This is a genomic window from Pedococcus sp. 5OH_020 (assembly GCF_027812955.1).
GTDB lineage: Bacteria > Actinomycetota > Actinomycetes > Actinomycetales > Dermatophilaceae > Pedococcus.
The window spans coordinates 113,054-167,643 of the sequence record NZ_JAPYZV010000002.1; the positions used below are offsets into that span (position 1 = coordinate 113,054).

Sequence of the window (54,590 nt, forward strand, 5' to 3'; positions counted from 1 at the left end):
CCCACTTTCGTCGGTATGCGGGGGCAGCCGCCGCAGAACCTTGCGGACGTCCTGGAGCGCGTCCTGGACAAGGGGATCGTCATCGTGGGCGACATCCAGGTCAGGCTGCTGGACATCGAGCTGCTCACCATCAAGGTCCGACTGATGGTGGCCTCGGTCGAGCGGGCCCAGGAGATGGGGATCAACTGGTGGGAGTCGGACCCCTTCGTGAGCACGGGCGGCGAGGAGAACCGCGGCAACGGGCATCAGGACCAGCTCGAACGCAGGCTCGCTGCGCTGGAGCAGCGGGTGGCCGGTCGCTCCACCGAGAACGGCACGGACGCACGTCCCGGTGAACGCCGGCCGTCGGAGGTCCGGTCTGCTGAGGCTCAAACGGGTGAGGCGCAGCCGGCGGGGGACGCAGACCGGTGAGCACCGCTGAGCCCACCGTCGTCCACGCCTACGGCCTCGTGCCGGCGGGGGCGACTCCCGCCGTGACCGAGGGGATCGACAGTTCGGACCTGGCCACCCTTGACCTGGGCGGCCTCGCCGCGGTGGTCAGCGAGCTGAGCGCGGACCGGTACGGCCCAGCGGCGTGGCGCCACCACGCCGAGGACCCACGGTGGCTAGAAGTCGTGGTCCGGCAGCACCACGCCGTCCTCCAGTCGCTCGTTGAGCAGGTGGATGTCCTTCCCCTTCGCCTTCCGGGCATCCACGAGAGCGTGGCAGTTCTCGAGACCCAGTTCCGCTCGCAGTGGGACGAGCTCGCCGAGGCGTTCGACCGCGTCCGCGGCCACGTGGAGCTCGGGGCGAAGGTGTACCTGGCCGGCCGGGACCGTCACGACGAGCCGTCAGGTGAGGAGCCGCCGCCTTCTACTGGCCGTGACTACCTTCAGCGCCGGCTGGACTCCGCGCGAGCGCGTGAGCACGTCCACGCAGGTCGGCAGGCCGTGCTGCTCGATGCTCACGAGTCCCTGACCCGTGCGGCGACGCACGCCCGGGTGAACCCGCTGCAGGACCCAGCGCTCTCGGGACGAGGCGAGCCGATGATGCTGAACGCCGCCTACCTCGTGTCGCGAGCGCGTACCGAGGAGTTCTGGGAGCAGGCCCGCACGTCTGCCGAGGCCTTGGGCCTCGAGGGGATGAGCCTTGAGGTCACGGGCCCCTGGCCGCCGTACAACTTCACCGATTGGACATGGCCCTCCGACGGCGGGTCCCCGGCATGAGCGTTCAGCCTTTTCCTGGGAGCCGGGAGGACGTGGCACTGGTGGACCTGCTGGATCGCGTGATCGACGGCGGCGTAGTGGTCACGGGCGACATCGTGCTGTCCGTCGCTGACGTCGACCTGGTCTACGTGGGGTTGCGCCTCGTGCTGGCACCGGCGTACGCGGTGGACGAGTCCATCCGGCGGGGCCGATCCAGACGGCCGGCGCCAGGACCCTGAGGATGTTGCTGCTGTACGCCGTGGTGGCCAGCCCTGCGGACCCCGCTGTGACGCAGGGGCGTGCCGGCGCCCCGGGCGTCCGCCTGTCCAGGTTCGACCACGGGGATCTGGGCGTTCTCTACGCCACCGTCGAGGAGCCCCCCCGAGGCGACCGGTCGGAGGTCCTGGCGTATGGGCACACACTCACGTCGATCGCGCAGGCGAGCACTGCACTGCCGTTCCGGTACGGCACGTGCGTCGCCACCGCTCCCGAGCTGGCCCAGCTGGTCGGCAGCCGCGAGCAGGAGTGGCTCGCGCAGCTGGCGCGGCTCGACGGCATGGTGGAGGTCATCGTGCACGCCTCCCCAAGCGGACAACCCCTGCAGGCGTCTCACCAGCCGGCAGGGCGTGCACGCATGGAGACAGACGCCCCGAAGCGGACCCTGCGCCCAGGGGCCGGCCGGGACTACCTGACGTCACGAGCGGCCGCCCACAAGGCTCTGGAGGGCTTGGCCGAGCAGCTCGAGGAAGCCGTGACCTCGTACTGCGCAGAGGTCAGACGGCTCCGGGCCAAGACAGAGGTGCGGCTGGCGTGCCTCGTCCCCAGGCGCAGCAGCACAGGCCTTGAGGAGGCGACGCAAGCGTGGGCCCGCGCGCGGGGGGACGTCGACGTCGTGGTGACGGGGCCGTTCGCCGCTCTGAGCTTCACCGAGAGTCGCGGCTCATGACCTCGTCGCAGGAGTCTCCTTGGCCCCTGGGCGACGACAGCACGCACGTCGCCCTGCCAGCGCTGTCCGGCAGGGTGGCGGCGGATCCGGAGACGGTCGAGAAGGGCCTGGTCCAGCTCGTCCTCACCCTGGTCGAGCTGCTCCGGGAGCTGATGGAACGCCAGGCGATCCGCCGGATGGAGCACGACGACCTGACCGAGGACGAGGTCGAGCGACTCGGTCAGACGCTCATGCTGCTGGACCAGCGCATGACCGAGCTCCGCGAACACTTCGGCCTGCGGCCCGAGGACCTCAACATCGACCTCGGACCGCTCGGCCGTCTGCTCTAGGCGGCCCACCCTCGGCTCTGTGCACCGAGGGTCATACCGTCTCGGGTCACGCCGCCTCGGGTCAGTGCCGGTTGAGGTAGCTCTGCAGCGAACGCACGGTGGCGTTGTCGAGCGACCGGGCGCCATTCTTGCGAGCGCCGATCTTGCCCTGGAGCGCCCGGACCGTCTTGGGGCCGATGATGCCATCCGCGCCCGAGCCGACCTTGCGCTGAAGGGCCTGGACGTCCGAGCGGGAGAGGGAGCCGTTCACCGAGCCGCGGACCCAGCGCTCGATGGCCGCGTTGGTCTTGGGACCGCGGACGCCGTCGACCACGAGCCTGCCGCTGGAGGCGACGTGGGACTGCGCGGGGGCCCGACGGACCGAGGACCGCGACGCCACCTGGGTCGCCGTCGAGCCCGCATACACCGCACCACCGTTGGACCGGGTCAGGCCGGCCCGCTGCGAGCACACCGGCCAGGCGCCCGGCCCCTGTGAGGCGAGCACCCTCTGAGCGACGGCGATCTGCTGAGCCCTGGTGGCGTGGTTCGCCGTGTCGGCGTAGCGACCGCCACCGTAGGCACTCCACGTGGACCGGGTGAACTGGAGGCCACCGTAGAAGCCGTTACCGGTGTTGATGGACCAGTTGCCGCCGCTCTCACAGGCGGCGACGCGGTCCCAGACGGTGCCTGCGGCGGAGGCCGAGCCGGCAGAGACGAGGCCACCGGCGACAGTGGCGATGCCGGCGACGGCGACGCCCGTCATACGACGGCGAATGGGGTTGGCCTTCCGAGCAGAGTGCTTCGGGGCATAGAACATTGAAGGGGGTCCTCTCCTGACCGGCGCCTTCGAGGTGAGCTGTCGGGTTCGGGCTGTCAGGTGCCCGGCCGGCCTGGGCCGGCTTCACCCCAAGGCCACCATGGCGGCCGAGTTGGGTCCCCCGTCCTCGTCTGCCCGGAGATCTTCCGGTGAAACTCCACCTGACGAGGCTCGGCGCGGTGGAGTGCATGGCTGCGTGTGGGTATGCGGTGTGAAGTTATGGCGCGAAAAGCGCTCGTCACAAGGTACGGGTGGATCGCGCTCCGGACAACCCGAGTCCGGAAAGTAGGGGAGAAGGGTCCCCACTACCGACGCCGGGCGCGGCGCTTCTGCACGATCCGGTGGTCGAACGGCGCGGCAACCAGCTCCCCCGAGGACGCTTCCGGCAGCGATCGCCAGGAGCACGGCCATTGCGCCGAGCAACGTGGTGATCCCGCCTTGCTGAGACAGCGTGCCGGAGCCCGCCTTCGACCCGTTGACCATCTCGTACAGCCCGCGGAAGATGGCCAGCCCCGGCAGCAGCCCGTACGACGCCGGAACGGCCAGCACCATGGCAGGCGCTCCCAGCCGGAGGGCAAGGAGCCTGCCCACGCAGCCCAGTACGGTGGCTGCCACCCCGGCGGCAGCGAGCGGTCCGAGACCGTCGAGGTGCCCCACACCGAGGGCGACCACGACCCCCAGCGCGCACAGGGCACCTGAGGGCAGTACGAGCGACCGCCTCGTCCGCAGCGAGACCGCCACGGAGATCCCGACGACGAAGGCCCCTACGACGGCGAGACCGAGCGGCGCGTTCAGGGCCCTGGTACCCAGGATGGACGGCGACGCCAGCCGCAGGCCGAACGCTTCCGTCAGCGCGAACGTGACCGACAGCCCGGTCGCCACGCCGAGGATGATTCCCGCCGTGGTGAGGAACACCGCGAACATCCGCCGAGGGCGCACTGGTAGAAGTCGGGCACGCCTCCACGCCGTAGGGCCCGCGCGGCATACCCGACGAGCAGCGCGGAGCCACCGGCCACGGCTGCGGCGAACCATCCCGCGCCGAGCATCACCGCGAGGGCGGCTGACAGCACGCCGAGCGCACCGCGCACCGTCCACCGTGGCCAGAAGCGCGGCGCGCGCCGGATTTCGCGAAGCCGCGCCGCGCGCCGGATCTCGCGAAGCCGCGGCGCGGCCGCCTCCCGGTCGAAGCTGCCGGCGACGAGGTTCTAGACGAACTGGTGGACCGCGGTCAGCCGGGCGAAGTCCCTCGTCGCCGACCGCACCACGCGCAGCATGGTGATCGGCGTGCCCGCTGCCGTCGTGCACTGGATGAGCAGGGACTGCAGGGTGATGTCCACCTCGAGGTTGTCCAGCCCGGCGGCAGCCGCGACAGCCACCACAGAGGACTCGACCTGCGGCGCTCCGGCTCCGCAGCGCAGCATCAGTTCCCCGACCCGCAGCGCGAGGTCCAGCGACGCTCGCGCCTCGCGCTCCTGCGCGGCCGCCTGACGGACCCGTGGGTTGCGGTACGGCGTGTGCCGCAGCGAGTCCACCATCGGCAGCGTCTGCGTGATCTCCTCGCCGCGCCAGAGCCGGCTGCGTCGCAGCGTCCGCTGACGTGAACGCGGGGTGGGGTGGCCTGCTGTCATGGAGCCTGCGTCACATTCCGGGGAGCGTGGCCGACGGCGCCTGGGCCGGCCACCACTCGGGCGAACCGCCCTGGCGAAGACCCGCAAGGGCGCAGGCAACCGCACCGAGGAGCAGTAGCGCCACTGCGATCCTCGTCCCGGTCCTGCCCCGGCTCACCCCGCGCACCACGCTCCGGGTCCCCCGCCGCAGCCCTGAGCCGCCCGGTCCCCACCACGCCACGAGCGCGGCGACGATGCCGCCGACCGCCAGGGCCGGGGCCGTGTTCGGATGCGGTGAGCCACCGGTGACGGCCATCGTCGCGAGAGCTGTGCTGAATACCGCACACACCCCGACGACCAGCGGCAGCAGAGCGCTGACGACCGTCGCCAGGGCCCCGACCAAGACATGCCAAGGGCTCGCCACTACCGCCAGCGGGACATCGGAGCGACGCCGACCATGCTCGTGTCGGCGCAGGACCAGAGAGGTCACCGACCGGTCCGCCGTACGGGCCACCCACGACCAGGCGACCGCCAGGACGGCAGCGACCACAGGGAAGGTCGCGGCGGCTGCCACGAGGACGAGCAGGAGGGCGAGCAGAGTCCCGGTCCTGGAGGGACGCCCGATGCGCGGGTCAGCCTCGCCCGGAGCACCGTCCCACGCGGCCTGCCAGTCGGAGGAGTCCTCTGCCGTCTCGTCCCAGGGCAGCAGCTCCTCCTCCGCCGGCGACCAGGCCTGCACCGGTGCTTCAGGGCGCCAGGCGACTGCCGACTCGCTGCCGCCGGCCTGCCTGAAGCCGTCGGCCGGAGCCGGGACGGGTCCTTCCCACCGCGAGGTGGGGCGCTGGGAGAGCACCTGGGTAGGTCGGCCCGCGGAGGGGAGCCCGGCGTCGACGGGTCGGCCCTGGGCGTACCGCTCCAGCGCCTCGACGACCTCGGCGGCCTCCGGGCGCTGGCGCGGCTCCGGTGACAGGGCCGCCTGCAGGAGCGGCACCAGCCGCGGGTCCACGCCGCCGAGGTCGGGCTCCCCGCGGCTGACCCGGGAGAGCACGACGTCCAGCGGGCCCCGTCCGAACGGGGGCGTACCGCTCGCGGCGAAGGCCAGCGTGGCCGCCCAGCCCCACCAGTCGGTGGCCTCGGTGACCCGGCCGCCCTCGACCACCTCGGGCGAGAGGTAGCCGGGGGTTCCCATGACGAGTCCGGTCATCGTGATGCGTACGTCGTCGGCCACGTGGGCGATCCCGAAGTCGATGACGACCGGGTCGTCGTCCAGCAGCAGGACGTTGCCAGGCTTGAGGTCGCGATGGATCACGTCGGCGGAATGGATGGCGTCCAGGGCGTCTGCCAGCCCACGCCCCAGGCGCAGCAGTGCCTCCCCTCTCATCGCACCGCGCTCCTGAACTACCGCGTCCAGGGAGGGCCCGGGGACGTAGCGCGTCACCAGGTAGGGCCGGGGCCCGTCGAGGTCGGCGTCGAGCACAGCCGCTATCCGAGGGTGGCGGATGCGCCCCAGCACGTCCACCTCACGGGCCAGCCTGCTCCGCGCATCACGGTCGTGGGCGATGTGGGGCCGGAGCAGCTTCAACGCCACGGCGCGCGCGTGCGGGTCGAGGGCCAGATGGACGACACCCATGCCGCCCTCGCCGAGGTGGTGGATGAGGCGGTACGGGCCGACCCGGGAGCCGTCGGCGGCGCCCGTGGACCCGTCGCCGCCCGTGATGGCCTCCGTCGTCATCCCCCTACGGTAAGGGAGGGCACGGGCGAGACCCCTGAGGCTACTGCTGGATGTATCCCACGAGCTGGTCGCGCTCGGACTGCAGCTCGTCGATCCGGTGCTTCACGATGTCGCCGATGCTGACGATGGCCCGAAGCTTGCCGTCCACGACGACCGGGACGTGACGGATGCGCAGCTCGGTCATCGTGCGCGCCAGCTGCTCGATCGGCACGTCCGGCGTGCAGGTCTCCACCTCGGCCGTCATGATGCTCGAGATGGGCGCCGTCAGCACGTCCGCGCCTCTCTGCTGTAGCTGTCGCACGACGTCACGCTCACTGACGATCCCGTCGACACTCTCGCCGTCGTCGCTGACGACCAGCGCACCGATCCGGTGTTCGGCGAGCAGGTCCAGAAGCCGCTGCACGGTCTCGTCCGACCGCACGGTCACAACTTTGTCGCCCTTGCGGCGCACCACGTCCGAGATCCTCATGGTCAGACGGTAGACCGCCGGCAGGGCCGCCGCTAGGGGGTCGGACGCCGCCGCAGGAGGCTCCCTCTCCGCAGGCGTCCATGTCACGGGCCACGTCACAGCCCCGGGCGATCCGCCCCTTTTCACCGGGGGTATGCCAGCGCTCGGACCGCCCGGCATAGGGTTGGACCGGAAGCCACCCCTCTGGAGTTGATGAGCCGTGCCGCGCAGCCAGCCCACCTTCGACCTGGTCATCGCCGCGAACCGCCTGCCCGTGGACCGCGTCGTCGACGAGCACGGTGACACTTCCTGGAGGACCAGCCCCGGTGGCCTCGTCACCGCGATGGAGTCGGTGATGCGCGGCCGCGACGGCGCCTGGGTCGGCTGGGCGGGCGAGGCCGGCGAGGCGCCCGCGTCCTTCGACCAGGAGGGCATGTACCTGCGCCCGGTCCCCCTCTCCGAGGACGAGGTGGCGCACTACTACGAGGGTTTCAGCAACGACACGTTGTGGCCCATCTACCACGACGTCATCGTCCCGGCGACGTTCCACCGGTTCTGGTTCGCCGCATACGAGGCCGTGAACCGCAGGTTCGCCGAGGCCGTCTGCGAGGTGGCTGCGAGGGGCGCCACGGTGTGGGTGCACGACTACCAGCTGCAGCTCGTCCCCGCCATGGTGCGTGAGCTGCGCCCGGACGTCCGGATCGGCTGGTTCAACCACATCCCCTTCCCGGCCGTCGAGCTCTTCGCCCAGCTGCCGTGGCGCCGGGCGATCCTCGAGGGCCTGCTCGGTGCGGACTACCTGGGGTTCCAGCGGGTCGCAGACGCCCAGAACTTCGTCCGGGCGTGCCGCCAGCTGCTCAGCCTTCCCACCAAGGGCGACACCGTGTCCGTCTCCCGAGCCGGGGACGCGCGCCGGGTGCGGGCGAGCGCGGTGCCCATCTCCATCGACTTCCGCGGCTTGCAGGAGCTCGCGCGTAGGCCCGAGACGGTCGCGCGCGCCAAGGAGATCCGCGAGTCGCTCGGCAACCCGCAGACGCTGCTGCTCGGCGTGGACCGCCTCGACTACACCAAGGGCATCGGCCACCGTCTGAAGGCCTACGGTGAGCTGCTCGCCGAGGACCGCGTCTCACCGCCGCAGGAGATGTTCGTCCAGGTGGCGACGCCGAGCCGGGAGCGGGTCGACGCCTACCGCGAGCTGAGGATCGAGATCGAGGGTGAGGTGGGCCGGATGAACGGCGAGCACAGCCGCATCGGCGCACCAGCGGTCCAGTACCTGCATCACTCCTACCCTCGCGAGGAGATGGCTGCGCTGTACCTGGCGGCCGACGTGCTGGTGGTGACTCCGCTGCGCGACGGGATGAACCTCGTGGCCAAGGAGTACGTCACCTGCCGGTACGACGAGGGTGGCGCCCTCGTGCTCTCGGAGTTCACCGGCGCCTTCCATGAGCTGCACCAGGCCTTCGTCTGCAACCCCCACGACATCGAGGGCGTGAAGCAGACGATCATGCGCGCGATCGAGACTCCGGGACGCGAGAAGCGCCGGCTGATGCGCGCGATGCGGCGCAGGGTGGCCGACCACGACGTCCAGCGGTGGGCGTCTCGGTTCCTCGACAACCTGAAGCACGCTCCCGAACGGGGCAGCATGTGACCGTCCCCGATGACCTGCGGGAGGCAGCGTCGCGCCTCGCGGGCTCGTCGAGCCTGCTGGTGGCCACGGACTTCGACGGGGTGCTTGCCCCTCTCGTGCAGGACCCGGGCGCGTCGCGCCCGCTGCCCGGCACCATCGAGTGTCTCGAGGGGCTCGCCGCCCTGCCCGACACGTATGCGGCGGTCGTCAGCGGCCGTGATCTGGAGACGCTGACCCGGCTCACCGGGCTCCACCAGAGCGCCGTCAGCCGGATCGGCAGCCATGGGGCCGAGTCGAGCGACGCAGGTCCAGGAGGCCTCGGCGAGGAGGAACGGCACAGGCTGAAGGGCCTCGTGGAGGACCTCGCCGCCGTCAGCGCCGCCCACCCGGGTTCTGCCCTGGAGCACAAGCCGGCGGCGGTGGTGCTGCACACGCGCGGGATGTCGCCGGAGGCTGCAGGGGCGGCGGAGCGGGACGCCGTAGCGGTGACGGCCCGGCATACCGGAGTGCATGTGCTCCAGGGCAAGCACGTCGTGGAGGCCAGCGTCGTGGACGCGGACAAGGGGACCGCCCTCCTGCGGCTGAGCGGGATGCTGGGCGCCAGCGCGGTGGCGTACCTCGGGGACGACGTGACCGACGAGGACGCCTTCGCCGCGCTCGGCAGCGAGGACCTGACGGTCAAGGTGGGACCCGGGGACACCGGGGCCCGGTTCCGGGTCGAGTCGCCGCAGGATGCCGCCGAGGTGCTCTCGCTGCTCCTCGAGCTGCGCTCGAGCGCCTGCGGCTAGCGCGACGGGCAGGCCCCTGTCGACGCGCGGACCACGAGCTCGGGACGGAAGATGTACTCCGCTCGTGGCGCCGGCTCACCGGCGATCTCGTCCAGGAGCGCACGCACCGCGGCCTCGGCCATCGCCTGGACGCTCTGGCGGACCGTCGTGAGCGGAGGGTCGGTGAAGGCGATGAGTGGCGAGTCGTCGTAGCCCACCACCGAGAAGTCCTCGGGCACGCGCATGCCGACCCTGCGAGCGGCCCGGATGGCGCCCAGCGCCATGAGGTCGGACCCGCAGACCACTGCGGTGCAGCCTCGTTCGATCAGGCGCGCGCCGGCAGCGTCTCCGCCCTCGACCGAGAACATCGTGCGCTCGATGAGCTCCTCGACGTCGGCGCGGCCGAGCAGGGAGCGCATCGAGGACCTGAAACCCTCCATCTTGCGGATCACGGGCACGTACCGGTCCGGGCCGATCGCGAGCCCGATCTGGCGGTGCCCGAGCTGCACCAGGTGCGTGAGCGCGAGCTCCATCGACGCGACGTCGTCGTTGGAGATGAAGGGGGCGTCGATCGTCTCGTTGTAGCCGTTCACGAGCACGATCGGCAGCTCGCGCTCGCGTAGGGCGGTGTACCGGTGCGGGTCGCTGGTGACGTCCGCGTGCTGCCCTGACACGTAGATGATCCCGGCCACCCCGCGGTCGAGCAGCATCTGGACGTAGTCGTCCTCGTGCACGCCGCCGGGAGTCTGGGTGCACAGCACGGGGGTGAAGTGGTGACGTGCCAGCGCTGTCTCGATGACCTGGGCGAAGGCCGGGAAGATGGGGTTGGTCAGCTCCGGCACGATGAGCCCCACGAGGTCCGTCGTCTTGCGGCGTAGCCTGGCGGGCCGGTCGTAGCCGAGCACGTCCACCGAGGTGAGGACGGCTTCGCGCGTGTGGTGTGCCACGCCGGGCTTGTTGTTGAGCACCCGGCTGACGGTCGCTTCACTGACGTCGGCGTGGGCGGCGATGTCGGCCAGTCGGGCCTTCACGGTGTGGGCTCCTCGTCCGGGGGTGCGGGCGACCCCGAACCTAGCAAGAACTTGCAGCACTTCTGGCACTACCCCCTGCAAGATCTTTCAAACCCTCAGGGCCGATGTGGCAGGCGCGCTGGCGCAAGCGGTTTCCGGTCTCGGTGGACAGGTGTTGGCGGATCGGCGCCTCCTGGGCCAGACTGGGCCCACCCCGGACACCGAAGTCCGAGGGCGCTCCACCTTTACAACGGATCGTCCGGCACGTTCCTGCCGGTGAAGGAAAGGCAAAGACGCCATGGCAACAGTCAAGTTCGACGAGGCTACCCGGCTCTACCCGGGCAACGACAAGCCGTCTGTGGACCGGCTCAACATCGATATCGAGGACGGCGAGTTCCTCGTCCTCGTCGGCCCCTCCGGGTGCGGCAAGTCCACCTCCCTGCGCATGCTGGCCGGCCTCGAAGAGGTCAACGCCGGCAAGATCTGGATCGGTGACCGCGACGTCACCAACCTGTCCCCCAAGGACCGCGATGTCGCGATGGTCTTCCAGAACTACGCGCTCTACCCCCACATGTCCGTCGCGGACAACATGGGCTTCGCGCTCAAGATCGCCGGCGTCGACAAGGGCGAGATCCGCAAGCGCGTCGAGGAGGCTGCCAAGATCCTCGACCTCAGCCAGTACCTGGAGCGCAAGCCGAAGGCCCTGTCCGGTGGCCAGCGCCAGCGGGTGGCCATGGGCCGGGCGATCGTCCGCAGCCCCCAGGTGTTCCTCATGGACGAGCCGCTGTCGAACCTCGACGCCAAGCTGCGGGTCCAGACCCGCACCCAGATCGCCAGCCTGCAGCGACGGCTCGGGGTGACGACCGTGTACGTCACGCACGACCAGGTGGAGGCTATGACGATGGGCGACCGCGTGGCGGTGCTCAAGGACGGCATCCTCCAGCAGTGCGACAGCCCCCGGCACATGTACGACCACCCGAACAACGTCTTCGTCGCCGGCTTCATCGGCTCCCCCGCCATGAACCTTCTCGACGTGCAGGCGGGCGACGGCGGAGTGGACGTCGGCGGCTCCACCGTCCCGGTCGAGCGGGCCCGCCTCGCTGGCGCGTCGGGCGGGAACCTCACGCTGGGAGTCCGGCCGGAGGACCTGGAGCTCACCACCGAGGGCCAGGGCATCCCCGTCACCGTGGACGTCGTCGAGGAGCTGGGGGCCGACGCCTACATCTACGGCTCCACCAAGGCCCGCCAGCACATCGAGGCGGACGACGACAACGACGCACCGGAGAAGCCGTTCATCGCCCGGGTCGACGGCCGCCGTCCCCCGAAGAAGGGCGATACCGTCTACCTCGCCCCCAAGCAGGGTCACCTGCACCTGTTCGACGCCGAGTCGGGTGCGCGCCTCGGCGACTGACCCCTCGCACTATGCCGCGTGGCCGGTCCCCCACCCGGGGGCCGGCCACGCGCCGTTTGCGCCCAGCCGGGCCTGAGGGAGGATGAGCGCGTGGCTCTGAACATCACCGCGTCACGGCCGGACCCCGCGCTGTTGGACCTCCCCTGGGAGCTGCCGCTCGAGACGTGGCCCGAGGACAACCTCGCGGCGCTACCGCGGGGCATCTCCCGGCACGTGGTCCGCTTCGTCAAGCTGTCTGGCCGGGTGCTGGCCGTCAAGGAGATCAAGGCGGACATCGCCGAGCGCGAGTACCAGATGCTCCGGGTGCTCAACAGGCTCGAGGTCCCGTGCGTCGAGCCCTTCGGCGTGGTCAGCGGGCGCCTGGACCGGCAGGGCAACGCGCTGGACGCGTGCCTCATCACCAGACACCTGCAGTTCTCGCTGCCCTACCGCGCCCTCTTCAGCCAGTCGCTGCGCCCTGGGACCTCGTCCCGCCTCATCGACGCCCTCGCCGTGCTGCTGGTCCGCCTTCATCTCACGGGCTTCTGGTGGGGCGACGTGTCGCTGTCGAACACCTTGTTCCGTAGGGACGCGGGTGCGTTCGCCGCGTACCTGGTCGACGCCGAGACCGGCGAGCTGCACCAAACCCTGTCCCACGGCCAGCGCGACCACGACCTGGACATCGCCCGAGTCAACATCGCCGGGGAGCTGATGGACCTGGAGGCCGGCGGGTATCTGGAGGCCGGCACGGACCCCGTCGACACCTCCAACCAGATCGTCACCCGCTACGCCGAGCTGTGGGCCGAGCTCACCGAGCTGGAGCGGTTCGAGCGCGGCGACCGGTGGCGGGTCGACTCCCGGATCCGCCGCCTCAACGACCTCGGCTTCGACGTCGACGAGCTGTCGATCTCCACCGACTTCGACGGGACGCACATCCAGATCCAGCCCAAGGTCGTCGACGCCGGCCACCACTCCCGACGGTTGCTCAGGCTCACGGGACTGGACGTCGAGGAGAACCAGGCACGCCGCCTGCTCAACGACCTGGACTCCTACCGGGCCTCGCAGGACAGGCAGAACGACGACGAGGAGATCGTGGCGCACGAATGGCTGACCCGGGTGTACGAGCCGATCACCCGCGCCGTCCCGCGTGACCTGGCCGGCAAGCTGGAGCCCGCCGAGCTGTTCCACGAGGTGCTGGAGCACCGGTGGTACATGTCGGAGCGAGCCGGTCACGACGTGCCGATCGAGGACGCCATCCAGGACTATGTGGCCACGGTCCTGCCGAGCAAGCCCGACGAGGCCACGGTGGTGGGCGTCGACACGGTCGAGATGCCGGTCGTTGCGATGTTCGACGACCTGTGACGCGCCACTCGCGCGATCGAGTACGCCTCAGCTGTTGCCGGAGGACATGACTCCCGCGGCGAGCAGGATGATCCACAGAACCACACCCACGACGAGCAGTGCGGTGCCGATGATCCCGCAGATGCGGCCGGCGTTCACCGTGCCGCGGTTGGTGTAGGCGCCGGGGTTGGCGTCGATCTCGCGGATGGCCTTGTTCCCCATGACCCAGGCGACCGGCCCGAGCAGCTGGATGCACACGAGCGACAGGATCCCGAGGATGAGGATGATGGTGCCCTGGGGGTGGTCCCGCGGACCCATCGGGCCGGCGCCGTAGCCGTACTCGGGGGCCGGAGGAGGAGCGCCGTAGCCCCCGCCTGATCCCGAACCGGGCGGCGGTGGCGGCGGCGGGGTGCCGTAGTCGGACATGCTGGAGTCCCTTCAGGTCATGCGTCGCTGCCCCGTGGCGCGACTGTCCCGAACGCTAGCGGACTTGTCCTGTTCTGCGTGGTTACAACGCCCTACGCCGAGCCACCTCATAGAGCGCGACACCGGTGGCGATGCCGGCGTTGAGCGACTCCACCGCCGAGGACATCGGGATGGAGACGACCTGGTCGCACGTCTCGCGCACGAGGCGCGAGAGCCCCTTTCCCTCGGACCCGGTGACGATGACGATGGGCTCGGTCGCGAGGTCCAGATGGGGCAGCTGGACGTCACCGTCCATGTCGAGGCCCAGAACGAAGAAGCCGGCCTTGCGGTACTCCTCCAGGGCGCGCGTGAGGTTGGCGGCCAACGCGACGGGGACCCGCGCGGCGGCCCCCGCGGACGTCTTCCAGGCGCTGGCCGTCATGCCTACCGATCGTCGCTCGGGGACCACCACGCCGTGCCCGCCGAAGGCGGCGACGGACCTGATGATGGCGCCAAGGTTCCGGGGGTCGGTGATGCCGTCGAGCGCGACGACGAGAGGGATGCCCGGCGCTTCCGGGTCGATGAAGTCGTGGGGATGGGCATACTCGTAAGGCGGCACCTGCAGGGCGAGGCCTTGGTGCACGGCCCCCTCAGTCAGTCGGTCGAGCTCGCCGCGGGGAGTCTCCAAGATGGCGATGCCCTTCGCCGTGGCCGTCTTGAGAGCCTCGCGCACGCGGTCGTCCGAGTCGATCCGTCCGGCAACGTACATGGTCGTCACGGGAACGTCCGCCCGCAGCGCCTCCACGACCGCGTTCCGCCCAGCCACGATCTCGCTCGACTGCCTGCCGCTGCGCCGAAACCCACCACGACCGGCAGCGGGGCGGGGGCCGGGCCTGCCGGTGCGCGAACCGCCGGCCACCCGCTTGTCCGCCGCCTTGGCCAGCCGGTTGGCCTTGTGCTTGGGACGGTCCTCGGCCTTGGGGGTAGGCCCCTTGCCCTCCAGCGCTCGCCGCCGCTGGCCCCCCGAGCCGACCGACGCGCCCTTCTTCGACGTACCCTTGCGGACCGCTCCACGTCGTTGGGAGTTCCCTGCCATCAGTCGCCGCCTGCCTCGTCGTTGCCTCTGCGGGCCAGCGACCAGCGCGCTCCCGATGCCGTGTCCTCGATGAGGATCCCCGCTGCCGCGAGCTGGTCGCGGATGGCGTCCGCCGTGCCGTAGTCGCGCGCCGCGCGGGCCGCCTCCCGGGCGCCCAGCCGGTCGCGCACCAGCGCATCGAGCGCGGCCTTCGCGTCGCCGTCGCCGGAGCTGGTACCGGCGTGCCAGTGCGGGTCGAGCGGGTTGACTCCCAGGAGGTCGGTCATGGCCAGCACGGCCGCGAAGGCCGACGCGAGACCCTCCTGGTCCGCCTCGTCGATGGCGGTGTTGCCCGCCCTGACCGTCTCGTGGACCACGGCCAGCGCGCCACTGACGTTGAGGTCGTCGTCCATGGCCGCGGCATATGCCTGGGGGATGGCGGTCGGGTCCGGCTCGGTGGAGAGCTCCGGAAGCACCCGCTGGGCCCGGGCGAGGAACCCCTCTATGCGCTCCACCGTGGCCTCCGCCTCCTGGAGCGAGCCTTCGTAGTAGTCGATGGTGGACCGGTAGTGCGCTGCGGTGAGGTAGTACCTCAGGGCCAGCGGTCGGGCGAGCTTGGTGACCTCGGAGACCACGAGGCTGTTCCCGAGGGACTTGCTCATCTTCTCGCCGCCCAGGGTGACCCAGGCGTTGTGCAGCCAGAAGTTCGCGAAGCCGAGCCCCGCCGCGTGCGACTGCGCCTGTTCGTTCTCGTGGTGCGGGAACCGAAGGTCGACCCCTCCGCCGTGGATGTCGAACGTGTCCCCCAGGTACTTGCGGGCCATGGCAGAGCACTCCAGGTGCCAGCCGGGACGACCCGCGCCGAACGGGGTCGGCCAGGAGGCGGTGTCCGGCTCGGACTCCTTGCGCCCCTTCCACAGGGCGAAGTCACGCGGGTCACGCTTGCCTCGGGGGTCGGCGTCCTCCGCGGCCTCCATGTCGTCGATCCGCTGGTGGGTCAGCGCACCGTACTCGGGGAAGCTCTTGACGTCGAAGTACACGTCCCCGCTGCCGTCGGGAGCGGCGTAGGCGTGCCCCTTCTCGACGAGGGTCTCCATGAGCTGCACCATCTCGGTGATGTGCCCCGTCGCCCGCGGCTCGTAGGTCGGCAGAAGGATGCCGAGCGAGGCGAGGGCGGCCGCCGTCGCGACCTCGTTGCGATAGGACAGGGCGAACCACGGCTCGCCGGCAGCAGCAGACTTCGCCAGGATCTTGTCGTCGATGTCCGTGACGTTGCGGACCAGCGTCACTTCGTAGCCGTACCGACCGGCGAGCCAGCGACGCAGCACGTCGAACGCCACGGCGAACCGGACGTGCCCGATGTGCGGCTCGCTCTGCGTGGTGAGTCCGCAGATGTAGATGCCCACCTTGCCGGGAACCAGCGGCGCGAAGTCGCGCAGCTGGCGCGCGGCAGTGTCGTACAGGCGAAGACTCACGCGCGCAAGGCTACCCGCGGGCCGGGGACCAGCCGAAACGGACAGCCGGTCTTGTCAGACGCCGACGGCAGGGCCACTCTGGGAGGCGGCTCGATGGGCACCAGAAGTCCACCCCACGCATGACAGCTGTCAGGCGTTCCGGGCCCGGGGTCACGAGCACGTGCCCATCGAAGCCCGCACCGCACGGGCCTCCAGAGAGGACCACCCATGAAAGCTCGTTTGCTGGCCGCGCTCGCCGGTGTCGCCGCTCTGGGCCTGGCCGCCGCCGCCATGCCGGCGCAGGCGCAGTCCGCTCCGGTGCTCGCCGGTGACCACGGCAACCACGCCGCTCCCGGTCCCCTGCCAGGGGGCTACAGCAACCTGGTCGTCATCTACGAGGAGAACCACTCCTTCGACAACCTCTACGGCTCGTGGGGCCGCGTCGGCCCCGACGTCGTCGACGGCGCCCAGCAGCCCGCCGTGACCCAGGTCGCCCAGGACGGCACGGCATACCGGTGCTTGCCGCAGACCGACGTGAACCTCGAGTCGCCGCCGCTGCCGAACACGTGCCAGGACGCCTCGCACGGCGTCACCGCGAGCAGCTTCACCAACGGCGCGTTCGTGATCGACGACTTCATCAAGCGGGAGGACACGACGTGTCCCCGGCCGGGCCAATCGGCGCCGAACGGTGTCCTCAAGGGCGCCGGGCTCGAGGGAGGCTGCACGCGGGACCAGGTGCACCGCTTCTACCAGGAGCAGTACCAGATCGACGGTGGGAAGCAGGACCGGTACGTGACCGGGTCCGACGCGACCGGCCTGACGATGGGCCGCTACGACACCAAGGCGCTACCGATCTACCAGTACCTCCACTCGCCGCACGCCCCGAACTACGTCGTGGCGGACCGGTTCTTCCAGGCGGCCTTCGGCGGCTCCTTCCTCAACCACCAGTGGCTGGTGGCGGCTCGCTCGCCCCTGGACACGTCGCACGGAGCCCTCCTTGCAAAGAACTCCGTGCTGGACTCCAACGGCATGGTGAACAAGTACCCGCTCTACACGCCGACCGGCCCCTTCGCCGACGGAGCGCTCACCCGGAAGTGCGCCGCAGGGGACGACCCCAAGGTGGCGGCCTGCGGCGACTACGCGGTCAACACCGTCCAGCCGTCCTCTAGGCCAGCCGGGGGTGGCGCCAAGATTCCCCTCATCGACGACACCGCGTTCCCGAACATCGGTGACGAGCTCTCCGCAGCTGGCGTGAGCTGGAACTGGTACGCCGGTGGTTGGGACCAGGCCGCGTCCGGTCACCCTGGCAAGACGTTCCAGTTCCACCACCAGCCCCTCAACTACTTCGCCAACTATGCGGAGGGAGCGCCCGGGCGCTCGCATCTGCAGGACCAGACCAAGTTCGAGGCCGCAGCCGAGAACGGGACGCTCCCCCAGGTGAGCTTCGTCAAGCCCTATGGCACGGAGAACGAGCATCCTGGATACGCCAGTGAGCACGAGGGAAGCGACGCCCTCGTCCACCTCGTGAAGACCATCACCGCCGGGCCACAAGGACGCCAGACGCTGATCATCGTCACGTACGACGAGTTCGGCGGCTCGTACGACCACGTCGCGCCGCCCAAGGTCGACGCGTGGGGCCCCGGGACACGGATCCCGGCGCTGGTGCTCTCCGCCGGCATGAAGCACTCGGGCGTGAGCCACGAGGTCTACGACACGACGTCGATCCTCGCGACCATCGAGCACAGCTTCGGGCTGGCGCCGCTGTCGACCCGCGATGCGTCGGTCCACGACCTCGGTCCAGCCGTCGCTATCGGGGGGCGGCACGTGGACAACGGACACTGACGTCCACCGCCCCGGGTCGAGGCCAGCACCAGGTCCGGCCGGTCACCCTCGTACCGGCCGGAGCTGTCCCCGGGACGGTCAGGCTCGTGGGACGACCAGGGCGGTCGCCACGGCGGCCAGCCCCTCGGCGCGCCCGGTGAGCCCGAGGCCGTCCGTCGTCGTACCGCTGACCGACACGGCAGCGCGGACGGCAGCCGCCATGACGCCCTCTGCCTCCCCCCGGCGGCCGCCGATCTTCGGCCGGTTGCCGACCACCTGTACCGCCACGTTGCCGATCTCGAACCCTGCCTGCCGGACCAGACGGGCCGCCTCTGTCAGAAGCTCCACCCCCGAGGCGCCGGCAAGCTCCGGCCGGCTGGTCCCGAAGTGCTCGCCCAGGTCACCGATTCCCGCGGCGGAGAAGAGCGCATCACACGCCGCATGGCACGCCACGTCGGCGTCCGAGTGGCCGTCAAGCCCGGCCTCGTCCGGCCACATCAGCCCTGCCACCCACAGCCGCCGGGCCGGGTCCGTCGTGAAGGCATGCACGTCGACCCCGATGCCCGTGCGAGGCATGCCGGTGAGGTCCATGCCGCCATCCAACCACCGACCTCCCCTGCCCTGGCGACGCGCTAGCGTGCGGGGCTGACCGGCCTGCTCGACGTTCCACTGCTCAGCAGTCGGCTCGTCCTCCTCCGACCCCATCGCCGGGGCGATCTCGACGCCGTCTACGAGCGGTGCCTCGACGCGGAGACCAGGCGGTACACGACCATCCCGCTGGAGTACACCCGTGGGATGGCCCGCGAGTATCTGGAGGGTCTGCTCCGGCCGTCCTCCACGTTCGCCTCCTGGGCGGTGGAGCTGGACGGTGCTTATGCCGGCACGATCGACCTGCGGGTCATGCCAGTGGACGCGGGTGCGGGTGACCTCGGCTTCGTCACCCACCCTGCCCTGCGCGGGCGGGGGGTCATGTCGCAGGCGGTCCGTCTGGTCCTGGGCCATGCCTTCGACACGCTCGGGTGGCAGCTCGTTCGATGGCAGGCCCACGCAGGCAACTGGGCCAGCGCGAAGACGGTATGGCGCAGCGGGTTCCCCATCCCCACGTTCGTGCCCGACCTGCTCGTCGAGCGAGGGAGGATGGTCGACGGATGGCTGAGCACCCTTCACGCCGGCTGGCCCGGGAGCCGGGGACAGCCTGGGAGGACTGGGTGGAGGCCCTCAGCCCCGGGGGACCTCAGCCGTCAGTGACCTCAGCCCCGGGTGACCTCAGCCGTCGCTGACCTCGCCCGCGCTGACCTCAGCCCTGAGTGAGGTGACGCTCCACCAGCGCCAGGTCGTCCGGGGTCGTGACCTTGAAGGCGAGGGCGTCGCCCGGCACCACGCGGACATGGCCGCCGGCTGCCTCCACGAGCGCGGCGTCGTCCGTGGCCTCGGCGCCGGAGGCATGAGCATGCTGAAGCACCTCGCGCAGGAAGGCCTGAGGAGTCTGGACTGCGCGCAGCGCAGCGCGGTCCGGGGTGGCCACGACGACCCCGTCAGCGTCCACCTGCTTGATGGTGTCTGTCACGGGCAGCCCCGGCACCACCGCCGGATGACCGGACCGCACCTCGTGCACGAGCCGGGAGACCAGCTCCGCCGGGGCAAGCGCTCGTGCCGCGTCGTGCACCAGAACGATGCCGTCGTCCCTGCGAAGGGCCGCGAGCCCGGCCGCGACGGAGGCGCTGCGCTCAGACCCACCGGCCACCACGTCGACGTCGGCCGGTCGAGCACTTCGGGACGTGATCGCGCCCGCCTCCTCGAGGTGGGAGGCGGGCGCGACGATGACGACGTGCGAAACCTCGGAGGCCGTCAGCACTCGCCGCAGGGCGTGCTCGAGCAGGGTGGCGCCGCCGACCATCACGAACGCCTTGGGTTCAGCGGCTCCGAGCCTGCGTCCCTGTCCGCCCGCGACGAGGACGACAGCGACGCTCAGGAGGCGAGGACCTCGTCGAGAATGGCCTCGGCCTTGTCCTCGTTGGTCTTCTCAGCGAGCGCAAGCTCGGAGACGAGGATCTGGCGCGCCTTGGCGAGCATGCGCTTCTCCCCGGCGGAGAGCCCGCGGTCCTTGTCACGGCGCCACAGGTCACGGACGACCTCGGCTACCTTGATGACGTCGCCGGACGCGAGCTTCTCGAGGTTCGCCTTGTACCGGCGCGACCAGTTGGTGGGCTCCTCCGTGTGGGGGGCACGAAGAACGGAGAAGACCTTGTCCAGGCCATCCTGTCCGACGACGTCCCGCACGCCGATGTCCTCGCAGTTGTCTGCAGGGACCTCGATCGTCAGATCACCCTGGGCGACCTTGAGCTTGAGGTAGATCTTCTCCTCACCCTTGATTGTGCGGGTGTTGATCTCTTCGATGAGTGCAGCCCCGTGGTGGGGGTACACGACCGTCTCGCCGACCTTGAAAACCATGTGCTGTTTTCCCCTTTCGCGACCTACAGAATATCACGGCACGCCGATTCTCGGAAAGCGGCGAACATTGCATTTGCGCAGGTCAGAGCGCCATAAATGCGCTGTGGGAGCAGTAATGCGGTCTTGACAGAATGCCGTCCGCCATGCAACGCGCACGGGTGCGCGCCGCCACAACGGCCCAGGTAGGCTGTCGGTCGTGATCCGCCGAACCCCCCTGGCCGCCCGCTCGACGGGCCGCACCACGCCCTTGCGCCGACTGCTGCCCGTCTGCCTGGGCCTGGCCGCGCTCGCCCTCGGTGCCTGCCAGACGCAGTCGGTGGTGCAGACGCAGCGCACCTACAACCCAGCGGACGGGGTGCCGGTCGACCTGGGCCAGGTCCAGCTCCGCGACCTCGTCGTGGTCACGAGTGGCAAGGACAAGCCCGGAGTCCTGACCGGCGCGATCAGCAACAAGGGCAACGACGCCCAGCGGGTCGCCTTCGCACTGCCCAACGCGCAGCCCGTCTTCACCGAGGCCCCCGCGCACTCGGTGCAGTCGCTGTCGGGGTCGACGCAGGTCCAGCTGCCCAGCGTGCCGGCCGCCCCCGGCGACGTGGTGACCCTGACCGTGCAGTCGCCGACCGCCCCCGCTGCTGTGGTGACGGTGCCGGTCCTGCCACCGAGCGGGTACTATTCGACGCTGGGCGCCACCTCCTCGGGGAGCAGCACGTCCACGTCCTCCACGAGCAGCTCGGGCGGCACCTCGGCGACCAGCACGGCCACACCGACCAGCACGGCCACACCGACTAGCACGGCGACACCGTCGGCGACGACCACGACGACCCCCTGACCGGCGCTCAGCCGCTCTCGAACTTGTAGCCGAGGCCACGCACCGTCACGATGTGACGCGGCTCAGCGGGGTCCGGCTCGATCTTGGCCCGCAGCCGCTTGACGTGGACGTCGAGGGTCTTGGTGTCGCCGACATAGTCGCTGCCCCACACCCGGTCGATGAGCTGCATGCGCGTCAGCACCCGCCCGGTGTTGCGCAGCAGCATCTCGAGGAGCTCGAACTCCTTCAGCGGCAGCGGGGTGGGCGCGCCGGCGACCGTGACAATATGGCGCTCCACGTCCATCCTCACCGGGCCCGCCTCGAGCGTGGTCGGGAGCAGGTCCTCCGGCTCGGACAGCCGTCGCAGGACGGCCTTGATCCGAGCCAGCAGCTCACGCGAGGAGTAGGGCTTGGTGACGTAGTCGTCCGCGCCGATCTCCAGCCCGACGACCTTGTCGATCTCGCTGTCCTTGGCAGTGAGCATGATGACCGGGACGCTTGAGCGCTGGCGCAGTGCCCGGCAGACCTCGGTCCCGGAGAGTCCCGGAAGCATCAGGTCGAGGAGCACCAGGTCCGCACCGGCACGGTCGAAGTCGTCGAGGGCGTCAGGTCCGGTCTCGGCCACCGCGACCTCGTACCCCTCTTTGCGCAGCAGGTACGACAGCGGGTCAGAGAACGAGACCTCGTCCTCGACCACCAGGATTCGGGTCATGCGGCTGGCTCTCCTCGGTGGGGCGCGACCCGGTCGGTCGGGCGGGCGGATGAGAGGTCGGATGCGGCAGCGTCGCCGGGTGCAGCGTCGTGGCCGGATGCGGCAGGGTGGCCGTCGCCGGTGCGGTCGGCGCGGGTCCGGTCGACGCGGGTCCGGTCGACGCGGGTCGGGTCGGTGTGTCTGCGGTCGGCGGCGGCGGGAAGCCGGATGGTGAAGCTGGAGCCACGGCCCTCCTCGCTCCAGACCGTGACGTCCCCCCCGTGGTTCGCGCAGATGTGCTTCACGATGGCCAGGCCCAGGCCGGTGCCTCCGGTGGCACGCGAGCGGGCGTCGTCGACGCGGTAGAACCGCTCGAAGATCCGCTGCTGCTCCGCCTCGGGGATCCCCTGCCCCTGGTCGGTCACGGTGATCTCGACCATCTCGCCGACCACGCGCCCGCCGACCGCCACGCGAGTACCGGGGTCGGAGTAGGCGACGGCGTTGCCGACGAGGTTGCGGACCGCGGTCACCAGGAGGTCCTCGTCGCCGAAGACCTTCAGGTCCGGTGCGCACGCCTCGGCGATCTCGATCTGCTTGGAGTCCGCGCCGACGCGCGAGTAGTCGATGGCCTCGTGGACGGCCGCAGTGACGTCGACGAGACGAGGCTCGTGCAGCGTGTCGGCCACCTGGAGCCTGGAGAGGTCGACGATCTCCTTCACCAGCTGGGCGAGCCGGTGGCTCTCCACCTGCATCCGCCCGGCGAAGCGCTCGACCGCCTCGGGGTCGTGCCGGGCGTCGAGGATCGCCTCGGCCAGCAGTCCCAGACCGCCCACCGGGGTCTTCAGCTCGTGGCTGACGTTCGCCACGAAGTCACGCCGCACCTCCTCCACCCGTCGCGCCTGGGTATGGTCCTCCACGAGCAGGAGCACGTGGCTCGAGCCCAGCGGGGCGACGCGCGCCTGCATGATGGAGCGTCCCTGGCCCAGCGGCCCGCGGGCCAGCTCGAGCTGCGACTCCCGGATGACTCCGTCCCTGCGGACCTGCCGGGCGAGGTGACGCAGCTCGGCGTGAACGAGCTCGTTGCCCTTCACCAGCCCGTACGCCACCGCGGACGGGGAGTTGTTGATCACCGCATCGGCGGAGTCCACCACGATGCCGCTGGAGCGCAGGACGGCCAGGACGTCGGCCACGCCGGCCGGCAGCGCGCTGACCGGCGGCGCCGCCGGCACGCTCGTCTGCTGCCGCTCGGAGTAGCGGACCGCGATGACGGCCAAGGCGCCGGTCAGTAGGCCGGCGAACCCGGCCAGGAGGGTGGCACTCGTCGCATCCACGTCACTCAATGTACGGTGCGCTGCACCCCTGCCCGTGCGCTGCATGGGGCCGCGCTGCACGCGCGTCCCCAGATGTTCACCTGACCTCACCCGACCGTTCACGGCCTCGTGGGAGCCTCGGGTCGCACGCACCGCCGCACACCCGTGCCCACACCCGTGCCCACACCCATAGGGAAGCAATGCGCGACGCCTTTCACGAGGACCTGGACGCCATCTCCGACCAGCTGGTGGAGATGACCCGCCTGGCCGGGTCCGCCATGTCCCGCGCCACGACGGCGCTCCTGGACGCCGACATCCGCCTGGCCGAGTCGGTGATCGAGGCCGACAAGGAGCTGGACCGCATACGGCAGGACCTCGACGCCCTCTCGGTGGACCTCCTCGCCCGGCAGCAGCCGGTGGCCACCGACCTGCGCATGGTGGTCACGTCGATGCGGATGAGCGCGGACCTCGAGCGGATGGGCGACCTCGCCCGGCACGTCGCCAAGGTGGCGCGGCTGCGCTACCCCGACTCCGCCGTCCCTGCCGACATCCGCGCCACCATCCTCCAGATGGGCCAGGTGGCCGAGCGGATCGTCGCCAAGTGCGGCTCGGTGATCGCCGCCAAGGACGTGGACGACGCGAAGACCCTCGAGCGCGACGACGACGCCATGGACGAGCTGCACCGCACCCTCTTCAGCCATCTCATCGACGGCACGTGGAAGCACGGCACCGAGGCCGCCGTCGACATGACGCTGGTGGGCCGGTACTACGAGCGCTTCGCCGACCACGCCGTGTCGGTGGCCCATCGGGTGGTGTACCTCGTCACCGGCGAGTGGGACGTCGCCGAGGACCACGAGGAGCAGGAGGACCGCGCCTCAGGCCTCTGAGGCGAGCGGGCCCTCAGCGCCCCTGGTTCGCCACCGCGGCCGCTGCTTCCGCGGCTGCCTCTGGGTCCAGGTACTCGCCCGGGCGAGTAGGCATGAAGTCCTCCCCGAGCGTGTAGACCAGCGGCTGGCCGGTAGGGATGTTGAGCCCGGCGATGTCCTCGTCGCTGATCCCGTCCAGGTGCTTGACCAGCGCCCGAAGGCTGTTCCCGTGCGCCGTGACGAGGACCGTCTCGCCGGCTACGAGGTCCTGCTGGATGGCGCCGTCCCAGTACGGCATCATCCGGGCGATGACGTCCTTGAGGCACTCCGTCCGGGGGACCTCGACGCCGGCGTAACGGGGGTCGCCGCTCTGGTCGTAGTCGCTGCCTCGCTCGATCGGCGGCGGTGGGGTGTCGAACGAGCGACGCCACAGCATGAACTGCTCGTGCCCGTACTTCTCCCGGGTCGCTGCCTTGTCCAGGCCTTGGAGGGCGCCGTAGTGCCGTTCGTTCAGCCGCCAGCTGCGGCGCACCGGGATCCAGTGACGGTCGGCGGCGTCGAGGGCCAGGTTGGCGGTGCTGATGGCGCGACGCAGCACGGAGGTGTGCACCACTGTGGGCAGCAGCCCCTCCTGCTTGAGCAGCAGTCCCCCGTCGACCGCCTCGGCGCGACCCTGGTCGTTGAGGTCGACGTCGACCCAGCCCGTGAAGAGGTTCTTGGCGTTCCAGTCGGAGTGCCCGTGCCGGAGGAGGATCAGGGTGTAGGCCATGCGGTCAGCCTAGCCACGCGGCGCGACGCCGCTCAGCGGCGATCCAGCAGATGGCGGAAGGCCTCCAGGTTGCGCAGGGACTCGCCGCGGGAGACGCGCCAGTCCCACTCCCTCTGCATGCTGGTGAGGAAGCCGGTGGCGAGCAGCTCGTTGAAGTGGGCGTCCGCCGCCTCAAGGAGCACGCCGAACAGCTGGTCCAGGTATGCGGCGTCGACGGCTGCGGCGGGCACCCGGCCCGTCACGTAGACGTCGCCGGAGGCGTCGACGGCGTAGGCCAGCCCGGGCAGGCGCAGGTTCTTGCGCAGCAGGTAGCGGTAGAACTGCTCGTGGTTCTCGTCGGGGTTGCGGATGACGAAGGCTGAGACCGACAGCGCGTCCCCACCGGCCACCAGCGAGGCCACGGTCCGCAGCTTCTTCTCCCCCGGCAGGGTCACGACCAGCTCGCCGTCGCGGGCACCGGGCTCCCACTCGAGCTCCGCGGACGCCAGGTACCCCTCCACCGTCGTCCTCAGCGAGGTCGCAGGACCACCCCCCGGGCTCACGGGATCACCGCCGCCGGAACTCCGGTGAGGGAGCCGTGCGGCGAGGGGGAGTCCAGGGCACGGGCGCGGGCGCGGCACGCCTCCACATAGACCTCGTAGAGCCGCTCCGTCGTGCGGTCCCAACCGAAGAGGGCGGCGTGCCCCCGCGCCTTACGGGACAGGCATTCGCGACGCTGCGGGTCGAGGAGCAGGTCCTCGAGGGCGTCCGCCCACTGCTCGACCCCATGACCGTCCACGAGGATGCCGGCGTCCCCCACGGCCGTCGGAAGCCCTCCGACGCGGGCCGCGACGACCGGGGTCCCGCAGGCCTGCGCCTCGATGGCGACGAGTCCGAACGACTCGGAGTGGGATGGGACTGCCACGGCGTCCGCGGCGCGGTACCACTGGGCGAGCTCCTCCCGCGGCACGGGTGGGAGGAACCTCACCTGGTCGGCGATGCCGAGCTCCTGGGCCAGGTCGTGCAGCCAGCGGGGATGCGCCAGACCGGAGCCGGACGGCCCCCCGAGAACGGCCACGACCAGCTGACGCCTCCACTCCGGGTGGCGCCTGAGCAGCTCCGCTGCCGCCTTCACGAGGACCTCTGGGGCTTTGAGCGGCTGGATGCGGCCGACGAACAACAGGACCTTCGCCTCCGGCGGCAGGCCGAGCGCCTGTCGAGCGGCGCGAGGGTCTCCGGGCGAGAACAGGGACAGGTCCACCCCGGGGGGTACGACGACCACTTTGTCGGGCTCCGCGTCGTACAGGTCGATGAGCTCGTGCCGCTCCTCGAGGGTGTTGGCGATGAGCCGGTCCGCCGCCTCCACCACCTGGAGCTCGCCGATCTCGCGCCCCGACGGCTCGCGGGTCTCGCCCTGCGCCAGGTGGAGGTTCTTCACCCGCGCCATCGTGTGCATCGTGTGGACCAGTGGCACCTGCCAGCGGTCGGCTGCGAGCCAGCCCACCTGCCCGGAGAGCCAGTAGTGCGAGTGGACCAGGCTGTAGTGGTCCTCGGGGGCATGCGCGCCGGTTCGCATCACTCCGGCCGCGAAGGCGCAGAGCTGTCCGGGCAGGTCCTGCTTCCCCAGTCCCTCGTACGGTCCGGCGGTCACATGGCGCACCAGCACGCCGGGCGCTAGCTCCACCGTCGCGGGCAGCTCCGCAGTGGTGGTCCGGGTGAAGATCTCGACCTCGACGTCGCGCCTGGCAAGCTGGCGCGCGACCTCGACCACGTAGACGTTCAGCCCGCCGGCGTCACCCGTTCCCGGCTGCTCCAGCGGCGACGTGTGCACGCTGAGCATGGCGACACGGTCGATGCGGTCGCAGCCCATACCGGGAAGTCTGCCACCTGGCCGGTGGATCGCTAGGACGAGGGGCTGGGCTGCGGGCGGGCCTGGGACGACACGGTCAGGTACCCCGAGTCGGACCAGACGTGCACGTCGGTACGGCCCGGGAAGCGCAGGTCGACGCCGCGGGCCACCCGCTGCGGCCCGATGCCGACGTCCGTCCCCAGCAGCGTGGAGAACGCGGCCTGGCCGTCGCGGCTGCCCGAGGCAAGCCACGCAGCCGACTTGCGAAGGTTGACCGCCGTCAGCGCGGGGCGGATCCCGATCGTGGCAGGCTCCCGGTCGAGGTGCCACACCACCCCGTCCGCCCCGTTGATGTTCGCGCCGAGCCGCACCACCGTTCCCTCCAGCTCCACCCGCATCGTGAACGGCAGTGACGTGGTGGAGTCGTAGACGTGCCCGAAGTAGGTCGCCCGGCCCGGCAGGAAGACCAGCTCGTCCACCGTCACGTTGTCGAGGCTCCGGGCGACGTCCTCCGTCGTCTGGTCACCCTGGCCCGTGGCTGCACCCTCCACCGCGGAGAGCATCGACCCCCGGATCACCGTCTGCAGGAGCAGGTCGTTGCCGCGCAGGATCCGCAGGCCGTCGCTGTACAGGGACACCGACACGTCACCCCCAAGCGTGGCGACGCCTGTGGCGCCGGGGGCCACGCGGAGAAGCCCCGGCTCCACACCCGCGATGCCGGCGTCCCGGCCCAGCCAGCTCGGGAGCTGGGTGGAAAGACCCAGGAGCGCGAGAGCGCCCAGCGAGACGACGAGGGCCACCATGCTGCGGCTGACGTCCCGCTCGCGCCACGCCATCCGATGCACAGGCTCACCCTAGAGGCGGCGGCCCGTAGGCTGTCCGCGTGGCTGGGCAGCGTCCGGTGGGCACCATCACCCGTGGGACGACCAACCCGAACAGGCTGCGGCGGGTCGATCGCTGGCTCGCCGGCCCGCAGGCTTGGCGCCTGCGCAGTGCGGGGCCCCGACCGGTGGTCGTCGACCTTGGCTACGGCGCCTCACCAGTGACTGCAGTGGAGCTCCACGACCGGCTGCGCCGCGTGCGGCCCGACGTCGAGGTGGTCGGCGTGGAGATCGACCCGGCACGGGTCGAGCAGGCTGGACCGTTGGCGCGACCGGGTCTGTCGTTCGCACTCGGCGGTTTCGAGGTGCCACTCGCCGCGCACCGCAGGGCCACCGTGGTGCGGGCGTTCAACGTCCTGCGTCAGTACGAGGAGTCGCAGGTCGCGCAGGCGTGGGCGACGGTCCAGGCACGGCTGACCGACGACGGGCTCCTCGTCGACGGGACCTGCGACGAGCTGGGCCGACGCAGTGCCTGGGTCGCACTGGACCGGTCGGGACCGCTGTCCCTGACGATGTCGTGGCGCCTGCGAGACTTGCAGGCCCCCTCCGGCATCGCCGAGCGCCTGCCGAAGTCCCTCATCCACCGTAACGTGCCCGGCGAGCCCGTGCACGCCCTTCTGCTGGCGCTGGACCGGGCGTGGGCGCACGCAGCGCACCACTCGACGTTCGGGATGCGGCAACGCTTCCTCGCCGCGGCCGCGTCGCTACGGGACGAGGGGTGGCCTGTGCTCGACGGGCCGGCACGATGGCGACTGGGAGAGCTCACTGTGGCGTGGTCCGCCGTGCGGCCACGCACCTGACGGGCGCCGTGCGGCCACGCACCTGACGGGCGCCGTGCGGCCACGCACCTGACGGGCGCGGTGCGGCCACGCACCTGACCTCAGTGCTCGGCGTCAGCGGGCGTAGTCGTCCTCGAGCCGGACGATGTCCGCCTCGTCGAAGTCGCCGTACGCGACCTCGAGCAGCCGCCCCGCCACGTCACCCTTGTTCGCCATCCGGTGCAGGGCTCCGCACGGCACCCAGACCGGCTCGCCCGGCTCCGCCAGCCACGTCCGGTCGCCGACGGTGACCTCGATCGGCACGTCGAGCACCTGCCAGAACTCGCCGCGATGAGCATGCGTCTGCAGCGACAGCCGATGACCCGGCTCGACGGTGATGATCTTGACGGTCACCCGCTCGTTGGAGACGAACTGCTGGAACTGCCCCCAGGGGCGCTCGACGACGAAGATGTCCTCGCGTGGGTCGGGCATCGAGTGGGTCATGCCGTCACCACGGTCCGTACGGGCCCATGTGCGAACCTCGACCGCCGTGCCCGCTGACCTGCTGCAGCGCCGGACGGACGTCGGCGAGGTAGATGCCGGCCGCCACAATGGCGATGATGCCGACGGAGAACAGGGTCGTCGAGTTCGCCACCGAGATGAAGCCGAACAGCGCCCCCACGCCCGTGACGAGCGTCCAGAACTTCTTGGTGCGCTTGCCTGCCGCGACGAACGCGTCCGGCCGGTGCCGCAGAGCGTCGACGAGGGCGAACACCTCCGCGGCGAAGGCGGCGAGGCTGAGCAGCAGGATGACGATCCCCTGTGCCGAGCCCAGAACGTTGAACATGGGGGACAGCCTACGGGTCAGACGTCCACGACTAGGGTGAATGGGCCGTCATTGACGAGGCTCACCTCCATCATGGCGCCGAACCGACCCGTGGCCACCTCCACACCGCGCGCACGCAGCGCCGTCACCAGCGCGTCCACCACAGGTTCCGCCACGGTCCCGGGTGCCGCCGCGCTCCAGGACGGGCGCCTGCCCTTGCGGGTGTCCGCGTACAGGGTGAACTGGCTGACGACGAGCACTGGCGCGCCATCGTCCCGCACCGAACGCTCGTCGCGCAGGATGCGCAGCTCGCTGATCTTGCGGGCCATGGCGTCGACCTCGGCCGGGCCGTCGCCATGCGTGACGCCGACCAGGGCCAGAAGGCCGGGCCGGTCGATCCTCCCGACGGTCTCGCCCTCGGCGACGACGGAGGCGCGCGTCACCCGCTGCAGGACGGCGCGCACGGCTCCTCAGACGTTGACGGCCACGATGGCACCGACCGGCTCGCCGTGTCCCAGCACCGGCGAGCACTCCAGCTGGGCCAGTCCCGACGACTCCACGCCGAGCCGGCGCAGGACGGCCGCGAGGATCACCGGTTTCGCCCGCGGGTAGCCGTCTGCCACCTTCAGCGCGATGCCACGGCCGTCGGCGAGCCCCACCGCGTACACCGACTCGGCGCCGTCCTTGGCGATGAGGCCCGGCGTGGACCGCACGAGGACTGTCACGTCCCGGCCCGTCCCGCCGAGGTACTCCGGGTTCGCGCGGATGGCATCGGCGACCTGCGCCTCCTGGGTGCCCGCCGGCGCAGAAGCGATCGTGCCGAACGCACGCGCCAGCCCCGCGAGCGTCACGGCCATCACGGGCGCCCCGCAGCCATCGACCGCGGTCGCGGCGATCTGGTCGCCGGTGAGCTCCTCGAGGGTGGCCGCGATGGCCTGCTGGAGCGGATGCGAGGGATCACGGTACGTCGCGACGTCCCAGCCGTTGACCACACAGGTGGCCAGCATGGCCGCATGCTTGCCTGAGCAGTTCTGCGTGATCGGCAGCCGGGTGCCGCCCGCGCGGATCACCGCCTCCCGGGACGCTTCGTCGACCGGGTAGTCGGGCGTGTTCTGCAGAGCCTCCTCACCGAGCCCGCAGGACGCGAGCATCTCGCGCACGGCTGCCACGTGGAAGCCCTCCCCGGAGTGGCTCGCCGAAGCCAGTGCCAGATGGGCAGGCGGCATGCGCAGGCCAGCGCGGACCATCGCCAGGGTCTGCACCGGCTTGTTGGACGAGCGCGGGAAGATGGGGTCGTCGACCGAGCCCAGCGCCAGGCTCGACGTGCCGTCCGGCCCCGTCACGACGACCGAGGCCCGATGCGCCGACTCCACGAAGCCACCACGCACGTAGTGCGCGAGGACCGGGGCCTGCTCGAGGACTGCCGCGGTGTCGGTCGTGGGCGTGCTCACCCGCCCGAGCCTATCCACGGGCGACGACGAGGGCGCGGCGGTGGGTAGTCCGACGGCCCTCCTCGCAGAAGCGAGAAGGGCCGCCGGACGCTGGGTGGACGCGGGTGCCGGCCTGGGTCAGTCGCCGACCTTCTTCGCGGCAGCCGTGCTGGCGCTCTTCGTCGCCGTAGCAGTCTTGCGGGCGCCGGTGGTGGTGCGCTTGGTGGCCGTCTTCGTGGCGGCGGCCGACTTGCGGGCGGTGGTCGTGGTGCGCTTGGCGGCGGTACGCGTGCGGGCGGCGGACTGCTTCAGCGCCACGGCCGCCTCGGCCGTCTCCTCGACCAGCGAGCCGCCAATCGTGTCGGTGGCGGCCGTAGCCTCACGACGACCGGTGGTGAGGGTGGCCTTGGCGGAGCGCTGGAGCTCGCTGGCGGACTTGCGCACAGTGGTGACTGCGCCCTTGCCGAGGGCGACGGTGGTCTCGGCCTGCGAGATCAGGTCCTTGGTGGACTTCTGCGTGCGTACCCGCTTCACCAGCTTCTCGCCACGGGCGGCGACGGACTCGTACGTCTCCTGTGCCCTGCCGGCGAGCTCGAGGCTGCGGTTGAGAGCCAGCCCAGGAAGCTCCTGAGCCTGTCCGGCGACTGCGGCCACCCGGGCCTGCGCCTTGTTCTGCAGGGACGTCGGGTTGAGCTCCTGGCGAGCGGCGGTGGCGCGAACTCGCGCGTCCCGCACCTTCTCGACGGCCAGGTCGGTCAGGCCGACGGCGGCGAACACGGGGGTGGTGTCGGTGACGGTCTTGCGGATGTCGGCAACGAGTGCCATGTCAGTCTCCTTGGTTGCGAGGGGCTTTGGTGGTCGTGGTGGACTTGCTGGACGAGCGCCTGCGTGCCTTCGCCTCGGAGCGCTTGGTCCCCGAGCCGACGAAGGAGTCGTAGACGTCGAGCAGCGTGGCTTTCTGGCGGTCCGTGAGACGCGGGTCGGCGGCGATGGCGGCCCGGGTGTCGGGCGCCTCCGCCTCGTGGCCGTGCCGCTCGTCCAGGATCCCCGCCCGCACGTACAGGGACTCCGAGGAGACCTCGAGCCCCTTCGCGAGCTGCTGCAGGATCTCGGCGCTGGGCTTCTTGAGCCCGCGCTCGATCTGCGACAGGTAGGGGTTCGAGATGCCGGCCAGCTCGGAGAGCTGACGCAGCGACAACCGGGCCGACTGACGCTGCTCGCGCAGGTAGTCGCCCAGGCTGTTGCCGCTCAGCGGCCCCAACGGAATCCGGCTCACCGGACCATGATGCTTGCTGCAGTTAGCAGAATGCAAACTGAGGGCAGCGTGTCTCCCCTCACACCCACTCTCCCGAGGCAGCAACCGACAGCCGACCTGAGGCGTCGACACCCGCCAGTCAGCTGCGGCGGTGGCCTCGGTCCTTGACTCCGAGCAGGGTGCGGGCCTCCTCCGTCGACAGCGCTGGGCGCTGCATCACCTCGGCCAGGTGCGCCGCGCGGGCGACCAGCTCGCGGTTGTGGGTGACCGGGACCCCGCGGGCGAACACGATGTTGTCCTCCATGCCGACGCGAAGGTGTCCCCCCGACGCGAGCGCCGCGGCCGCAATGGGCAGGTGTGCCCGCCCGATGCCCGTCGCCGACCACGACGTCACCTCGGTGGGCAGCATTGCGACCGCCGCCAGCAGCGCTGCCGGTGTGCCCGGCATACCCCCGGGTACGCCGGTCACGAAGTCGACGTGGACCTTGCCGCCATAGGGCAGCCCATGCGCGTCCAGGAGCCTTGCGAGCGAGGCGACGTGGCCGAGGTCGAACAGCTCGAACTCCGGTACGACCTCCCGCTCCTGCGCCTGCCGGTACAGGTCCGACATGAAGCCGTAGGGGTTGAGGAAGACGTCGGCCCCGAAGTTGGTCGTGCCACACGTCAGCGAGCACGAGTCCGGCTTGGCGTCGAGCACGGTGAGCCGCTGCTCGAGCGGGTCGTGGACGCTTCCACCAGTGGACAGCTGGACCACGAGAGAGGTCTGCTCGCGTAGCGCCTGCACCGCGGCACGCAGGAAGCCCTGGTCCAGCGTGGGCTGGTGCGAGGCGTCCCGGAGGTGCAGATGGATCATCGAGGCGCCGGCAGCCTCGCACGATACGGCCGTCTCGACGAGCTCCTCCAACGTGGTGGGAAGCTGCGGAAACCCTGCCTTCGACAGCTCCGCTCCGGTGGGGGCGACGGTGATCAGGGTGCCGGCTGGGGAGGGCATGGCGTCATCATGGCAGTGCCCCGCTTCTTCGGGCCGGCAGTGCCGAGTCCAGCGGGCTCCGGGGGCGGGAGAGGTTGTGTGGGAGACTGTGGGCGCCTCAACGCAAGCCTGAGCTGACCGGAACCCCTGCGGCGGGTCCGGCGAGAGTGAAAGCGGGACCGTGGATCTTCACGACTACTACAGGGTGATCCGCAAGCGGTGGCGGACGATCACCGCCGTCACGCTCGCGATGGTCGCCATGGCCGCCCTGCTGACGCTATGGAGCCCCAAGACCTACCAGGCGCGGACCCAGCTGTTCGTGTCGACCTCGGGAGGGTCGGACTCCACCCAGCTGCTGCAGGGCAACACCTTCACCCAGCAGCGGGTCAAGTCGTATGCCGACCTCATCACCACGCCGGCCGTTCTGGGGCCGGTCGTCAAGGAGCTTGGCCTCGCGATCACGGCCGACCAGCTTGGCACCAAGATCACGGCCACCGTGCCCCTGGACACGGTGCTCATCGACGTCCTGGTGACCGATGCCGACCCGCAGCAGGCGGCCAAGATCGCCGGCGCGGTCGGTAAGCAGTTCTCCACCAGCATCCTCGACCTCGAGCGGGTGTCGGAGAACTCCCCGAGCCCCGTGAAGGTATCCGTCGTACGGCCCCCGTCCGTCCCCACCTCTCCCATCAGCCCCAACCCGGTGCGTAACGTCGGCCTGGGCCTGGTCCTCGGGCTGGTGCTGGGGCTCGGTGTAGCGCTGCTGCGCGACACCTTCGACACGTCGATCAAGAGCGAGCGGGACGTCAAGGAGGCGACGGACGAGACGGTGATCGGTGGGATCACCTTCGACCCCGAGGGCCCCAAGCAGCCGCTCATCGTCCAGTCCGACCCGCACGGACCGCGGGCCGAGGCGTTCCGCGCCTTGCGCACCAACCTCCAGTTCGTGGACGCGGCCAACCACCAGCGGTCGATCGTGTTCACCTCTTCCGTACCAGGGGAGGGGAAGACGACCACGACGGCCAACCTCGCGATCAGCATGGCCGCCGCCGGCGCCCGGGTCTGCGTCATCGAAGGGGACCTGCGCCGCCCCCGACTGCTGGACTACATGGGCATGGAGGGCTCGGTCGGGCTCACCAACGTGCTCATCGGCCAGGCGGAGCTGATCGACGTGCTGCAGCCGTTCGGCGACACCGGCATCCAGGTTCTCGGCGCCGGCCAGATCCCACCCAACCCGAGCGAGCTGCTCGGCTCCGAGACGATGTCTCGCACGATCCGCCGCCTCGAGGAGATGTTCGACTACGTCATCATCGACGCGCCCCCCGTCCTGCCGGTGACGGACGCGACTGTCCTGAGCACCATCACCGGAGGCGTCGTCGTGGTGGCAGGGTGCGGTGTGGTGGACAAGGAGCAGCTGGCGAGGGCGCTCGCCTCCCTCACCGCAGTGAACGGGAACGTCCTCGGTGTGGTGGTGAACCGCATCCCGACGCGCGGTGCGAACGCGGAGAGCTACTACTACGGCGAGGGCTACGCGCCACTGTCATCGGACCGGGGTCGCAAGGAGCGAACCCGCGAGCGGCACAGCGCCACGGTCTGACCCGGCGAGCGCCACAGCACCACGGTGCGACCCCGCCAGGCACCCACACGACGCGGCGGGGACCGCCACCCGCGCTACCGGGCTATCTCGCCGGAACGGCGACGAGCCTCAAGCAGCGACCACGGTCTCGCCTCACGGGGCGACCACGGTCTCCTGGCTGGCACTGATGCCGCTGACGGACAGCGTCACCTCCACCGGGGTGTTCCGCTTCACCAGGGCCAGTCCGACAGGCCCGTCCTGGAAGTGGCGAGCCACCGACGTCAGGTGACCGACCTGCCGGTCCCCCAGCAGCACCGGGGCGCCGCGGTCGGGCAGGGTGTGGCCCGAGCCGTCGAGGTGCAGAAACACGAGCCGTCGTGGCGGCCTGCCCAGGTTGTGCACCCGGGCGATCGTCTCCTGGCCGCGGTAGCACCCCTTGTGCAGATGTACGGCGGTGCGTAGCCAGTCGACCTCGTGCGCGATGGTGCGGTGGTCTGTCTCGAAGCCGAGCCGCGGGCGCCACGTCGCGACGCGCAGCGCCTCGCTGGCCCAGGTCCCGGCGAGGTCGCGGTCCCCCACGGTCGCGTCCAGCTCTCGCCGAGGGACGAGCACCTCCCGCCACCGGCGGTCGTGGCCGGGGTGACCCGCCACGGCACCATACGCCGCGGTGTCCCCGACGAGATCCGGCCACGGGTCGCGCCAGGCGAGCGGCTCACCCTCGCGCGACTCGGCAGCGGAAGGCTCGCCGACCACGGCCCAGTCAGCCGTCACGTCGGCCACCTCCACCCGGAGCATGAACCGCATGGAGTCCAGCCAGGCCACCAGCGTCACGGCCTCTCCCGGCTCAGTGGTCACCCAGGTCGTCGCCCCGTCGTCGACCAGGTGGAGGTCGTGCTCGATGTGGCCCTTGGGGCTGAGGATGAGGGCCTCCCGCGACTGGCGAGGAGCCAGCCCGGTAAGGAGCTGGCTGGTGACCGAGTGCAGCCACGAGAGACGGTCGGGTCCACTCACCGTGACCACGCCCCGGTGCGAAAGGTCCACGACCGCGAGCCCCTCACAGACCAGCCGCTGCTCTCGGAGCGGGTCGCCGTAGTGGGCCGCCACGCCGGCGTCGGGCCCCTCTCCCTCGACGGCGCCGTGACGTGCCAGGAGGGGTGAACGGGGGGCACCCGTGGGCGCCGCGGCGGGGAGCTCTATCGCGTCGCGCATGTGCTGCACTGTCCGTGGACTGCCATGTGGGTCACGTCAGCAACAAAGCCGTTCACGGCCAGAACATTCCCGGCGAAGTCCGCGGCGAGCTCCCTGCGGCACTCCTCGACCCGGCCGCAGGAGCGGCAGACGAGGTGGATGTGGTCGGCGTGGTCGGCGAGGTGGTAGCTGGGAGCCCGGTGGTCCAGGTGGGTGTGGCCGACGACCTCGAGGGACTCCAGGGCCTCCAGAGCCCGGTAGACCGTTGACGGTGCCAGGGCGGGACCACCGTCGGCCGCGACCAGCGCGACCACGTCGTCGGGCGTCGCGTGGCCCAGCCGAGTCACAGCATCGAGCACCCGCTGCCGCTGTGGGGTCATCCGCCGACCCTGGGCGCGCAGCCGCTCACCGACGTTCTGCACCCCTCCACTGTACGGAGTGCGCCGTCCGGCCGTGGACGCCCACCTACACTGTGCGGGTGCTCGACCAATTTGAAGACACCCGGACCGGCCCTGCGCCTCGCCGACGCTCGCGGGTTCGACGTGTCCTGGCCGTCCTCGTGGCGCTCGTGCTGCTCGTGGTCGTGGGAGGCGCCGCGGCGTACCTGCTGTTCCTCAACCACACCGTCACCTCGAACGTCAAGCACGCGGCACTGCTGCCGACTCCAGAGCAGGGCGGTGGCGGCGGCGCTGCCGCGCCGACCAAGAAGCCGGGCGCCGAGAAGGCCCAGAACCTGCTGTTCATCGGCTCCGACGCTCGGGCCGGGCTGGCCGGCGCGAGGTCCGACGTCATCGTGCTGATGCACGTCGCGTCGGACCGCAAGACCGTGACCCTGGTGCACTTCCCTCGTGACCTCTACGTCAGCGTGCCCGGTCACGGCAAGGACAAGATCAACGCCGCCTTCGCGTACGGCGGCTCTCCCCTGCTGGTGCAGACGCTCCAGAACCTCGTCGGCGTCCCCGTGGACCATGTCTGCCTCGTCGGGTTCGAGGGGTTCAAGAACATGACGGATGCTGTCGGGGGGGTGAACGTGTACGTCGAGGAGCCCAGCTCGGGAGCCAACTACACGTTCAGCAAGGGCTACCAGCACATGGACGGTGCCGAGGCGCTCGCCTTCGTGCGGGAGCGGAAGGACCTCAGCGAAGGCGACATCTCGCGGGGTCGGCGCCAGCAGGCCTTCATCAAGGCCCTGATGCTCAAGTCACTGAGCCGGGACGTTCTCACCAACCCGATCCGGCTTGCCGAGTTCGTGGACGCGGGCACGAAGAACCTCACCGTCGACGACGACTTCTCAGTGGCCGAGATGCGTCGTGAGGCGCTGTCGCTGCGAAACCTGCGCGGCAAGGACGTCGCTTTCGTGACGGCGCCGTTCAGCGGTTTCGGGACCGCTCCCAACGGTGGGTCGATCGACGTGGTGGACGAGACCGGGATGCGCCAGCTCGGAGAGGCCCTGCAGAACGACGAGCTGTCGACGTACTCGGACGCCACCCACACGCCGTGACCTCAGGAGGCCTTCTTCCAGTCCGCGAGCCCGGCGCCGGAGTGGTACGTCGAGTCGCCGATCAGCAGCCATCCGGCATCCTTGACGACGGCCAGAGCCACGGTGCCGGGCTTCACCTTCGCCGGTTCCACGAGCACGCAGCCGAGGGCTGAGTCCGGCTTGGCCGCGTCGACCACGGCCAGACCGGTGCAGGAACCGGCCGCTGGCAGGGCGAGAAGGCTGCGGCCAGTGCTGTCGAGCGCCAGGGAGAGGGCTCCCGGGACGGTGGCCGAGGCCTTCCACGACGCCCCGCTCCTGCTGACCATGACGCGTCCGTCATGGCAGAGGGCTCCGGCGCCACTGTCGACGACGGCCAGGTCGATGACGTCGTCCTTGCCGCACGGCCTGCCGCTGTCGCCACCGGGGAGCCCGACGTCCGTGCTGGTGCGCGGGTCGCGATACCAGACGTCGCCGACGGGCTGGCTGTCGCCGAAGTCGCCGTCGTACGAGTCGGCCTGACGGATCGACGGCACGCAGCCTCCGGACGAGTCCGCGCCCACCAGGAAGGCGGAGGAGTCCGGACGGACCCGCACCCGGACGATGGCGTCGTACGGCGCCGGGCGTTTCGCCCACGTCCTGCCACCGTTGCGGCTCAGGCTGAGCTGGGCACCACCCTTGCAGGACCCGGTGCTCCACCGGAGCGCCGTGTCGGCATCCACCACCGTCAGACCGACCTGGAGTGGAACCACCGCAAGCGACCCGCTCGAGGGGCTCTTGGACGGGTCCGTCGACCGTGAGACGGCGACGGGCGCCGAGGTCCCAGCGCCGATCGTGGTGCCACCCCCTTCGACGGGGTTCCTCGTGCTCTTGACGGCGAAGCCGACCAGCAGCACGTCGACCACGAGAAAGGCGGCTAGAGCCAGGACGCCGGCGCGTTCGCTGACCCGCGGCATCAGCTTCTCCCCAAGGCGCGGGTCACGGCGGGCAGGGACCTCATGATCTGTGCGGACATCCTGTCGAAGACGTCGGGTCCCCGGCCGTACGGGTCGACGATGTCGGCCTCTTCGTCTGAGAGGGGTGCGCGCGCCCCCCGTTGGGCGGCCGCCAGCGCCACGACGCGCACGACGTGGTCGCGAGCGGACTCCCCGGGGACGCTCAGGCGCTCCGGCGGGACGCCGGACACCAGCTCGGCGAACTCGCGGAAGGCGAACACATAGCGCAGGGCCTTGGGATGGAGCATGGCGACCTTGCCACGGTGTGCCCGGGTGGCCGTCAGCACGAGATCCGCCTCGGCGACCGACGCGGCGGTGAGGTGCCGCGCGACGAAGCGGTCAGCGGCATAGCCCTGACCCTCCAGAAGGACGCGGGCCTGCTCCTCCATCGGGTGCCCGGCCAGGGCCCCTGTTCCTGCGCTGCTCACCTCGACAGCGCCCACCCCCCAGGAGCGCTCGAGGTCCGTCTGGAGCGCTCTCTCGAGGAACGGTGAGCGGCACACGTTGCCGGTGCAGACCGTGAGGATCCGCGCAGGGGTCATCCCAGGACCCTCAGGCCACACGCTTGAGCTCGGCGGAGACGTGACTCTGCAGCGACTGACCCACGGCGGCCATGTCCATGGCCCACAGGAGGTTCGAGTTGACCAAGCCGTAGAGACGCGTCCCGGCGTTGTACTCCTTGGCGTGCGGGCTCCGCAGCACCCCGTCCGTACGGAGCTCCACCTTCGCGGGCTCCGCCTTGCCGAAGTAGAGCTCGACGATGCCGGTGGGGTGGGTCAGCAGCAGCTCGACCTCACCACCCTCCACAGGCCTCCAGAACCCGAGCTCGGTGGCCAGGGGCCGCACCTTCTGTCCCGCGTCGTCCAACAGCCAGGTGCGGCTGTGCCACTCGAGGAAGGGCCTGCCGTCATGGCTCACCTCGACCTCCTGCCCGAAGTGCGCCGACTCGATCGTCGGGTAGCCGACGACGCCGGCACCCTCCCAGCGACCGATGAGCCACGCCAGCGGCGCCAGCTCTCGGGGCAGGTCCGAGTCGAGGGTGAACTGCATCAGCGGGGGGTCCTCACAAGGCGGTACACGACGAACCCGGCGAACCAGGTGACGGCAAGAGCCGTGAGGGCCAGCAGGGTGATGTAGAAAGCGTGCACGGCCAGATCGTAGCCTGTGGCACATGAGCGACCCCGGAGCCCGGCTGGTGGTGAAGTGCACGAGCGGCGCAGAGGCCGCCGAACGGCTCAACCAGGCCCTCACGGTCGCCGCGACGGCGGCGGCGAGCGGCGCGGACGTCAGCCTCTGGCTGACCGGCGAGGCGACGTGGATTGCGGTCCCCGGTCGCGCGGAGGCGGTGGAGCTGCCGCATTCCGCCCCGCTGGGCGATCTGCGGGACGCCGTCCTCGCCGCGGGTCACGTCACGGTCTGCGGGCAGTGCGCGGCGCGACGGGAGCTCACCGAAGCCGACCTCGTGCCCGGCGTGGTGATCCGCGGCGCGGCAGCATTCGTCGAGGAGGTCCTGGCCGAGGGCGCCCGAGCACTCGTCTACTGACAGCTGCCGCCGGCGCAGGTCAGGCCACGCAGGCCAGGCCACGCAGGCCAGGCCACGCAGGCCAGGCCACGCAGGCCAGGCCACGCAGGTCAGGCCACGCGGGTCAGGCCACGAAGTAGCGCACGACGAGGTAGGCCACCACACCCACCAGCATCGAGGACGCCGCGGCCACTGCGAGCTGCGCGCGAGGCATGACCGTGGCGGGTAGCACCACGAGGATCCGCCGCACGGCATGCGACACGGCTGCCGTCAACAGCCCCAGGAGGGCTGCGGGAGCAGTTCGAGGATGGTGCGCCACGAGGGCGACGGTCAGCGCGGCGGCCCCGCCGAGCAGCATCGCCACGAAGAGGGCCCACGGGCGCAGTCGTCCGATCCCGACCAGCGGGTCCGCCAGGGCGCCAACGCCCAGCCCCGCCATGGCGGCCGCAAGGGCATGGTCGCCGCCGTGCACGTGCGGGATCGCGGCGAGGGCGATGCCGGCCGAGATGATGGCCAAGCCGGAGGTGCTGGCGGCGACCGACTCAGTGAGGCGAGGGCGGCCGTCCCGCCGCATGAGCTGGTGCAGGAAGGCCACCACGACAGCAACCGCCATGCCGGCAGGGAGCCAGCGCAGGTAGGGGTCGTCCCGGGTGAGCAGCACCGCCGCGGCCATGAACAGCGTGCCGGCAGCGAGGACCCCCGTCGTGGCGCGAGCGCTGGGCAGGCCCAGCAGCACGGGCCAGCCCCAGGCCAGTACGAACCCGCCGAGAGCGACTGCCACGACGACGAGCTCGGGACTGGCGTAACCGGTCAGTGCCACCAGCGCGGCGTACGCCGTCGTCCCCACCATGGTGAGCGGGCGGGGGGTCAGTGCTCGTCGAGGCAGCGTGCGCACGCCGGGCGGGGTGGCCCGGCGATGCCGGCGAGTCGTCGGGAGGGAGCCGGTGGGCACCTGGTCGGGGACGTCGGGCACAGTGCGCATCCTCGCATCAGCCACCGGCAAAGGGCGGCAGCACCTCCACGACCGCCCCCCTGGCCAGTGGCGAGTCGCCACGGGCCACCCGACCGTCGAGCAGCAGGGTGCTCACCGTGACGACAGTCGCAAGCGACGGGTGAAGAGCGACTACCGCCTGTACGGCGTCCCCTACGGTCGTGCAGCCGGCGACCTCGTCCTGGTCCACCCCGGCAGCCGCTCGGGCTCCCGCCCAGTAGCGCACTGCGACGACCGGCCGGTCGGTGTCCTGCGGCATTTCGGCTGCTCCCATGGTGGGACAAGGGTCTCATCATGTGTTCGCCCCGTCGTGCGGGCCCCTAGCGCCGTATCCTTCACAGGCATGGCCCGTCTCCTCCTGCTGACCAACGCGCTGGCCCCCAGCGCCGAGGTCCTGCCGGCGCTCGGCCTCCTGACCCACCACGTCCGGGTGATCCCCGCCGAACCGACCGCCCTGGTCGACGCGCCGGCGTGCGACGCGGTGCTGCTCGATGCTCGGCGCGACCTCGCCGTGGCCCGGTCGCTGTGCCGGGTGCTGCGTGCCACCGGCATGTCGGTCCCTCTGGTCGCCATCCTCACTGAAGGCGGCCTGGCCGGCATCACGACTGAGTGGGGGGTGGACGAGGTCCTGCTCGAGTCGGCCGGTCCTGCGGAGGTCGAGGCCAGGCTCCGTCTCGCCGCCGGGCGGCTGCAGGAGCTGCAGGAGCCCGAGGACCTCCAGATCACCTCCGGCGACGTGACCATCGACGAGGCCACCTACTCGGCGCGCGTCCGCGGTCGGCTCCTCGACCTCACGTACAAGGAGTTCGAGCTGCTCAAGTACCTGGCGCAGCACCCCGGCAGGGTGTTCACGCGGGCTCAGCTGCTCCAGGAGGTGTGGGGCTACGACTACTACGGCGGCACCCGGACGGTCGACGTCCATGTCCGCCGCCTGCGCGCCAAGCTGGGCTCCGAGCACGAGGTCCTCATCGGTACGGTGCGCAACGTCGGCTACCGGTTCGTGCCCTCGGACGACATCCCGGCAGGCACCTGACGCTCGCCGGGCCCGTGAGATCTCCCCGAACGGCTGTCCCGTACGGGGTAGAGGCGCCCCTCCCGCTCGGGAGGGGCGCCTCTTGCCGTGCGTGGGCCGGGGCCGGGTTCAGTTCTTGGTGATCCGGGTCAGCGGTGCGGGACTGTACGGCGAGTGGCCCTCCAGGTAGCTCGCGAAGGCGTCGATGTCCAGACCGCCGATGTACTTCCCGGCGCCCTGGGTGAAGGCCGGGAAGCCGTCCCCGCCGTCGGCGAGGAAGTTGTTGGTCACGACGCGGTAGGACTGGCTGTCGACCAGCGGTGCCCCGTTGAGGGTCACCTCGCCCAGGGTGCCGTTGGTGTAGGTGTAGGCGAAGCCCTGCGAGACCTGCAGGATCTTGGAGCTCGTCACGGTGTTGGGCGACGCGATGCTCCCACCACCCCACTGCTCGCGCAGCAGCTCCTTGATCTGGGCGCCGGTCATGGTCAGGGACACGAGGTAGTTGTTGAACGGCTGCACGGTGAAGGCCTCCTCGAAGGTCACCGCCCCAGACGCCTCGCCCCACGACGAGGACGCGACCGTCAGGTCCGCCCGGATGCCGCCGGGGTTCATGAAGGCGATCGTGGGCGTCTGGCCGCCGGTCACCACCGAGGGGTCCGCCAGCTGGGCGTCCGCGATGAGGTCGCCCAGGGGCGACTCGCCGCCTGCGTTCGTGCTGCGCGTGATGTCGGACGTGATCGTGCCGAGGACCCGGCTCGCGATGGGCGCGATCAGGGTCTTGTAGGTGCCGATGAGCTCGGTCTGCGCGGTGTCCTTCGGGACATCACGGGTGACGACCATGTTGGCCGCGTCCACCGACGTGCGGACGACGTCCTGGGTGCGCCGGTCGTACGTCAGGTTCGTCTCCGTGAAGAGGCGGCCGAACGAGCTGGCCGAGGTCACCAGACGGGGCTGTCCCGCCGGGTCGGGGATGTTGCAGACATACGGCTGGTGGGTGTGGCCGGAGATGATCATGTCGATCTGCGGCGACAGCCGCTTCGCGATGGAGATCACCGGGCTGGCGCTCTCGTCCGGGTTGAGGCCACCGCCCGCCTGGCACGCGGAGTCGTAGCGGTTCTCCAGGCCTGAGGCCGGCTTGGTGTTCGGCCCACCGGCGTAGCTGGCGGTGCGCAGCGGCGTGGCGCCCTGGTGGAGCAGGACGACGATCGCCTTGACGCCCTGGGCCTCAAGGGTGGGAACCAGGTCGTTGGCGGTCTGCACCTCGTCGGTGAACTCCAGCCCCTCGACGCCGGACTTCGTGACGATGTTGGGCGTGTCCTTCAGCGTCATGCCGATGAAGCCGATCTTGGCACCCTTGAAGTTCTTGACCCACGTCGCGGGCAGGATCGTCTGACCGGTGGCCTTGTACCGGACGTTGGCCGCGAGGATCGGGAAGTCGGCGCCTGAGAAGCTCTTGCCGCCCGGGCAGGAGTCCTGGTTGTTGGCGCCGGTGCCGTCGGGCAGGCAGCCGCCGTCGGCGAGCCGCTGGAGCTCCTTGTACCCCTCGTCGAACTCATGGTTCCCCACCGCCGTCACGTCGAGACCGAGCTCGTTCATCGACTCGATCGTCGGCTCGTCGTGGAACGCTGCCGAAAGCAGTGGCGAGGCGCCCACGATGTCGCCCGCGGCAACCGTCAGCGAGTACGGGTGGCCCTTGCGAGCCTCCGCCAGATGCGTGGCGAGGTACTCCGCGCCGCCCGCGTTCACCTGGTCCGCTGGGACCACCGAGTAGGTCGTCCTGCCGTTGGTGGTCGTCGCCTGCTCCTTGTAGCGGTCCGACAGGAGCACCCGTCCGCTCGAGCCGCCCGGCGGCTCAAGGTTGCCGTGGAAGTCGTTGAAGGACAGGAGCTGGATGTCCATGGTGGGACCGACGGGTGCCGCCGAGGTGGGGCCGCCGGCCACGGCGGTGCCGGCGGCAGCCAGCGCGGCCACCGCGACGATGCCGGACAGCCGCCGTGTGGAGAGAGAGGTCATGTGTGAGTCCTTGTGCGGAAGGGGCTCCGGCGGTAGCCGGACCACCGCACGCTAACCGTGGATGCCCCCGAGCGGAAGATGCGTGGTGCAATGCTCACCGTGCCTCATCCCGTGATCCGTCCCGAAGCCGCCCTGACCGAGCATGAGCGGCTTCAGGTCCGGGACGTGCACGTCCGCGCGCTGGAGGTCGACGGCGTGAGCCCGCTGTCGGAGCAGTCTCTGCTGTCGCTGGACTCGCCCCCGGGTCGGGTGCGGCACTTCCTGTCGTATGCCGGGTCGCGGCTGGTCGGGTACGCGCAGCTCGACGACGCCGGCTCCACCGCTGCCTCCGGCGAGCTGGTGGTCGACCCAAGCTCACGGCGCCGCGGCGTCGGCCGGGGCCTGCTGGAGGCGGTCCTTGGCGCTGCCCCCGAGGCGCGGGTGTGGTCCCACGGCCATCTGGTGGGTGCGCAGGTCCTCGCCCGGAGCGCCGGGCTGAGCCCCGTGCGTGACCTGCACAAGATGGCCCGGCCGCTCTCCCGTGCCGACACCGAGGCGTCCGCCACCGCGCTGCCCCCTGGCTTCAGCGCCCGGCCCTTCGAGCCGGGGCGGGACGAGGCTGCCTGGCTCAGCGCGAACGCAGCGGCGTTCTCCCATCACCCGGAGCAGGGCCGCCTGACCGTGGCGGACCTCCAGGAGCGGATGGGGCAGCCGTGGTTCGACCCGTCGGGCCTCATCCTCGTCGAGGCCGGCGAGCACCCCGGGAAGGTGGCCGCGTTCCACTGGACGAAGGTCGACCCGGCCCAGCGCTCGACGCTCGACGCGAGCGCCACGGCCGGTGAGGTCTACGTCGTCGGCGTGCACCCGGCATACCAGGGGCGGGGCCTCGGCAGGCCCGTCACGGCGCTGGGCCTGGCCCATCTGGCCGGCCTCGGGCTGCCCGAGGTGGTGCTCTACGTCGACGGTGACAACGAGGCGGCTATGCGCACCTACACGCGCCTGGGATTCCGCAGCATCATGGTGGATGTGATGTATTCGCGCACCGGTGACCGACCCCTGTCAGGATGACCGCATGAGCGTCACGACCCGCAGCACCGAGGACGCCGAAACCCTCGACCCCGACCTCCCCGAGCAGGAGGTCTCCATCGCGAGCGCGCAGCCTCGCGCCTCCAACGGTCGCTTCATGCGGGTGGTCCACCCCGCAACGGGGCCGGACGACAGCGGCCTGCCGGTCGACCGGTTCCTCGACCGGGAGATCTCGTGGCTGCAGTTCAACGAGCGGGTCCTGCAGCTGGCGGCGGACGACTCGGTCCCGCTGCTCGAGCGGGCCAGGTTCCTGGCCATCTTCACGTCGAACCTCGACGAGTTCTTCATGGTGCGCGTCGCCGGGCTCAAGCGCCGCATCGCCACCGGCCTGGCCGTGCGGTCCGCCTCGGGGCTGGAGCCGAGGGAGGTGCTCGAGCAGATCTCGCTCGTGGCCCACGAGCTGCAGTCGATGCAGTCGGTCGTCTACAAGCAGAAGGTGCAGCCGGCCCTGGAGGCCGAGGGCGTCTCGATCGTCCGATGGGACGAGCTGAGCGACGCCGAGCGTGAGCGGCACTCCGAGCTCTTCACCGACCGGGTCTTCCCCGTCCTGACGCCCCTTGCGGTGGACCCGGCCCACCCCTTCCCGTACATCTCGGGCCTGTCGCTCAACCTGGCCGTCGTCCTGGTCAACCCCAAGAGCGGCAAGGAGCACTTCGCCAGGGTGAAGGTGCCGCCCCTGCTGCCGCGGCTGCTGCACATCGGGCCGGAGACCGGCGACCCGGCGACGACCGACCTGTCCAGCACGCGCTTCGTCCCGCTCGAGGACGTCATGGCCGCCCACCTGGACATGCTGTTCCCGGGCATGGAGGTCCAGGAGCACTTCACCTTCCGGGTGACCCGCAACGAGGACCTCGAGGTCGAGGAGGACGACGCGGAGAACCTCCTCACCGCCCTGGAGAAGGAGCTCACCCGCCGCCGGTTCGGCCCCCCGGTGCGGCTCGAGGTCGACGAGGCGATGGACGACCACGTCCTGGACATGCTGGTGCGCGAGCTGGGAGTCAGCGACAGCGAGGTCTACCGGCTGCCCGCTCCGCTGGACCTGCGCGGCCTGAACCTCGTGGCGGACCTGGAGCGGTCCGACCTGAAGTTCGAACCCTTCCGCGGACAGTCGCACCCTGACCTCGCCCCGGCCGAGAGCGCCAAGGCCGCCGACATCCTGTCCGTCGTCCGGGACAAGGACGTGCTGCTGCAACACCCCTACGACTCGTTCTCCACCTCGGTGCAGGCCTTCATCGAGCAGGCGGCGGCGGACCCGCACGTTCTGGCCATCAAACAGACGCTCTACCGCACCAGCGGCGACTCGCCCATCATCGACGCCCTCATCGACGCTGCCGAAGCGGGCAAGCAGGTCCTGGCGATCGTGGAGATCAAGGCCCGCTTCGACGAGCAGAACAACATCTCCTGGGCACGCAAGCTCGAGCACGCCGGGGTGCACGTCGTCTACGGGATCGTGGGGCTCAAGACGCACGCCAAGCTGTGCATGGTGGTCCGTGAGGAGAACGACGGGACGCTGCGCCGGTACTGCCACATCGGGACGGGCAACTACAACGGCAAGACGGCGAGGCTCTACGAGGACTTCGGGCTCCTCACCTCCGACCCGCAGGTAGGTGACGACCTGGCGCGGCTGTTCAACCAGCTGTCCGGGTTCGCGCCGCGCAGCAAGTTCAAGCGGCTGCTGGTCGCGCCACGCTCGGTACGCAGCGGCCTCGTCGAGCGCATCGACGCGGAGATCGAGCATGCCAAGGCGGGCCGGGAGGCCCTCGTGCAGATCAAGGTCAACTCGATCGTCGACGAGCAGCTCATCGACGCCCTCTACCGGGCCTCGCGGGCCGGCGTCCACGTCGACATCTGGGTGAGGGGGATCTGCGCGCTCCGGCCCGGCGTCGAAGGGCTGTCCGAGAACGTCGAGGTGCACTCGATCCTGGGCCGCTTCCTGGAGCACTCCCGCGTGTTCTTCTTCGGTGGCGGTGGTGAGCCCGAGGTCTACATCGGAAGCGCCGACATGATGCACCGGAACCTGGACCGGCGGGTGGAGGCGCTGGTGCGCCTGGCCGACCCCCGGCACATCGCGGACCTGCAGGCCCTGCTGGCGCGCGGGATGAGCGCCGACTTCGCGCACTGGCGGCTCGGCAGTGACGGCCGCTGGACCCGGGTGAGCCTGGACGCGGAGGGTCAGCCGCTGGCGGACCTCCAGAGCGCGCTCATCGACCTGCACACCAAGCGCCGCCGCAAGGCACGCCGGCGTTGACCGCGCCGATCCCGGCCGCGGGCACGGTCGCGTGGCGCCGCCGGCGTGGTGAGCTTCAGGTCGCCCTGGTGCACCGCCCCAAGTACGACGACTGGTCCTGGGCCAAAGGGAAGCTCGATCCCGGGGAGCTGTGGCCCGTCGCGGCGGTTCGCGAGACGCTCGAGGAGACGTCCCTCAAGGTTCTGCTGGGGCGGCCACTGCCGCCGGCGACATACACCGTCCTGGACGCCACCGGTGAGCCTGCCACCAAAGAGGTCCGCTACTGGGCTGCCGAGGCCACCAAGCGGGCAGGGCCCCTCACCAACGAGATCGACGAGGTGCGCTGGCTCGACGTGGCTGCGGCCCACGACCGGCTCGACTACGCCCGCGACCGGGACCAGCTCCGTTCGCTGGTCCGTGCCGACAAGGCCGGCACGCTGACGACCTGGCCCCTGGTAGTCGTCCGGCACGCGCAGGCGGTCGGCCGGAGCCACTGGCGGGGAGACGACCCCGAACGCCCCCTGTCGCGCAGCGGCGCCGAGAGGGCTGCGGCAATCGTCCCACTGCTCATGGCCTACGGCATCAAGCGGCTGGTCACCTCACCGTCCGCACGGTGCCGGGACACCCTCAAGCCGTATGGCGATGCGCGTGGCGCTGCACTGCGGACCAAGCAGGGGCTCAGCGAGGAGGGGTACGACCTCGACCCCAAGCAGTCGACCCGCCACCTGGCCCGGTTGCTCGAGCGGGGCACGCCGGCGGCGCTGTGTACGCACGGGCCGGTGCTCCCCGCGCTGCTCGAGTCGCTGTGCGAGCTGGTGGCCCAGCGCGAGCCGGAGGCCGGCCAGGTGGTTGCAACGCTGGCCGCTGCCGCCGAAGAGAAGATGGTCAAGGGCGAAGTGCTCGTGGCCCACGTCAACGGGACCGGCGAGGCCGCCCGGGTCGTGGCCGTAGAGCGTCATCTGCCGTGACCTGACCCGCTGCTGACCTCCCGTTCACACGGTGCACTCCCGCGGGTCGGTGCGACGGCCTTCAATGTCTCGCTGGTGTTCACCCGCCGTTCACCCGTGACGGACCGCGGCGTCACCCTCCCTGCCTACCTTCACAGTCGTCGGGCAGCCAGCCCGCCCCTGGTTTCCCCTGTGGAGAGGTTCCAACACCGTGAAGATCCAGCGTCTCGGCCAGCTGGCCAGCGTGGCACTGGTCGGCTCCCTCGCGCTCGCCGCGTGCGGCTCCGACAACAACAACGCCTCGGGTGGCGGGGCGTCGAGCGGTTCTGGGGGCTCGAGCAGCAGCTCGGGTGCCGGTGGCTCCGGCGCCGCCGAGTGCGGCTCGGGCACCCTGAACGCCGAAGGCTCCTCCGCGCAGAAGAACGCCATCGAGGAGGCCATCTCGACCTTCCAGGACGAGTGCTCCGGTGCGACGGTGAACTACAACCCCACCGGTTCCGGCGCGGGCATCAAGCAGTTCATCGCAGGTCAGGTCGACTTCGCGGGCTCCGACTCCGCGTTGAAGACGGTGGAGAAGGACGGGGTGGTGGAGGCCGACGCCGCGGCCAAGTACTGCGGCTCCCCCGCCTGGAACCTGCCCATGGTGACGGGACCCATCGCCATCGCCTTCAACGTCAAGGGTGTCGACAGGCTGGTCCTGACCCCGCAGGTGGCGGCCGGCATCTTCAGCGGCAAGGTGACCACCTGGAACGACCCGTCGATCGCCAAGATCAACTCCGGTGTCAGCCTGCCTGCGGAGCCCATCAAGGTCTTCTTCCGTTCCGACGAGTCGGGCACCACGGAGAACTTCACGAAGTACCTCAAGGCCGCCGCGCCGTCCGCCTGGACCGCTGAGCCGGGCAAGAAGTGGACCGGTAAGGGCGAGGGCAAGCCCAAGTCCGACGGCGTCGCGGGAGCCGTCAAGTCGACAGAAGGTGGCATCACGTACGCCGAGTGGTCCTACGCCAAGGACAACTCCTTGGGCATCGCCCAGATCGACAACGGCGCCGGTCCTGTGGAGCTCACAGGCGAGGCGGTGGGCAAGGCCGTCTCCGCCGCCAAGGCCGACGGGCAGGGACACGACCTTCGCCTCAAGCTCGACTACGCGACCAAGGAGGCCGGGGCCTACCCGATCCTGCTGGTCACCTACGAGATCGTCTGCTCCAAGAGCAAGGACGCCGGCAAGGCGGCGCTGACGAAGGCCTTCCTCAAGCACTTCGCCTCTGCCGAGACCCAGAAGTCGCTCGAGGACATCGGCTACGCGCCGCTGCCCGACGAGGTGCGGACCAAGGTGGACGCGGCGATCGCCGCCCTGTCCTGACGGCACAGTCAGCACGGGTATGCCGGGTGGCTGAGACAGCCACCCGGCATACCGCACGCTTTCCCCCCGCAGACCCTGCGCCCGACCGACCGATAGGTGTGACGTGGCCACAGTGACCGGAGTCTCCGTCGCCGACGAGGTGCCGGGACCGCCTGAGCGGTCCCCGCTCAGCGCGGACGGCGCGGGCACCCGCCGGCTCGGCGACCGGCTGTTCGGAGGGGCCGCCCAGGGCGCCGGGATCCTCGTGATCGCCCTCGTCACGCTGGTGGGGCTGTTCCTGCTGTGGCAGGCGGTCCCCGCGCTCGCCCGCAACGAGGCCGGCTTCCTGACGTCTCGCGAGTGGACCGTGAGCGGCGACCATCCCCGGTTCGGGATCGTCGAGCTTCTCTGGACGACCGTGGTGTCCTCGCTGATCGCCATGGCGATCGCAGTCCCGGTCGGCGTGGCCGTGGCGCTCTTCATCACCCAGTACGCCCCCCGCTGGCTGGCCAAGCCGGCGGCGAACCTCGTGGACCTGCTCGCGGCCGTGCCGTCGATCATCTACGGGCTGTGGGGCCTTCGGACGTTCGGTCCCAAGTATGAGCCGGTCCAGACGTTCCTCCAGGACAAGCTCGGCGCCTTCCCGCTGCTGTCGAAGACCAGCGTGAGCGGCAGCGGCACCGTCATGTTCATCGGGATCGTCCTCGCCATCATGGTGCTGCCCATCGTCACCGCACTGTCGCGTGAGGTGTTCGCCCAGACGCCGGTCGCCCACAAGGAGGGCGCCCTCGCGCTGGGGGCCACCCGGTGGGAGATGATCCGCACCGCAGTGCTGCCGTTCGGGCGACCGGGCGTCATCTCGGCCTCCATGCTTGCCCTGGGCCGCGCGCTGGGCGAGACCATCGCGGTGACGATCATCGTGTCGACCTTGGCCGACCAGACGGTGTGGTCGTGGTCCCTGTTCAACGGCGGCGAGACGTTCGCGTCCAGGATCGCCAACAATGCGCAGGAGTTCGACAGCCCGCAGAAGGCCGGAGCCTTCATCGCGGCGGGGCTCGTGCTCTTCATCCTCACGTTCATCGTCAACGCGGTCGCCCGCATCGTGATCGAGCGTCGGAAGGCCTTCTCCGAATGAGTGCCGCTGACACGGCCGCACGCGCGCCCAGCGCACCTTCGGGCGGGCAGTCCTCTTCCGGCCGTCCCGCAGGTGGACGCCCAGCGGAGCCGCCGCCGGCTCTGGGCCACCCCGCCCGCGTCCGCGAGGCACGGGACCTGCTCGCCAGCGTGGTCATGTGGGCCGCGTTCGCGCTGGCCCTCATCCCGCTGGTGTGGATCCTGTGGACGGTCGTGTCCAAGGGGTACCACCTGCTGTCGGAGGGGCAGTGGTGGACCAACTCCCAGAAGGGCATCACCTCCCGGCGCGAAGGTGGCGGTGCCGTGCACGCCATCCAGGGCACGCTGGTCCAGGGCCTGACGACGGCGCTGATCTCGGTGCCGATCGGCGTCATGACCGCGATCTACCTGGTCGAGTACGGTCGTGGTCGCCTCGCGAAGGCCGTCTCGTTCATGGTCGACATCCTCACCGGGATCCCGTCGATCGTGGCGGGCTTGTTCGTGTATGCGGTGTGGGTGACGACCTTCCACTTCCAGCGGGTGGGTTTCGCCGTGTGTCTCTCCCTGGTCCTGCTGATGATCCCGGTCATCGTGCGCTCCACCGAGGAGATGCTCAAGCTCGTGCCCAACGAGCTCCGCGAGGCGTCGTATGCCCTGGGCGTCCCGAAGTGGAAGACGATCTTCAAGATCGTCCTCCCGACGGCGTTCTCGGGCATCGTCACCGGCATCCTGCTGGGTCTGGCGCGGGTGATGGGCGAGACCGCGCCGCTGCTGATTCTGGGCCCGTACTCCAAGTCCATCGCGACCGACCTCTTCAGCGGGTACATGGCCACCTTGCCGACCATGATCAACCAGGACCGCACCGAGAGCCTGCAGCCCGCAGTGGACCGCGTCTGGGCCGCAGCGCTAACGCTGATCCTGCTCGTGCTGCTGCTCAACGTCGCCGGACGGCTGGTCGCACGCTTCGGCTCCGTGAAGAAGTAAGCCCTCCCCACCACTGGTCCCACCACCGAACCACCCCGAAACCACCACCGGAACCCCTGCGGCGCACCCGCCGTGACCCGCTCCAGAAGGACGACGACCATGGCGAAGCGAATCGACGTCAGTGACCTGAACGTCTACTACGGCGCCTTCAAGGCGGTCGAGGGCGTGACCATGACCGTCGAGCCCCGTTCGGTGACCGCCTTCATCGGGCCGTCCGGCTGCGGCAAGTCGACGTTCCTGCGCACGCTGAACCGAATGCACGAGGTCATCCCCGGTGGGCGCGTCGAGGGGAAGGTCATGCTCGACGACCAGGACCTCTACGCGTCGGGGGTGGACCCCGTGGCGGTGCGCCGCACCGTCGGCATGGTGTTCCAGCGCCCGAACCCGTTCCCGACCATGTCGATCTACGACAACGTCGCGGCAGGGCTGAAGCTCAACGGGCTCAAGGGGAAGAAGAAGCTCGACGACGTCGTGGAGAAGTCGCTCAAGGGCGCCAATCTCTGGAACGAGGTCAAGGACCGGCTGAACAAGCCCGGAGCCGGCCTCTCCGGTGGCCAGCAGCAACGACTGTGCATCGCACGGGCCATCGCGGTCGAACCGCAGGTGCTCCTCATGGACGAGCCCTGCTCGGCACTCGACCCGATCTCCACCCTGGCCATCGAGGACCTGATCGGTGAGCTCAAGAGCAAGTACACGATCGTCATCGTGACGCACAACATGCAGCAGGCGGCTCGGGTCTCGGACCGGACTGCGTTCTTCAACCTGGCGGCGACGGGGAAGCCCGGGCAGCTGGTCGAGGTCGACGACACCCAGCGAATCTTCAACAACCCGAGCGTCAAGGCCACCGAGGACTACATCTCCGGCCGCTTCGGCTGACACGCCGCCCCCGGCTCTCCGCCCTTCGCCCGCCGCCCCGCTGCGGCTGACACGCCGCCCCCCGGCCCTCCGCCCACCGCGCCGCCGCCCCGCTGCGGCTGACCCCCCGACTTTGTATGCGGTTCGCCGCCGACAGCCGCCAAGATCGCCCCAAGATTGGGCATTCCGCATACAAAGTCGCGGCTGGGCGAGCCGGGCGGAGTGTCCACAGGGGCCGGCCTGTCGGCCTGCTGCTCCCCGGTACGCCTCCTCCAAAGTCGACTCGCCGGACTCGGCCCACCACCGTCTGGTTCATGCCGCCTCACGGTCTGCCACCACCTACGACGGCCTACCCGTGACCTCCGTGGCCAGGACGGTGGTCGACTGCCTTCGGTCGCTTCGTCCCGGAGATGCGGTGGCCATAGCGGATGCCGCTCTGCGACGCGGTCTTACCTGCGCGCTGGAGATCGAGGACGCCATGGACGTCGAGCATCGCTGGCCGGGTGTGAGCCGGCACGTTTGTGGGCTGGGTGGACTTCTTGTGGCACGACGCAGCGGTCGTCGGAGAGGCAGACGGGGCGGGCAAGTACCTCGGCGACTTCGACCCCGGCCGGCGACTGGTCTCCTGAGGCAGTGGCACGGCGGGTACAGGAGGCCGGCGTACGGGAAAGCCGCCTCCGCGAGCTCGGTTTCGGGGTCGTCCGGTGGGAGCCCGAGGAGGTGGTGCGGCGACCGGCAGACGTAGCGCAACGCTTTCACGCGGCGCGCCGGCGCGTGGACCCGTCCCAGGTGCGGGCTCTGCTCCGCTACGACGGCCAGGCCACCACCACATTGTATGCGGCGAGCCGCGCGTGACCCCTGCGCCGGGGCAGGACCGCGGCAAACCGCATACAAAGTCGGCCGAGAGGGGCGGTGCTGCGCGTCAGAGGAACAGGCGGCGTCAGACGAACACGTGGATGATCCAGAAGCTGACTGCCGCGACCAGACCTGCCCCGGGGAACGTCAGGATCCAGGCACCGACGATGTTCCCGGCGACTCCCCAGCGCACGGCCGAAAGTCGCTTCGTCGCGCCGACCCCCATGATGGCCGACGTGATGGTGTGCGTCGTCGAGATCGGGGCGCCGAACGCCATGCCCGCGACGTAGAGGATCGAGGCTGCCGTCGTCTCCGCGGCGAAGCCCTGGGGCGGGTCCAGGTGGATGATCCGCCGCCCGAGGGTGCGCATAATGCGCCAGCCGCCGGCATAGGTCCCGAGGCTGATGACGATGGCGCTCATGACGAGCACCCACAGCGGGACGCCCTTGCCGTTGTAGTGGCCCCCCACCGTCAGGGCGAGGACGACGACCCCAGCTGTCTTCGAGGCGTCCTGCAGCCCGTGGCCGAACGCCATGGCCGCGGCCGACGCCGTCTGGGCATAGCGGAAGCCGCGTGACACCTTGCCGGGCTGGGACCCCCGGAACAGCCACAGGATGGCGGTCATGACGAGGTAGCCGAGGATGACGCCGACCAGCGGCGACGCCACCATCGGAACGACCACCTTCTCCAGGATGCCGTGCCACTTCACCGTGGCACCCGCAGCCAGCGCCGCACCCCCGAGCCCACCGATGAGGGCATGCGAGGACGACGACGGAAGGCCATACCACCAGGTCAGCAGGTTCCAGCCGATCGCGCCGATCAGCGCGGCAGCGCAGATGACCAGCCCCTCGCTCCCCTGCGGGGCCTCGATGATGCCCTTGCCGACGGTGTCCGCGATCTTCTTGCCGAAGAAGGCGCCGAAGAGGTTGGCGACCGCGGCCATGGCGAGCGCGACCCTGGGAGTGAGCGCACGCGTGGAGACGGACGTGGCGATCGCGTTGGCCGCGTCGTGGAAGCCGTTGGTGTAGTTGAACCCCATCGCCAGGGCGATGACGATCCCGATCGGAAGCAGGTCCATGGGAGAGCTCAGGACTCCTTGACCGCGATGCTCTCGACCTTGTGCGCCACGTTCTCGAAGGCGTCCGCGGCGGCCTCGAGCTCCTCGATGACCTCCTTGAGCTTCATCACGGTGATGGCGTCACTGCCGAAGTCACCGTTGAAGAGACCAGCCAGCAGGCGGCGGTAGACCTGGTCCGCCTGGTTCTCGAGCCGGTTGATCTCGATCCAGTACTCGGACAGGTCCTTCATCGACCGCAGCCGCGGCATGGCTTCGGCCGTGAGCTCCGACATCCGGGAGAGCACCTCCACCTGGTCCGAGATGCCGGCCGGAAGGTCACCGATGCGGTAGAGGACGATCAGGTCGACCGTCGCGTCCATGAGGTCCATGCAGTCGTCGAGGGCCGACGCCAGACCATGGATGTCCTCACGGTCGAAAGGTGTGATGAACGAGCTGTTCACCTTCCGGATGATCGCGTGGGTAGCCTCGTCAGCGTTGTGCTCGATCTCCCGCATTCGCGTGGCGACAGCCTCGCGCTCGGAGTTCGCGACGCCGAGGATGGTGGTCAGCTCCCGGGAGCCATCCACCAGGTAGGAAGCAGA

At 70.4% G+C, this 54,590-nt stretch carries 59 protein-coding genes, 2 pseudogenes and 1 riboswitch (2 of these 62 running past the window's edge); of the genes and pseudogenes, 26 read left to right on the plus strand and 35 right to left on the minus strand.

Annotated elements, in window-relative coordinates; genetic code table 11:
* The 5 genes in view from PHA84_RS04015 to PHA84_RS04035 are tightly spaced (at most 2 nt apart) and all read left to right on the plus strand, a layout consistent with a single transcriptional unit that may run on beyond the window.
* A protein-coding gene (locus PHA84_RS04015; protein ID WP_270886810.1) for a gas vesicle protein crosses the window boundary here: on the plus strand, window positions 1-411 show its 3' portion. It extends 57 nt beyond the left edge of the window; 411 of the gene's 468 nt are visible here — the last part of the coding sequence; its start codon lies beyond the left edge, outside the window; it ends in the stop codon at window positions 409-411.
* On the plus strand, window positions 408-1,205 hold the full coding sequence (locus PHA84_RS04020) for a GvpL/GvpF family gas vesicle protein (RefSeq protein WP_270886811.1): 798 nt from the start codon (window positions 408-410) through the stop codon (window positions 1,203-1,205). The genes PHA84_RS04015 and PHA84_RS04020 overlap by 4 nt, the downstream gene beginning before the upstream one ends.
* Window positions 1,202-1,423 carry a gas vesicle protein gene (locus PHA84_RS04025; RefSeq protein ID WP_270886812.1) on the plus strand — a complete coding sequence of 74 codons (222 nt, stop codon included), beginning with the start codon at window positions 1,202-1,204 and terminating at the stop codon, window positions 1,421-1,423. The genes PHA84_RS04020 and PHA84_RS04025 overlap by 4 nt, the downstream gene beginning before the upstream one ends.
* A 2-nt stretch (window positions 1,424-1,425) precedes the next feature.
* Complete coding sequence (locus PHA84_RS04030) at window positions 1,426-2,130, plus strand: GvpL/GvpF family gas vesicle protein (protein ID WP_270886813.1); 705 nt, start codon at window positions 1,426-1,428, stop codon at window positions 2,128-2,130.
* Window positions 2,127-2,459, plus strand: coding sequence for a gas vesicle protein K (locus tag PHA84_RS04035; RefSeq protein WP_270886814.1), 333 nt, complete (start codon window positions 2,127-2,129; stop codon window positions 2,457-2,459). Before PHA84_RS04030 ends, PHA84_RS04035 begins: the two co-directional genes overlap by 4 nt.
* 61 nt (window positions 2,460-2,520) lie before the next feature.
* Here the strand turns inward: PHA84_RS04035 and PHA84_RS04040 are convergent, their stop codons facing one another.
* From PHA84_RS04040 to PHA84_RS04055, 5 genes and pseudogenes are all read right to left on the minus strand, one after another.
* A complete protein-coding gene (locus PHA84_RS04040) occupies window positions 2,521-3,255 on the minus strand; it encodes a transglycosylase family protein (RefSeq protein WP_270886815.1) in 735 nt (244 codons plus the stop codon).
* 9 nt (window positions 3,256-3,264) lie between these two features.
* A riboswitch (cyclic di-AMP (ydaO/yuaA leader) is annotated at window positions 3,265-3,417 on the minus strand.
* Between the two features lie 222 nt (window positions 3,418-3,639).
* Window positions 3,640-4,179, minus strand: a pseudogene (locus PHA84_RS20755) (threonine/serine exporter family protein); the annotation flags it as partial.
* Window positions 4,104-4,883 (minus strand): annotated as a pseudogene (locus PHA84_RS04045) (threonine/serine exporter family protein). The pseudogenes PHA84_RS04045 and PHA84_RS20755, both read right to left, overlap by 76 nt.
* A 10-nt stretch (window positions 4,884-4,893) precedes the next feature.
* Window positions 4,894-6,594 (minus strand): serine/threonine-protein kinase, encoded by a 1,701-nt coding sequence (locus PHA84_RS04050; protein ID WP_270886816.1) that lies wholly within the window; start codon window positions 6,592-6,594, stop codon window positions 4,894-4,896.
* A 40-nt stretch (window positions 6,595-6,634) separates the two neighbouring features.
* The gene (locus tag PHA84_RS04055; protein ID WP_270886817.1) at window positions 6,635-7,063 is read right to left on the minus strand and encodes a CBS domain-containing protein; all 429 of its coding nucleotides are present in this window, start codon (window positions 7,061-7,063) and stop codon (window positions 6,635-6,637) included.
* A gap of 199 nt (window positions 7,064-7,262) precedes the next feature.
* On the opposite strand from PHA84_RS04055, the gene PHA84_RS04060 reads away from it, so the two are divergent.
* A complete protein-coding gene (locus PHA84_RS04060) occupies window positions 7,263-8,690 on the plus strand; it encodes an alpha,alpha-trehalose-phosphate synthase (UDP-forming) (RefSeq protein ID WP_270886818.1) in 1,428 nt (475 codons plus the stop codon).
* Entirely contained in the window at window positions 8,687-9,457 is a 771-nt protein-coding gene (gene otsB, locus PHA84_RS04065; protein WP_270886819.1) for a trehalose-phosphatase, read from the plus strand. The genes PHA84_RS04060 and otsB overlap by 4 nt, the downstream gene beginning before the upstream one ends.
* On the opposite strand, the gene PHA84_RS04070 is transcribed toward otsB, so the two are convergent.
* A complete protein-coding gene (locus tag PHA84_RS04070; RefSeq protein WP_270886820.1) occupies window positions 9,454-10,467 on the minus strand; it encodes a LacI family DNA-binding transcriptional regulator in 1,014 nt (337 codons plus the stop codon). The genes otsB and PHA84_RS04070 overlap by 4 nt on opposite strands.
* Before the next feature lie 277 nt (window positions 10,468-10,744).
* On the opposite strand from PHA84_RS04070, the gene PHA84_RS04075 reads away from it, so the two are divergent.
* Both PHA84_RS04075 and PHA84_RS04080 read left to right on the plus strand, forming a co-directional pair.
* The gene (locus tag PHA84_RS04075) at window positions 10,745-11,857 is read left to right on the plus strand and encodes an ABC transporter ATP-binding protein (protein ID WP_270886821.1); all 1,113 of its coding nucleotides are present in this window, start codon (window positions 10,745-10,747) and stop codon (window positions 11,855-11,857) included.
* A gap of 90 nt (window positions 11,858-11,947) precedes the next feature.
* Window positions 11,948-13,198: a DUF4032 domain-containing protein gene (locus tag PHA84_RS04080; RefSeq protein ID WP_270886822.1), complete on the plus strand. Its 1,251-nt coding sequence runs from the start codon at window positions 11,948-11,950 to the stop codon at window positions 13,196-13,198.
* A gap of 27 nt (window positions 13,199-13,225) precedes the next feature.
* Here the strand turns inward: PHA84_RS04080 and PHA84_RS04085 are convergent, their stop codons facing one another.
* From PHA84_RS04085 to cysS, 3 genes are all read right to left on the minus strand, one after another.
* Window positions 13,226-13,603 carry a hypothetical protein gene (locus PHA84_RS04085; protein ID WP_270886823.1) on the minus strand — a complete coding sequence of 126 codons (378 nt, stop codon included), beginning with the start codon at window positions 13,601-13,603 and terminating at the stop codon, window positions 13,226-13,228.
* Between the two features lie 82 nt (window positions 13,604-13,685).
* Entirely contained in the window at window positions 13,686-14,678 is a 993-nt protein-coding gene (rlmB, locus tag PHA84_RS04090) for a 23S rRNA (guanosine(2251)-2'-O)-methyltransferase RlmB (RefSeq protein ID WP_270886824.1), read from the minus strand.
* On the minus strand, window positions 14,678-16,132 hold the full coding sequence (gene cysS, locus PHA84_RS04095) for a cysteine--tRNA ligase (RefSeq protein ID WP_270886825.1): 1,455 nt from the start codon (window positions 16,130-16,132) through the stop codon (window positions 14,678-14,680). Before cysS ends, rlmB begins: the two co-directional genes overlap by 1 nt.
* 207 nt (window positions 16,133-16,339) lie before the next feature.
* On the opposite strand from cysS, the gene PHA84_RS04100 reads away from it, so the two are divergent.
* Window positions 16,340-17,953, plus strand: coding sequence for an alkaline phosphatase family protein (locus PHA84_RS04100; RefSeq protein ID WP_270886826.1), 1,614 nt, complete (start codon window positions 16,340-16,342; stop codon window positions 17,951-17,953).
* 78 nt (window positions 17,954-18,031) lie between these two features.
* Here PHA84_RS04100 and ispF read toward each other — a convergent pair whose 3' ends face one another.
* Window positions 18,032-18,523 carry a 2-C-methyl-D-erythritol 2,4-cyclodiphosphate synthase gene (ispF, locus tag PHA84_RS04105; RefSeq protein ID WP_270886827.1) on the minus strand — a complete coding sequence of 164 codons (492 nt, stop codon included), beginning with the start codon at window positions 18,521-18,523 and terminating at the stop codon, window positions 18,032-18,034.
* 78 nt (window positions 18,524-18,601) lie between these two features.
* Here ispF and PHA84_RS04110 point away from each other — a divergent pair, with 78 nt between their 5' ends.
* Window positions 18,602-19,180, plus strand: coding sequence for a GNAT family N-acetyltransferase (locus tag PHA84_RS04110; RefSeq protein ID WP_270887112.1), 579 nt, complete (start codon window positions 18,602-18,604; stop codon window positions 19,178-19,180).
* A gap of 49 nt (window positions 19,181-19,229) precedes the next feature.
* Here PHA84_RS04110 and ispD read toward each other — a convergent pair whose 3' ends face one another.
* Both ispD and PHA84_RS04120 read right to left on the minus strand, forming a co-directional pair.
* Window positions 19,230-19,904 (minus strand): 2-C-methyl-D-erythritol 4-phosphate cytidylyltransferase, encoded by a 675-nt coding sequence (gene ispD / locus PHA84_RS04115; RefSeq protein WP_270887113.1) that lies wholly within the window; start codon window positions 19,902-19,904, stop codon window positions 19,230-19,232.
* Window positions 19,901-20,383, minus strand: a complete 483-nt coding sequence (locus PHA84_RS04120) for a CarD family transcriptional regulator (protein ID WP_270886828.1) — start codon at window positions 20,381-20,383, stop codon at window positions 19,901-19,903. Before PHA84_RS04120 ends, ispD begins: the two co-directional genes overlap by 4 nt.
* A gap of 196 nt (window positions 20,384-20,579) precedes the next feature.
* Here PHA84_RS04120 and PHA84_RS04125 point away from each other — a divergent pair, with 196 nt between their 5' ends.
* Window positions 20,580-21,212 carry a hypothetical protein gene (locus PHA84_RS04125; RefSeq protein ID WP_270886829.1) on the plus strand — a complete coding sequence of 211 codons (633 nt, stop codon included), beginning with the start codon at window positions 20,580-20,582 and terminating at the stop codon, window positions 21,210-21,212.
* Between the two features lie 7 nt (window positions 21,213-21,219).
* Here the strand turns inward: PHA84_RS04125 and PHA84_RS04130 are convergent, their stop codons facing one another.
* Window positions 21,220-21,903, minus strand: coding sequence for a response regulator transcription factor (locus PHA84_RS04130; RefSeq protein WP_270886830.1), 684 nt, complete (start codon window positions 21,901-21,903; stop codon window positions 21,220-21,222).
* Window positions 21,900-23,213 carry a sensor histidine kinase gene (locus PHA84_RS04135; protein WP_270886831.1) on the minus strand — a complete coding sequence of 438 codons (1,314 nt, stop codon included), beginning with the start codon at window positions 23,211-23,213 and terminating at the stop codon, window positions 21,900-21,902. The genes PHA84_RS04130 and PHA84_RS04135 overlap by 4 nt, the downstream gene beginning before the upstream one ends.
* A gap of 179 nt (window positions 23,214-23,392) precedes the next feature.
* On the opposite strand from PHA84_RS04135, the gene phoU reads away from it, so the two are divergent.
* On the plus strand, window positions 23,393-24,079 hold the full coding sequence (gene phoU / locus PHA84_RS04140; RefSeq protein ID WP_270886832.1) for a phosphate signaling complex protein PhoU: 687 nt from the start codon (window positions 23,393-23,395) through the stop codon (window positions 24,077-24,079).
* A gap of 13 nt (window positions 24,080-24,092) precedes the next feature.
* Here the strand turns inward: phoU and PHA84_RS04145 are convergent, their stop codons facing one another.
* The 4 genes from PHA84_RS04145 to PHA84_RS04160 are packed head-to-tail and all read right to left on the minus strand — an operon-like array spanning window position 24,093 to window position 27,500.
* Complete coding sequence (locus PHA84_RS04145) at window positions 24,093-24,827, minus strand: phosphoglyceromutase (RefSeq protein ID WP_270886833.1); 735 nt, start codon at window positions 24,825-24,827, stop codon at window positions 24,093-24,095.
* 32 nt (window positions 24,828-24,859) lie between these two features.
* A complete protein-coding gene (locus PHA84_RS04150) occupies window positions 24,860-25,369 on the minus strand; it encodes a YbjN domain-containing protein (protein WP_270886834.1) in 510 nt (169 codons plus the stop codon).
* Entirely contained in the window at window positions 25,366-26,676 is a 1,311-nt protein-coding gene (gene mshA, locus PHA84_RS04155; protein WP_270886835.1) for a D-inositol-3-phosphate glycosyltransferase, read from the minus strand. Before mshA ends, PHA84_RS04150 begins: the two co-directional genes overlap by 4 nt.
* A 32-nt stretch (window positions 26,677-26,708) precedes the next feature.
* Window positions 26,709-27,500, minus strand: a complete 792-nt coding sequence (locus tag PHA84_RS04160; RefSeq protein WP_270886836.1) for a hypothetical protein — start codon at window positions 27,498-27,500, stop codon at window positions 26,709-26,711.
* Between the two features lie 38 nt (window positions 27,501-27,538).
* Here PHA84_RS04160 and PHA84_RS04165 point away from each other — a divergent pair, with 38 nt between their 5' ends.
* Window positions 27,539-28,336: a class I SAM-dependent methyltransferase gene (locus PHA84_RS04165; RefSeq protein WP_270886837.1), complete on the plus strand. Its 798-nt coding sequence runs from the start codon at window positions 27,539-27,541 to the stop codon at window positions 28,334-28,336.
* Between the two features lie 93 nt (window positions 28,337-28,429).
* Here the strand turns inward: PHA84_RS04165 and PHA84_RS04170 are convergent, their stop codons facing one another.
* The 7 genes from PHA84_RS04170 to PHA84_RS04200 form a co-directional block, all read right to left on the minus strand.
* On the minus strand, window positions 28,430-28,798 hold the full coding sequence (locus PHA84_RS04170) for a phosphomannose isomerase type II C-terminal cupin domain (RefSeq protein ID WP_270886838.1): 369 nt from the start codon (window positions 28,796-28,798) through the stop codon (window positions 28,430-28,432).
* A gap of 4 nt (window positions 28,799-28,802) precedes the next feature.
* The gene (locus PHA84_RS04175; RefSeq protein ID WP_270886839.1) at window positions 28,803-29,141 is read right to left on the minus strand and encodes a DUF2516 family protein; all 339 of its coding nucleotides are present in this window, start codon (window positions 29,139-29,141) and stop codon (window positions 28,803-28,805) included.
* Window positions 29,142-29,158: 17 nt separating this feature from the next.
* Window positions 29,159-29,584, minus strand: coding sequence for a D-aminoacyl-tRNA deacylase (gene dtd, locus PHA84_RS04180; protein ID WP_270886840.1), 426 nt, complete (start codon window positions 29,582-29,584; stop codon window positions 29,159-29,161).
* 6 nt (window positions 29,585-29,590) lie between these two features.
* Window positions 29,591-30,571: an asparaginase gene (locus PHA84_RS04185; RefSeq protein WP_270886841.1), complete on the minus strand. Its 981-nt coding sequence runs from the start codon at window positions 30,569-30,571 to the stop codon at window positions 29,591-29,593.
* Window positions 30,572-30,688: 117 nt separating this feature from the next.
* Window positions 30,689-31,375: a hypothetical protein gene (locus PHA84_RS04190; protein ID WP_270886842.1), complete on the minus strand. Its 687-nt coding sequence runs from the start codon at window positions 31,373-31,375 to the stop codon at window positions 30,689-30,691.
* 1 nt (window position 31,376) lies between these two features.
* Window positions 31,377-31,826: a helix-turn-helix domain-containing protein gene (locus PHA84_RS04195; protein WP_270886843.1), complete on the minus strand. Its 450-nt coding sequence runs from the start codon at window positions 31,824-31,826 to the stop codon at window positions 31,377-31,379.
* Between the two features lie 118 nt (window positions 31,827-31,944).
* Window positions 31,945-32,796, minus strand: a complete 852-nt coding sequence (locus PHA84_RS04200) for a 3-keto-5-aminohexanoate cleavage protein (protein WP_270886844.1) — start codon at window positions 32,794-32,796, stop codon at window positions 31,945-31,947.
* A gap of 160 nt (window positions 32,797-32,956) precedes the next feature.
* Between PHA84_RS04200 and PHA84_RS04205 the strand changes: the two genes are divergently transcribed.
* Window positions 32,957-34,369 carry a polysaccharide biosynthesis tyrosine autokinase gene (locus PHA84_RS04205; protein ID WP_270886845.1) on the plus strand — a complete coding sequence of 471 codons (1,413 nt, stop codon included), beginning with the start codon at window positions 32,957-32,959 and terminating at the stop codon, window positions 34,367-34,369.
* Window positions 34,370-34,501: 132 nt separating this feature from the next.
* On the opposite strand, the gene ygfZ is transcribed toward PHA84_RS04205, so the two are convergent.
* Together ygfZ and PHA84_RS04215 are read right to left on the minus strand one after the other, a co-directional pair.
* Window positions 34,502-35,557 (minus strand): CAF17-like 4Fe-4S cluster assembly/insertion protein YgfZ, encoded by a 1,056-nt coding sequence (gene ygfZ, locus PHA84_RS04210; RefSeq protein WP_270886846.1) that lies wholly within the window; start codon window positions 35,555-35,557, stop codon window positions 34,502-34,504.
* A complete protein-coding gene (locus PHA84_RS04215) occupies window positions 35,542-35,958 on the minus strand; it encodes a Fur family transcriptional regulator (protein WP_270886847.1) in 417 nt (138 codons plus the stop codon). The genes ygfZ and PHA84_RS04215 overlap by 16 nt, the downstream gene beginning before the upstream one ends.
* A gap of 56 nt (window positions 35,959-36,014) precedes the next feature.
* On the opposite strand from PHA84_RS04215, the gene PHA84_RS04220 reads away from it, so the two are divergent.
* Window positions 36,015-37,037 (plus strand): LCP family protein, encoded by a 1,023-nt coding sequence (locus PHA84_RS04220; RefSeq protein ID WP_270886848.1) that lies wholly within the window; start codon window positions 36,015-36,017, stop codon window positions 37,035-37,037.
* Between the two features lie 2 nt (window positions 37,038-37,039).
* Here the strand turns inward: PHA84_RS04220 and PHA84_RS04225 are convergent, their stop codons facing one another.
* Genes PHA84_RS04225 through PHA84_RS04235 form a run of 3 tightly spaced genes read right to left on the minus strand, consistent with a single transcriptional unit; the run spans window position 37,040 to window position 39,058 of the window.
* Complete coding sequence (locus PHA84_RS04225; RefSeq protein WP_270886849.1) at window positions 37,040-37,969, minus strand: hypothetical protein; 930 nt, start codon at window positions 37,967-37,969, stop codon at window positions 37,040-37,042.
* Complete coding sequence (locus tag PHA84_RS04230) at window positions 37,969-38,550, minus strand: arsenate reductase/protein-tyrosine-phosphatase family protein (RefSeq protein WP_270886850.1); 582 nt, start codon at window positions 38,548-38,550, stop codon at window positions 37,969-37,971. Before PHA84_RS04230 ends, PHA84_RS04225 begins: the two co-directional genes overlap by 1 nt.
* A gap of 10 nt (window positions 38,551-38,560) precedes the next feature.
* Window positions 38,561-39,058 (minus strand): FABP family protein, encoded by a 498-nt coding sequence (locus PHA84_RS04235; protein WP_270886851.1) that lies wholly within the window; start codon window positions 39,056-39,058, stop codon window positions 38,561-38,563.
* 121 nt (window positions 39,059-39,179) lie between these two features.
* Here PHA84_RS04235 and PHA84_RS04240 point away from each other — a divergent pair, with 121 nt between their 5' ends.
* On the plus strand, window positions 39,180-39,551 hold the full coding sequence (locus PHA84_RS04240) for a DsrE family protein (RefSeq protein WP_270886852.1): 372 nt from the start codon (window positions 39,180-39,182) through the stop codon (window positions 39,549-39,551).
* 103 nt (window positions 39,552-39,654) lie between these two features.
* On the opposite strand, the gene PHA84_RS04245 is transcribed toward PHA84_RS04240, so the two are convergent.
* Together PHA84_RS04245 and PHA84_RS04250 are read right to left on the minus strand one after the other, a co-directional pair.
* The gene (locus PHA84_RS04245) at window positions 39,655-40,503 is read right to left on the minus strand and encodes a hypothetical protein (RefSeq protein WP_270886853.1); all 849 of its coding nucleotides are present in this window, start codon (window positions 40,501-40,503) and stop codon (window positions 39,655-39,657) included.
* A gap of 16 nt (window positions 40,504-40,519) precedes the next feature.
* Complete coding sequence (locus PHA84_RS04250; protein ID WP_270886854.1) at window positions 40,520-40,795, minus strand: MoaD/ThiS family protein; 276 nt, start codon at window positions 40,793-40,795, stop codon at window positions 40,520-40,522.
* A gap of 69 nt (window positions 40,796-40,864) precedes the next feature.
* Between PHA84_RS04250 and PHA84_RS04255 the strand changes: the two genes are divergently transcribed.
* Window positions 40,865-41,554 carry a winged helix-turn-helix transcriptional regulator gene (locus PHA84_RS04255; protein ID WP_270886855.1) on the plus strand — a complete coding sequence of 230 codons (690 nt, stop codon included), beginning with the start codon at window positions 40,865-40,867 and terminating at the stop codon, window positions 41,552-41,554.
* Window positions 41,555-41,662: 108 nt separating this feature from the next.
* On the opposite strand, the gene PHA84_RS04260 is transcribed toward PHA84_RS04255, so the two are convergent.
* The gene (locus PHA84_RS04260; protein ID WP_270886856.1) at window positions 41,663-43,546 is read right to left on the minus strand and encodes a bifunctional metallophosphatase/5'-nucleotidase; all 1,884 of its coding nucleotides are present in this window, start codon (window positions 43,544-43,546) and stop codon (window positions 41,663-41,665) included.
* A gap of 90 nt (window positions 43,547-43,636) precedes the next feature.
* On the opposite strand from PHA84_RS04260, the gene mshD reads away from it, so the two are divergent.
* The 8 genes from mshD (at window position 43,637) to PHA84_RS04300 (ending at window position 52,931) form a co-directional block, all read left to right on the plus strand.
* Window positions 43,637-44,593: a mycothiol synthase gene (gene mshD, locus PHA84_RS04265; protein ID WP_270886857.1), complete on the plus strand. Its 957-nt coding sequence runs from the start codon at window positions 43,637-43,639 to the stop codon at window positions 44,591-44,593.
* A gap of 4 nt (window positions 44,594-44,597) precedes the next feature.
* A complete protein-coding gene (locus PHA84_RS04270; protein WP_270886858.1) occupies window positions 44,598-46,859 on the plus strand; it encodes an RNA degradosome polyphosphate kinase in 2,262 nt (753 codons plus the stop codon).
* Complete coding sequence (locus PHA84_RS04275; RefSeq protein ID WP_270886859.1) at window positions 46,856-47,806, plus strand: NUDIX hydrolase; 951 nt, start codon at window positions 46,856-46,858, stop codon at window positions 47,804-47,806. The genes PHA84_RS04270 and PHA84_RS04275 overlap by 4 nt, the downstream gene beginning before the upstream one ends.
* A 190-nt stretch (window positions 47,807-47,996) precedes the next feature.
* The gene (gene pstS, locus PHA84_RS04280) at window positions 47,997-49,145 is read left to right on the plus strand and encodes a phosphate ABC transporter substrate-binding protein PstS (protein WP_270886860.1); all 1,149 of its coding nucleotides are present in this window, start codon (window positions 47,997-47,999) and stop codon (window positions 49,143-49,145) included.
* 103 nt (window positions 49,146-49,248) lie between these two features.
* On the plus strand, window positions 49,249-50,259 hold the full coding sequence (pstC, locus tag PHA84_RS04285) for a phosphate ABC transporter permease subunit PstC (protein ID WP_270886861.1): 1,011 nt from the start codon (window positions 49,249-49,251) through the stop codon (window positions 50,257-50,259).
* A complete protein-coding gene (gene pstA, locus PHA84_RS04290) occupies window positions 50,256-51,221 on the plus strand; it encodes a phosphate ABC transporter permease PstA (RefSeq protein ID WP_270886862.1) in 966 nt (321 codons plus the stop codon). Before pstC ends, pstA begins: the two co-directional genes overlap by 4 nt.
* Before the next feature lie 99 nt (window positions 51,222-51,320).
* A complete protein-coding gene (pstB, locus tag PHA84_RS04295) occupies window positions 51,321-52,097 on the plus strand; it encodes a phosphate ABC transporter ATP-binding protein PstB (RefSeq protein WP_270886863.1) in 777 nt (258 codons plus the stop codon).
* Window positions 52,098-52,709: 612 nt separating this feature from the next.
* Window positions 52,710-52,931, plus strand: a complete 222-nt coding sequence (locus PHA84_RS04300) for a hypothetical protein (protein ID WP_270886864.1) — start codon at window positions 52,710-52,712, stop codon at window positions 52,929-52,931.
* An 85-nt stretch (window positions 52,932-53,016) separates the two neighbouring features.
* Here the strand turns inward: PHA84_RS04300 and PHA84_RS04305 are convergent, their stop codons facing one another.
* Both PHA84_RS04305 and PHA84_RS04310 read right to left on the minus strand, forming a co-directional pair.
* Window positions 53,017-54,009 carry an inorganic phosphate transporter gene (locus PHA84_RS04305; protein WP_270886865.1) on the minus strand — a complete coding sequence of 331 codons (993 nt, stop codon included), beginning with the start codon at window positions 54,007-54,009 and terminating at the stop codon, window positions 53,017-53,019.
* Window positions 54,010-54,017: 8 nt separating this feature from the next.
* A protein-coding gene (locus PHA84_RS04310) for a DUF47 domain-containing protein (RefSeq protein WP_270886866.1) crosses the window boundary here: on the minus strand, window positions 54,018-54,590 show its 3' portion. Its footprint extends 54 nt past the window's final position; 573 of the gene's 627 nt are visible here — the last part of the coding sequence; the start codon falls outside the window, past its right edge; its stop codon occupies window positions 54,018-54,020.

Bases quoted from the DNA above. Each gene is read 5' to 3' on its own strand.
- PHA84_RS04025 (WP_270886812.1), top strand. From the start codon at position 1,202: ATGAGCGTTCAGCCTTTTCCTGGGAGCCGGGAGGACGTGGCACTGGTG.
- PHA84_RS04030 (WP_270886813.1), top strand. From the start codon at position 1,426: ATGTTGCTGCTGTACGCCGTGGTGGCCAGCCCTGCGGACCCCGCTGTG.
- PHA84_RS04035 (WP_270886814.1), top strand. From the start codon at position 2,127: ATGACCTCGTCGCAGGAGTCTCCTTGGCCCCTGGGCGACGACAGCACG.
- PHA84_RS04040 (WP_270886815.1), bottom strand. From the start codon at position 3,255: ATGTTCTATGCCCCGAAGCACTCTGCTCGGAAGGCCAACCCCATTCGC.
- PHA84_RS04050 (WP_270886816.1), bottom strand. From the start codon at position 6,594: ATGACGACGGAGGCCATCACGGGCGGCGACGGGTCCACGGGCGCCGCC.
- PHA84_RS04055 (WP_270886817.1), bottom strand. From the start codon at position 7,063: ATGAGGATCTCGGACGTGGTGCGCCGCAAGGGCGACAAAGTTGTGACC.
- PHA84_RS04075 (WP_270886821.1), top strand. From the start codon at position 10,745: ATGGCAACAGTCAAGTTCGACGAGGCTACCCGGCTCTACCCGGGCAAC.
- PHA84_RS04085 (WP_270886823.1), bottom strand. From the start codon at position 13,603: ATGTCCGACTACGGCACCCCGCCGCCGCCACCGCCGCCCGGTTCGGGA.
- rlmB (WP_270886824.1), bottom strand. From the start codon at position 14,678: ATGGCAGGGAACTCCCAACGACGTGGAGCGGTCCGCAAGGGTACGTCG.
- PHA84_RS04100 (WP_270886826.1), top strand. From the start codon at position 16,340: ATGAAAGCTCGTTTGCTGGCCGCGCTCGCCGGTGTCGCCGCTCTGGGC.
- ispF (WP_270886827.1), bottom strand. From the start codon at position 18,523: ATGGACCTCACCGGCATGCCTCGCACGGGCATCGGGGTCGACGTGCAT.
- PHA84_RS04120 (WP_270886828.1), bottom strand. From the start codon at position 20,383: ATGGTTTTCAAGGTCGGCGAGACGGTCGTGTACCCCCACCACGGGGCT.
- PHA84_RS04130 (WP_270886830.1), bottom strand. From the start codon at position 21,903: ATGACCCGAATCCTGGTGGTCGAGGACGAGGTCTCGTTCTCTGACCCG.
- phoU (WP_270886832.1), top strand. From the start codon at position 23,393: ATGCGCGACGCCTTTCACGAGGACCTGGACGCCATCTCCGACCAGCTG.
- PHA84_RS04145 (WP_270886833.1), bottom strand. From the start codon at position 24,827: ATGGCCTACACCCTGATCCTCCTCCGGCACGGGCACTCCGACTGGAAC.
- mshA (WP_270886835.1), bottom strand. From the start codon at position 26,676: ATGGGCTGCGACCGCATCGACCGTGTCGCCATGCTCAGCGTGCACACG.
- PHA84_RS04170 (WP_270886838.1), bottom strand. From the start codon at position 28,798: ATGACCCACTCGATGCCCGACCCACGCGAGGACATCTTCGTCGTCGAG.
- PHA84_RS04175 (WP_270886839.1), bottom strand. From the start codon at position 29,141: ATGTTCAACGTTCTGGGCTCGGCACAGGGGATCGTCATCCTGCTGCTC.
- PHA84_RS04190 (WP_270886842.1), bottom strand. From the start codon at position 31,375: ATGGCACTCGTTGCCGACATCCGCAAGACCGTCACCGACACCACCCCC.
- PHA84_RS04200 (WP_270886844.1), bottom strand. From the start codon at position 32,796: ATGCCCTCCCCAGCCGGCACCCTGATCACCGTCGCCCCCACCGGAGCG.
- ygfZ (WP_270886846.1), bottom strand. From the start codon at position 35,557: ATGCGCGACGCGATAGAGCTCCCCGCCGCGGCGCCCACGGGTGCCCCC.
- PHA84_RS04225 (WP_270886849.1), bottom strand. From the start codon at position 37,969: ATGCCGCGGGTCAGCGAACGCGCCGGCGTCCTGGCTCTAGCCGCCTTT.
- PHA84_RS04230 (WP_270886850.1), bottom strand. From the start codon at position 38,550: ATGACCCCTGCGCGGATCCTCACGGTCTGCACCGGCAACGTGTGCCGC.
- PHA84_RS04235 (WP_270886851.1), bottom strand. From the start codon at position 39,058: ATGCAGTTCACCCTCGACTCGGACCTGCCCCGAGAGCTGGCGCCGCTG.
- PHA84_RS04240 (WP_270886852.1), top strand. From the start codon at position 39,180: ATGAGCGACCCCGGAGCCCGGCTGGTGGTGAAGTGCACGAGCGGCGCA.
- PHA84_RS04250 (WP_270886854.1), bottom strand. From the start codon at position 40,795: ATGGGAGCAGCCGAAATGCCGCAGGACACCGACCGGCCGGTCGTCGCA.
- PHA84_RS04255 (WP_270886855.1), top strand. From the start codon at position 40,865: ATGGCCCGTCTCCTCCTGCTGACCAACGCGCTGGCCCCCAGCGCCGAG.
- PHA84_RS04260 (WP_270886856.1), bottom strand. From the start codon at position 43,546: ATGACCTCTCTCTCCACACGGCGGCTGTCCGGCATCGTCGCGGTGGCC.
- mshD (WP_270886857.1), top strand. From the start codon at position 43,637: ATGCTCACCGTGCCTCATCCCGTGATCCGTCCCGAAGCCGCCCTGACC.
- PHA84_RS04270 (WP_270886858.1), top strand. From the start codon at position 44,598: ATGAGCGTCACGACCCGCAGCACCGAGGACGCCGAAACCCTCGACCCC.
- pstA (WP_270886862.1), top strand. From the start codon at position 50,256: ATGAGTGCCGCTGACACGGCCGCACGCGCGCCCAGCGCACCTTCGGGC.
- pstB (WP_270886863.1), top strand. From the start codon at position 51,321: ATGGCGAAGCGAATCGACGTCAGTGACCTGAACGTCTACTACGGCGCC.
- PHA84_RS04305 (WP_270886865.1), bottom strand. From the start codon at position 54,009: ATGGACCTGCTTCCGATCGGGATCGTCATCGCCCTGGCGATGGGGTTC.